The organism is Paracoccus homiensis, assembly GCF_900111675.1.
Lineage (GTDB): Bacteria > Pseudomonadota > Alphaproteobacteria > Rhodobacterales > Rhodobacteraceae > Paracoccus > Paracoccus homiensis.
On the sequence record NZ_FOHO01000016.1, the window covers coordinates 1 to 55,780 of the forward strand.

General features: G+C 64.7%; 56 protein-coding genes and 2 tRNA genes. 33 read left to right on the forward strand and 25 right to left on the reverse strand.

Features of this window, described 5'->3' with window-relative positions:
- Window positions 1–95, reverse strand: a 95-nt coding sequence (locus BMX67_RS15970) for a GTP-binding protein (protein ID WP_023878051.1), incomplete at its 3' end; no start/stop codon positions are given.
- A 231-nt stretch (window positions 96–326) separates the two neighbouring features.
- On the opposite strand from BMX67_RS15970, the gene BMX67_RS15975 reads away from it, so the two are divergent.
- The 3 genes from BMX67_RS15975 to BMX67_RS15985 all read left to right on the forward strand — a co-directional run bounded on the left by BMX67_RS15975 (window position 327) and on the right by BMX67_RS15985 (window position 2,427).
- Entirely contained in the window at window positions 327–1,235 is a 909-nt protein-coding gene (locus BMX67_RS15975) for a tellurite resistance TerB family protein (RefSeq protein WP_090737144.1), read from the forward strand.
- A 152-nt stretch (window positions 1,236–1,387) separates the two neighbouring features.
- A complete protein-coding gene (locus BMX67_RS15980; protein ID WP_090737146.1) occupies window positions 1,388–1,840 on the forward strand; it encodes a c-type cytochrome in 453 nt (150 codons plus the stop codon).
- A complete protein-coding gene (locus BMX67_RS15985) occupies window positions 1,837–2,427 on the forward strand; it encodes a cytochrome b/b6 domain-containing protein (RefSeq protein WP_090737148.1) in 591 nt (196 codons plus the stop codon). Before BMX67_RS15980 ends, BMX67_RS15985 begins: the two co-directional genes overlap by 4 nt.
- Window positions 2,428–2,522: 95 nt before the next feature.
- Here BMX67_RS15985 and parC read toward each other — a convergent pair whose 3' ends face one another.
- The gene (gene parC, locus BMX67_RS15990) at window positions 2,523–4,766 is read right to left on the reverse strand and encodes a DNA topoisomerase IV subunit A (RefSeq protein WP_090737150.1); all 2,244 of its coding nucleotides are present in this window, start codon (window positions 4,764–4,766) and stop codon (window positions 2,523–2,525) included.
- Window positions 4,767–4,899: 133 nt separating this feature from the next.
- Between parC and BMX67_RS15995 the strand changes: the two genes are divergently transcribed.
- The 9 genes from BMX67_RS15995 (at window position 4,900) to betC (ending at window position 12,433) form a co-directional block, all read left to right on the forward strand.
- A complete protein-coding gene (locus BMX67_RS15995) occupies window positions 4,900–5,442 on the forward strand; it encodes an SH3 domain-containing protein (protein WP_175479941.1) in 543 nt (180 codons plus the stop codon).
- Between the two features lies 1 nt (window position 5,443).
- The gene (locus tag BMX67_RS16000; protein ID WP_090737152.1) at window positions 5,444–6,262 is read left to right on the forward strand and encodes an SDR family NAD(P)-dependent oxidoreductase; all 819 of its coding nucleotides are present in this window, start codon (window positions 5,444–5,446) and stop codon (window positions 6,260–6,262) included.
- A gap of 24 nt (window positions 6,263–6,286) precedes the next feature.
- Window positions 6,287–6,487, forward strand: a complete 201-nt coding sequence (locus BMX67_RS16005; protein ID WP_090737154.1) for a twin transmembrane helix small protein — start codon at window positions 6,287–6,289, stop codon at window positions 6,485–6,487.
- Window positions 6,487–7,059 carry a cob(I)yrinic acid a,c-diamide adenosyltransferase gene (locus BMX67_RS16010; protein ID WP_090737156.1) on the forward strand — a complete coding sequence of 191 codons (573 nt, stop codon included), beginning with the start codon at window positions 6,487–6,489 and terminating at the stop codon, window positions 7,057–7,059. Before BMX67_RS16005 ends, BMX67_RS16010 begins: the two co-directional genes overlap by 1 nt.
- Window positions 7,060–7,192: 133 nt before the next feature.
- Window positions 7,193–7,951 (forward strand): electron transfer flavoprotein subunit beta/FixA family protein, encoded by a 759-nt coding sequence (locus BMX67_RS16015; RefSeq protein ID WP_090737160.1) that lies wholly within the window; start codon window positions 7,193–7,195, stop codon window positions 7,949–7,951.
- Window positions 7,951–8,877 carry an electron transfer flavoprotein subunit alpha/FixB family protein gene (locus BMX67_RS16020; RefSeq protein WP_090737162.1) on the forward strand — a complete coding sequence of 309 codons (927 nt, stop codon included), beginning with the start codon at window positions 7,951–7,953 and terminating at the stop codon, window positions 8,875–8,877. The genes BMX67_RS16015 and BMX67_RS16020 overlap by 1 nt, the downstream gene beginning before the upstream one ends.
- 164 nt (window positions 8,878–9,041) lie before the next feature.
- Complete coding sequence (locus BMX67_RS16025; protein WP_090737282.1) at window positions 9,042–9,917, forward strand: 3-hydroxybutyryl-CoA dehydrogenase; 876 nt, start codon at window positions 9,042–9,044, stop codon at window positions 9,915–9,917.
- 76 nt (window positions 9,918–9,993) lie between these two features.
- Window positions 9,994–10,935, forward strand: a complete 942-nt coding sequence (choX, locus tag BMX67_RS16030; RefSeq protein ID WP_090737164.1) for a choline ABC transporter substrate-binding protein — start codon at window positions 9,994–9,996, stop codon at window positions 10,933–10,935.
- 4 nt (window positions 10,936–10,939) lie between these two features.
- Window positions 10,940–12,433 (forward strand): choline-sulfatase, encoded by a 1,494-nt coding sequence (gene betC / locus BMX67_RS16035; RefSeq protein WP_090737284.1) that lies wholly within the window; start codon window positions 10,940–10,942, stop codon window positions 12,431–12,433.
- A 42-nt stretch (window positions 12,434–12,475) separates the two neighbouring features.
- Here betC and BMX67_RS16040 read toward each other — a convergent pair whose 3' ends face one another.
- From BMX67_RS16040 to BMX67_RS16065, 6 genes are all read right to left on the reverse strand, one after another.
- A complete protein-coding gene (locus BMX67_RS16040; RefSeq protein ID WP_090737166.1) occupies window positions 12,476–12,874 on the reverse strand; it encodes a DUF2852 domain-containing protein in 399 nt (132 codons plus the stop codon).
- Between the two features lie 84 nt (window positions 12,875–12,958).
- Window positions 12,959–13,573 (reverse strand): TetR/AcrR family transcriptional regulator, encoded by a 615-nt coding sequence (locus BMX67_RS16045; protein WP_175479942.1) that lies wholly within the window; start codon window positions 13,571–13,573, stop codon window positions 12,959–12,961.
- 9 nt (window positions 13,574–13,582) lie between these two features.
- On the reverse strand, window positions 13,583–13,861 hold the full coding sequence (locus BMX67_RS16050; RefSeq protein WP_090737168.1) for an HPr family phosphocarrier protein: 279 nt from the start codon (window positions 13,859–13,861) through the stop codon (window positions 13,583–13,585).
- Window positions 13,858–14,280, reverse strand: coding sequence for a PTS sugar transporter subunit IIA (locus BMX67_RS16055; RefSeq protein WP_090737170.1), 423 nt, complete (start codon window positions 14,278–14,280; stop codon window positions 13,858–13,860). Before BMX67_RS16055 ends, BMX67_RS16050 begins: the two co-directional genes overlap by 4 nt.
- A gap of 28 nt (window positions 14,281–14,308) precedes the next feature.
- The gene (rapZ, locus tag BMX67_RS16060) at window positions 14,309–15,295 is read right to left on the reverse strand and encodes an RNase adapter RapZ (RefSeq protein ID WP_245739492.1); all 987 of its coding nucleotides are present in this window, start codon (window positions 15,293–15,295) and stop codon (window positions 14,309–14,311) included.
- A gap of 30 nt (window positions 15,296–15,325) precedes the next feature.
- The gene (locus tag BMX67_RS16065) at window positions 15,326–15,811 is read right to left on the reverse strand and encodes an HPr kinase/phosphorylase (protein ID WP_342707927.1); all 486 of its coding nucleotides are present in this window, start codon (window positions 15,809–15,811) and stop codon (window positions 15,326–15,328) included.
- Window positions 15,812–15,946: 135 nt separating this feature from the next.
- Here BMX67_RS16065 and BMX67_RS16070 point away from each other — a divergent pair, with 135 nt between their 5' ends.
- Window positions 15,947–17,542 (forward strand): phosphoenolpyruvate carboxykinase, encoded by a 1,596-nt coding sequence (locus tag BMX67_RS16070; protein WP_090737172.1) that lies wholly within the window; start codon window positions 15,947–15,949, stop codon window positions 17,540–17,542.
- Between the two features lie 154 nt (window positions 17,543–17,696).
- Here BMX67_RS16070 and BMX67_RS16075 read toward each other — a convergent pair whose 3' ends face one another.
- The 5 genes from BMX67_RS16075 to BMX67_RS16095 form a co-directional block, all read right to left on the reverse strand.
- Window positions 17,697–19,688: a PhoX family protein gene (locus BMX67_RS16075; protein ID WP_090737174.1), complete on the reverse strand. Its 1,992-nt coding sequence runs from the start codon at window positions 19,686–19,688 to the stop codon at window positions 17,697–17,699.
- 184 nt (window positions 19,689–19,872) lie between these two features.
- Window positions 19,873–20,799 (reverse strand): ornithine carbamoyltransferase, encoded by a 927-nt coding sequence (gene argF / locus BMX67_RS16080; RefSeq protein ID WP_090737176.1) that lies wholly within the window; start codon window positions 20,797–20,799, stop codon window positions 19,873–19,875.
- Window positions 20,800–20,919: 120 nt separating this feature from the next.
- Window positions 20,920–21,396, reverse strand: coding sequence for a GNAT family N-acetyltransferase (locus tag BMX67_RS16085; RefSeq protein WP_090737179.1), 477 nt, complete (start codon window positions 21,394–21,396; stop codon window positions 20,920–20,922).
- Window positions 21,389–22,561 carry an aspartate aminotransferase family protein gene (locus BMX67_RS16090; protein ID WP_090737292.1) on the reverse strand — a complete coding sequence of 391 codons (1,173 nt, stop codon included), beginning with the start codon at window positions 22,559–22,561 and terminating at the stop codon, window positions 21,389–21,391. The genes BMX67_RS16085 and BMX67_RS16090 overlap by 8 nt, the downstream gene beginning before the upstream one ends.
- 141 nt (window positions 22,562–22,702) lie before the next feature.
- The gene (locus BMX67_RS16095; protein ID WP_245739493.1) at window positions 22,703–23,521 is read right to left on the reverse strand and encodes an ABC transporter permease; all 819 of its coding nucleotides are present in this window, start codon (window positions 23,519–23,521) and stop codon (window positions 22,703–22,705) included.
- Window positions 23,522–23,639: 118 nt separating this feature from the next.
- Here BMX67_RS16095 and BMX67_RS16100 point away from each other — a divergent pair, with 118 nt between their 5' ends.
- From BMX67_RS16100 to BMX67_RS16110, 3 genes are all read left to right on the forward strand, one after another.
- Window positions 23,640–24,239: a GcrA family cell cycle regulator gene (locus BMX67_RS16100; protein WP_090737181.1), complete on the forward strand. Its 600-nt coding sequence runs from the start codon at window positions 23,640–23,642 to the stop codon at window positions 24,237–24,239.
- Window positions 24,240–24,321: 82 nt separating this feature from the next.
- The gene (locus tag BMX67_RS16105; protein WP_090737183.1) at window positions 24,322–24,759 is read left to right on the forward strand and encodes an NUDIX hydrolase; all 438 of its coding nucleotides are present in this window, start codon (window positions 24,322–24,324) and stop codon (window positions 24,757–24,759) included.
- A 10-nt stretch (window positions 24,760–24,769) separates the two neighbouring features.
- Window positions 24,770–25,138, forward strand: a complete 369-nt coding sequence (locus tag BMX67_RS16110; RefSeq protein ID WP_175479943.1) for an MliC family protein — start codon at window positions 24,770–24,772, stop codon at window positions 25,136–25,138.
- Here BMX67_RS16110 and nudC read toward each other — a convergent pair whose 3' ends face one another.
- Window positions 25,139–26,101, reverse strand: coding sequence for an NAD(+) diphosphatase (nudC, locus tag BMX67_RS16115; RefSeq protein ID WP_090737186.1), 963 nt, complete (start codon window positions 26,099–26,101; stop codon window positions 25,139–25,141).
- Between the two features lie 50 nt (window positions 26,102–26,151).
- A complete protein-coding gene (locus BMX67_RS16120; RefSeq protein ID WP_090737188.1) occupies window positions 26,152–26,814 on the reverse strand; it encodes a hypothetical protein in 663 nt (220 codons plus the stop codon).
- Window positions 26,815–27,106: 292 nt separating this feature from the next.
- Between BMX67_RS16120 and metG the strand changes: the two genes are divergently transcribed.
- Both metG and rocF read left to right on the forward strand, forming a co-directional pair.
- Entirely contained in the window at window positions 27,107–28,825 is a 1,719-nt protein-coding gene (gene metG, locus BMX67_RS16125) for a methionine--tRNA ligase (protein WP_090737190.1), read from the forward strand.
- 108 nt (window positions 28,826–28,933) lie between these two features.
- Complete coding sequence (gene rocF / locus BMX67_RS16130) at window positions 28,934–29,857, forward strand: arginase (RefSeq protein WP_090737192.1); 924 nt, start codon at window positions 28,934–28,936, stop codon at window positions 29,855–29,857.
- 30 nt (window positions 29,858–29,887) lie between these two features.
- Here rocF and BMX67_RS16135 read toward each other — a convergent pair whose 3' ends face one another.
- The gene (locus BMX67_RS16135) at window positions 29,888–31,912 is read right to left on the reverse strand and encodes a catalase (RefSeq protein ID WP_090737194.1); all 2,025 of its coding nucleotides are present in this window, start codon (window positions 31,910–31,912) and stop codon (window positions 29,888–29,890) included.
- Window positions 31,913–32,032: 120 nt separating this feature from the next.
- Here BMX67_RS16135 and BMX67_RS16140 point away from each other — a divergent pair.
- Window positions 32,033–32,117, forward strand: a tRNA-Leu gene (locus BMX67_RS16140).
- Window positions 32,118–32,390: 273 nt separating this feature from the next.
- Here BMX67_RS16140 and BMX67_RS16145 read toward each other — a convergent pair.
- The 4 genes from BMX67_RS16145 to BMX67_RS16160 all read right to left on the reverse strand — a co-directional run bounded on the left by BMX67_RS16145 (window position 32,391) and on the right by BMX67_RS16160 (window position 36,413).
- A tRNA-Thr gene (locus tag BMX67_RS16145) sits at window positions 32,391–32,466 on the reverse strand.
- A gap of 90 nt (window positions 32,467–32,556) precedes the next feature.
- The gene (locus tag BMX67_RS16150; RefSeq protein WP_090737196.1) at window positions 32,557–34,233 is read right to left on the reverse strand and encodes a heme biosynthesis protein HemY; all 1,677 of its coding nucleotides are present in this window, start codon (window positions 34,231–34,233) and stop codon (window positions 32,557–32,559) included.
- 11 nt (window positions 34,234–34,244) lie between these two features.
- Entirely contained in the window at window positions 34,245–35,651 is a 1,407-nt protein-coding gene (locus BMX67_RS16155; RefSeq protein WP_090737198.1) for a hypothetical protein, read from the reverse strand.
- A gap of 96 nt (window positions 35,652–35,747) precedes the next feature.
- Window positions 35,748–36,413, reverse strand: coding sequence for a uroporphyrinogen-III synthase (locus tag BMX67_RS16160; RefSeq protein WP_217645888.1), 666 nt, complete (start codon window positions 36,411–36,413; stop codon window positions 35,748–35,750).
- A 66-nt stretch (window positions 36,414–36,479) separates the two neighbouring features.
- Between BMX67_RS16160 and tsaD the strand changes: the two genes are divergently transcribed.
- The 9 genes from tsaD to truA all read left to right on the forward strand — a co-directional run bounded on the left by tsaD (window position 36,480) and on the right by truA (window position 43,731).
- Window positions 36,480–37,547: a tRNA (adenosine(37)-N6)-threonylcarbamoyltransferase complex transferase subunit TsaD gene (gene tsaD, locus BMX67_RS16165; protein WP_090737202.1), complete on the forward strand. Its 1,068-nt coding sequence runs from the start codon at window positions 36,480–36,482 to the stop codon at window positions 37,545–37,547.
- Complete coding sequence (locus BMX67_RS16170; RefSeq protein WP_090737204.1) at window positions 37,544–38,485, forward strand: NAD(P)H-dependent glycerol-3-phosphate dehydrogenase; 942 nt, start codon at window positions 37,544–37,546, stop codon at window positions 38,483–38,485. Before tsaD ends, BMX67_RS16170 begins: the two co-directional genes overlap by 4 nt.
- A complete protein-coding gene (locus BMX67_RS16175) occupies window positions 38,482–38,754 on the forward strand; it encodes a YciI family protein (protein ID WP_090737206.1) in 273 nt (90 codons plus the stop codon). The genes BMX67_RS16170 and BMX67_RS16175 overlap by 4 nt, the downstream gene beginning before the upstream one ends.
- Complete coding sequence (locus BMX67_RS16180) at window positions 38,754–39,170, forward strand: EVE domain-containing protein (protein ID WP_090737208.1); 417 nt, start codon at window positions 38,754–38,756, stop codon at window positions 39,168–39,170. The genes BMX67_RS16175 and BMX67_RS16180 overlap by 1 nt, the downstream gene beginning before the upstream one ends.
- A 240-nt stretch (window positions 39,171–39,410) precedes the next feature.
- On the forward strand, window positions 39,411–39,656 hold the full coding sequence (locus tag BMX67_RS16185; RefSeq protein WP_090737211.1) for a DUF4170 domain-containing protein: 246 nt from the start codon (window positions 39,411–39,413) through the stop codon (window positions 39,654–39,656).
- The gene (locus BMX67_RS16190) at window positions 39,656–40,828 is read left to right on the forward strand and encodes a 3-deoxy-D-manno-octulosonic acid transferase (protein WP_090737213.1); all 1,173 of its coding nucleotides are present in this window, start codon (window positions 39,656–39,658) and stop codon (window positions 40,826–40,828) included. Before BMX67_RS16185 ends, BMX67_RS16190 begins: the two co-directional genes overlap by 1 nt.
- A complete protein-coding gene (gene lpxK / locus BMX67_RS16195) occupies window positions 40,825–41,811 on the forward strand; it encodes a tetraacyldisaccharide 4'-kinase (protein WP_090737215.1) in 987 nt (328 codons plus the stop codon). The genes BMX67_RS16190 and lpxK overlap by 4 nt, the downstream gene beginning before the upstream one ends.
- A 171-nt stretch (window positions 41,812–41,982) precedes the next feature.
- Window positions 41,983–42,945, forward strand: a complete 963-nt coding sequence (locus BMX67_RS16200; RefSeq protein WP_090737217.1) for a 5-bromo-4-chloroindolyl phosphate hydrolysis family protein — start codon at window positions 41,983–41,985, stop codon at window positions 42,943–42,945.
- Between the two features lie 3 nt (window positions 42,946–42,948).
- Window positions 42,949–43,731 carry a tRNA pseudouridine(38-40) synthase TruA gene (gene truA, locus BMX67_RS16205; protein WP_090737219.1) on the forward strand — a complete coding sequence of 261 codons (783 nt, stop codon included), beginning with the start codon at window positions 42,949–42,951 and terminating at the stop codon, window positions 43,729–43,731.
- On the opposite strand, the gene BMX67_RS16210 is transcribed toward truA, so the two are convergent.
- Both BMX67_RS16210 and BMX67_RS16215 read right to left on the reverse strand, forming a co-directional pair.
- The gene (locus BMX67_RS16210) at window positions 43,728–44,762 is read right to left on the reverse strand and encodes an Ldh family oxidoreductase (RefSeq protein WP_090737221.1); all 1,035 of its coding nucleotides are present in this window, start codon (window positions 44,760–44,762) and stop codon (window positions 43,728–43,730) included. The two genes, truA and BMX67_RS16210, sit on opposite strands and share 4 nt — an antisense overlap.
- Before the next feature lie 42 nt (window positions 44,763–44,804).
- Window positions 44,805–45,455, reverse strand: a complete 651-nt coding sequence (locus tag BMX67_RS16215; RefSeq protein WP_090737223.1) for a helix-turn-helix domain-containing protein — start codon at window positions 45,453–45,455, stop codon at window positions 44,805–44,807.
- Window positions 45,456–45,577: 122 nt separating this feature from the next.
- Here BMX67_RS16215 and BMX67_RS16220 point away from each other — a divergent pair, with 122 nt between their 5' ends.
- From BMX67_RS16220 to BMX67_RS16230, 3 genes are read left to right on the forward strand one after another with little or no spacing between them, the layout of a single operon-like run.
- Entirely contained in the window at window positions 45,578–46,537 is a 960-nt protein-coding gene (locus tag BMX67_RS16220) for a dihydrodipicolinate synthase family protein (protein WP_090737225.1), read from the forward strand.
- Window positions 46,528–47,460, forward strand: a complete 933-nt coding sequence (locus BMX67_RS16225) for a 4-hydroxyproline epimerase (protein ID WP_090737227.1) — start codon at window positions 46,528–46,530, stop codon at window positions 47,458–47,460. The genes BMX67_RS16220 and BMX67_RS16225 overlap by 10 nt, the downstream gene beginning before the upstream one ends.
- A 48-nt stretch (window positions 47,461–47,508) precedes the next feature.
- Complete coding sequence (locus BMX67_RS16230; protein WP_090737229.1) at window positions 47,509–48,765, forward strand: NAD(P)/FAD-dependent oxidoreductase; 1,257 nt, start codon at window positions 47,509–47,511, stop codon at window positions 48,763–48,765.
- On the opposite strand, the gene BMX67_RS16235 is transcribed toward BMX67_RS16230, so the two are convergent.
- Complete coding sequence (locus tag BMX67_RS16235) at window positions 48,762–49,796, reverse strand: trans-3-hydroxy-L-proline dehydratase (protein WP_090737231.1); 1,035 nt, start codon at window positions 49,794–49,796, stop codon at window positions 48,762–48,764. The two genes, BMX67_RS16230 and BMX67_RS16235, sit on opposite strands and share 4 nt — an antisense overlap.
- A 99-nt stretch (window positions 49,797–49,895) precedes the next feature.
- On the opposite strand from BMX67_RS16235, the gene BMX67_RS16240 reads away from it, so the two are divergent.
- Window positions 49,896–50,570, forward strand: a complete 675-nt coding sequence (locus tag BMX67_RS16240; RefSeq protein WP_090737233.1) for a GntR family transcriptional regulator — start codon at window positions 49,896–49,898, stop codon at window positions 50,568–50,570.
- A gap of 183 nt (window positions 50,571–50,753) precedes the next feature.
- Window positions 50,754–53,315 (forward strand): GcvT family protein, encoded by a 2,562-nt coding sequence (locus tag BMX67_RS16245; RefSeq protein WP_090737235.1) that lies wholly within the window; start codon window positions 50,754–50,756, stop codon window positions 53,313–53,315.
- 76 nt (window positions 53,316–53,391) lie between these two features.
- Here the strand turns inward: BMX67_RS16245 and BMX67_RS16250 are convergent, their stop codons facing one another.
- Window positions 53,392–54,468: an FAD-binding oxidoreductase gene (locus tag BMX67_RS16250; RefSeq protein ID WP_090737237.1), complete on the reverse strand. Its 1,077-nt coding sequence runs from the start codon at window positions 54,466–54,468 to the stop codon at window positions 53,392–53,394.
- 9 nt (window positions 54,469–54,477) lie between these two features.
- The gene (locus tag BMX67_RS16255; RefSeq protein WP_217645889.1) at window positions 54,478–55,710 is read right to left on the reverse strand and encodes an aromatic ring-hydroxylating oxygenase subunit alpha; all 1,233 of its coding nucleotides are present in this window, start codon (window positions 55,708–55,710) and stop codon (window positions 54,478–54,480) included.
- Window positions 55,711–55,780: the final 70 nt, after the last annotated feature.

The window sequence follows — 55,780 nt, forward strand, 5'->3', positions numbered from 1 at the left end:
ATCGCAGCCGTCAGCGTCGTCTTGCCGTGGTCAACGTGACCAATCGTCCCGATGTTGACGTGCGGTTTCGTCCGTTCAAACTTTGCCTTTGCCATCTACGGCCTCCTGATCGCGGGGCGCGGCGGTGCGGGGGCCCCTGAATTACGTGCGCCGCGATGTATAAGCCGCCAAGGGAAAAATCAAGCCTTCCGGAACGGATCGGCACCCTCATTGGGACCGCGAACGGCTGTGCGCGGAAAACTGATGCAGATACGGAACAATACGCACTTCGTTTTCGATGGTTCCGTGGCACTATGCCGTCAGATTTCACCAATGAGGATCCCGAGATGAGCTTGATGAAAACCTTCGCGCGCGTCGCCGCAGGCGTCATGTTGGCCAAGGGCATCGGCGCTGTGATGCAGAACCGTTCCAATCAGCAATCCGGCTCTGCGCAGGGCCGATCCGGCGGCGGTCTGCTGGGCGATCTTCTGAAGAACAATACCGGCGGCGGATCGGGCAGCCTGCAGGATCGGCTGGGTCAGGTGCTTGGCGGCGGCGCGGGTGGCGGGCAGCGCTATGGCGGCCCGAATTCGACTGGTGCGCAGGGCGGGCTGGGCGGCCTTCTTGACGGGCTTGCAGGGCGCACGCGCGGCGGCGGCACCGGTGGCGGTCTGGGCGATATGCTGGGCCAACTGGCCGGGGGCGCACGCGGCGGCACCGGCGGCAGCGGCGGGCTGGGCGATCTTCTGGGCGGCCTTCTGGGTGGCGGTGCCGCTGGTGCGGCCGCTGGCGGTCTGGCACGCAAGGGTTCACAGCCCGCGAATGACGCCAGCTTCGGCGAGCTGTTCAACGATTCCGTCGCCCGCAACGACGAACCCGAAGTGGCCCCGACCCCCGAACAGAATGCCGTTGCCGGTCTGATGCTGAAGGCGATGATCCAGGCCGCGAAATCCGACGGTCGCATCGACGACGAGGAAAAGCGCAAGCTGCTGGGCCATCTGGGCGACGAACTGGACGACGATGAACGCGAATTCATCCGCGAACAGATGGCCGCCGCGATCGATCCGCAGGCCCTGGCCCGCGAGGTGCCGCAAGGATACGAGGCGCAGATCTATCTGGTGTCGCTGCTGGCCATCGATTTCGACAACGAGGAAGAGGCGCGCTATCTGCACGCCTTGGCCCAGGCCCTTGGCCTTCCGCCCGAAACCGTCAACGACATCCACCAGCAAAGCGGCGCGGTGCCGCTTTACAGTTAAGGCAGACCCGGCGCGGACCGATCCCGCGCCGGATCGCAATCGCGTGAGGCAAGATGGCGGCGATTGATCGGATTCGCCGCCTCTGCCAGACTTCCCCAGCGTCACGTTCTGTGACTGCCCAGCCTTCCAGCCATTCCCAGAAGGAGCCCGCCATGCGACTGATTGCCCTGACAGCCACGCTTGCCACGACCCTGCTGCCCGTTCTCGCCCATGCCGACGCCGCCGAGGACGCGCTGGAGGCGCGGCACGGCTACATGAAGATGCTGGCGCTGAACATGGGCACCCTGTCGGGCATGGCGAAGGGCGAGATCGCGTATGACGAAGCGGCGGCATCAAAGGCCGGCAGCAACATCGAGGCGCTCAGCGGGTATGCGGTGGCCGATCTGTTCATTGAGGGAACTGCCATGGGCGAGGTCGACGACTCCGAGGCGTTGCCGGCAATCTGGGAAAACCCTGACCAGTTCGCCCAGAAATTCGCGGCCCTGTCCGAAGCCGCAGCAGGCGCGGGCGAGGCCGTGAAGGGCGGTCAGGAAAATGTCGCCCCCGCGCTGCAGAAACTGGGCGGCACCTGCAAGGATTGCCACGACGACTTCCGCAAGAAATGAGTGCGGGCCCCGAACATGCGCGGCGCGTCCGGGTGTGGGATCCCGCGCTGCGCATGTTTCACTGGTCGCTGGCGGCATTGGTGATCGCGAATATTCTTCTGGGCAAATTCGGCCCGAATGTGATGACCCTGCATTTCTGGCTGGGCTACGCGATTATCGCGCTGCTGGTCTTTCGGCTGGTCTGGGGCTTCATCGGGCCCGAACCTGCGCGCTTTGGCAGCTTTCTTCGCGGCCCCTCGGCGATCGCTGACTATGGCACACATCTGTTCAGACGACAGCCCAGTCACAGCCACGGCCATAACCCGATCGGGGCGATCTCGGCGCTGGCAATGCTGATCGCCCTGGGGTGGCAGGCCGTGACCGGCCTGATGTCCGACCCCGAGGATTTCGTGAATATCGGCCCGCTTGCCGACAATGTCGGCAGCGCGACCGCCAAGGCGGCGGTCGGCTGGCACCACGCAGGGGCCAATCTGGTGCTGATCCTGATCGGACTGCATCTGGCCGCGATCCTGTTCTATCGCGTCTGGAAGAACGAGGATCTCATCCGCCCGATGATCACCGGTTGGAAATGGGTGCGCGGACGCTGACCCCCTGAACGCCGACCGGGGGCCACAGCCCCCGGTCATGTCATGTGCGGCAGGGGCCGCAAGGCCCGTGCCGCTCCGCTTGTCTTATCCGCGGGTCAGGCGAATTTGTTGTCACGCGGAAAACCGCGCGGAGCCATGCGTCCGGTTCCGGCGCGCTTGCCCAGCCATTCGCTCAGATCGCTTTCGGTGCGGGTCTTGCCGCCCCCCATGGGCCAGCTCAGCCCCTCGGCGATGTTGACGAAGCGCGCATCCGACAGGGTGTCGGCGGCCACAAGCCCGCCACCACTGCCATAACGTTGCAGCCGAACCCCCTTGCCACGCGTCATTTCCGGCAATTCGCTTAGCGGAAAGACCAGCAGTTTGCGGTTCGTGCCGACCACGGCGACATGGTCGCCCGCGACGGGCTTGCACAACAGCGCGTCGCCGTTCAGCACCTGTTTGCCGCTTTTGGTCTGGGCCAGGATATCGCCCGCCTGCACGACAAATCCGTCACCCAGTTTCGAGGCGACCAGATATTTCTCGCCCTCGCGCCACGGAAAGACCGAGATCACCTCGGCCTCGTTCGGCAGATCGATCATCAGGCGCAGCGGCTCGCCCATGCCCCGCCCGCCGGGCAGGTTGTTGGCCGGCACGGTGTAGAAGCGCCCGTTCGAGGCAAAGACCATCAGCTTGTCGGTGGTTTCGGCATGCAGGGCCAGTCCGGGCCCGTCGCCATCCTTGAATTTCAGTTCTGCATCCAGCGGCTGGTGCCCCTTCAACGCGCGGATCCAGCCCATCTTGGACAGGATCACGGTCAGCGGCTCGCGCTCGATCATCGCGTCCATGTCGACCGGCTCGACGATCACGGCATCGGTGATGACCGTGCGACGCAGACCTTCCGGATGCGACTTGCCGAACAGGTTGCGCGTCTCCTTCAGCTGATCCGAGATGCGCGACCATTGCTGGGTTTCGTCGTCCAGCATCGCCTGCAGGCCTTCGCGTTCGGCCTGAAGGTTGTCACGCTCGGCCCGCAATTCGATCTCTTCCAGCTTGCGCAGGGCGCGCAGGCGCATGTTCAGGATCGCCTCGACCTGAACATCGGACAGTTTGAACTCGGCGATCATCAGCGATTTCGGATCATCCTCATAGCGGATGATCTCGATCACGCGATCCAGGTTCAGATAGGCGACAAGATAGCCTTCCAGCACCTCGAGCCGCGCCGCGATCTTGTCCAGACGGAAATTCGCGCGCCGGATCAGCACCTCGCGCCGATGGTCCAGAAAGGCGCGCAGCACCTCTTTCAGGCTGCACACCTTTGGCACGCGCCCGTCGATCAGCACATTCATGTTCAGGCTGAAGCGCGTTTCCAGATCGCTGACCTTGAACAGCGCGGCCATCAGCTGTTCGGGATCGACCGCGCGGTTCCGGGGTTCCAGAACGATGCGGACATCCTCGGCGGATTCGTCGCGGACATCGGCCAGAATCGGCACTTTCTTGGTCTGGATCACCTCGGCCAGACGCTCGATCAGTTTGGATTTCTGCACCTGATAGGGAATTTCGGTGACAACGATCTGCCACTGACCGCGGCCCAGATCCTCTTGCTCCCACTTGGCCCGCACGCGGAAGGCGCCGCGCCCGGTGCGATAGGTCTCGGCAATCGATTCGCGGCTTTCGACGATGACCCCGCCGGTGGGAAAATCCGGACCGTTGATCAGACCGGCCAGGGTGTCATCCCGCGCGTCCGGCGTCTTGATCAGATGCAGGCAGGCATCGATCACCTCATGCAGGTTATGGGGCGGCACATTGGTCGCCATGCCGACCGCGATCCCCGACGCACCGTTCGCCAAAAGGTTCGGAAAGGCCGATGGCAGGACCACGGGCTCGGTCAGGGTGCCGTCGTAATTCGGGCGGTAATCGACCGAATCTTCGGCCAGACCGTCCATCAGCGCCTCGGATGCCTGCGCCAGACGCGCCTCGGTATAGCGGGCGGCGGCGGGATTGTCGCCGTCGATATTGCCAAAGTTCCCCTGCCCGTCGACCAGCGGATAGCGCATGGCGAAATCCTGCGCCAGACGCGCCATCGCGTCATAGATGGCGGCATCGCCATGGGGGTGATAGTTGCCCATCACATCGCCGGTGATCTTGGCCGATTTCCGAAAGGCACCGTTTGGCGACAGCCGCAATTCGCGCATGGCGAACAGGATGCGGCGATGCACCGGCTTCAGCCCGTCACGGGCGTCAGGCAGGGCGCGATTCATGATCGTGGACAGGGCATAGGTCAGATACCGGTCGCCGATGGCACGGCTTAAAGGTTCTGCCTGCGTGTTCTGTTCGGGGTCGGTGGGCAATTCGTCTGACATGGAAGATGGATATGCCCTGCCGCGGGCCCGGTCCAGCCGAATTTGTCATCGGGAACACGCGGGGCGGCGTGGCGTTATCATCAGGGATCGGCTATGCAGGATGTCATCCGGCCGACAAGAACGCGGGGGACATATGTTACGATTGCTTGGCCTGATGGCCGTGACATTGCTTGGTTTCTACATCGTCCTGTCCATCTATGGCACCGGCGATCCCCGTGCAGCCCGCCGCGCCGAATTGCAGACGGATGCCCCCCGCGCCGCCGAGGATCCGGGCGCCCCGGATCTGACCGCACCCGCGCCCCAAGCCGACCCCGCGCCCGAACCCGCCGCCGAGGTGGTTCAGGCCACATCCCAGACACCGGAACAGGTTCAGCGGTTTCCCGGCCCCGCGCTGCGCCCGTCGCCCGAATATCCCAATGGCACACCTGACGCCGACGGCACCGCCCCTGCCCCCGCAGCGGTCGGCAGCGGCGGCCCGGTCATGTATGTCACCGGCAACAGCGTGAATTTCCGTGCCGGGCCATCGACCGGCAATGCCGTGATCGGCGCCCTGTCGCGTGGCGCCGCGGTCGAGGCGCTTGGCCCGACCGACGCCTCATGGGTGAATATCCGCGATACCCAGGGGCGCGAGGGGTATATGTCCGGCCAGTTTCTCAGCACGGATCAGCCAAACTGACATGACAAAGCGCGTATTGATCACCGGATGCTCGTCGGGCATCGGACTGGACGCGGCACGCCGGATGCAGGCCGAGGGGTGGCAGGTCGTCGCCACCTGTCGCAGCGAACAGGACCTTGCCGCCCGCCGCGCCGAAGGCATGCAGGCGCTGCATCTGGAACTGTCGGATGCCGACAGCGTGGCCCGTCTGGTCGATGAGGTGCTGGCCACCGGGCCGCTGCACGCATTGGTCAACAACGCCGCCTTCGCCCTGCCCGGCGCGGTCGAGGACATGCCCCGCGACGCCTTGCGATCCATCTTCGAGGCGAATCTGTTTGGCACCCATGACCTGACCGTGCGGCTGATCCCGCAGTTCCGGCAGACCGGCGGGCGAATCGTGAATGTCAGCTCGGTCCTTGGGTTGGTGGGCATTCCCTGGCGCGGCCCCTATGTCGCGACCAAATTCGCGCTGGAAGGGCTGACCGACGTGCTGCGGCTGGAAATGCACAGCACCGGCGTCCGCGTGATCCTGATCGAACCCGGCCCCATCGCCAGCCGCATCCGCGAAAACGCGATCCCGCATTTCGAACGCTGGGTCCGCTGGCAGGACAGCGCCCGCGCCGAGGATTACCGCAACGGCCTGCTGAAACGCCTGTATGAACCGGGCGCCAAGGATCGCTTCGAACTGCCGCCCTCCGCCGTCAGCGACCGGCTGGTCCACGCGCTGACCGCGCCCCGGCCCCGCGCCCGGTATCACGTGACCATCCCCACGCGGATGTCGTCAATCGGTCGCAGGCTGCTGCCGACCGGCGCACTGGACTGGTTTGCGCGGCGCAGCTAGGGTTCGCGGCGAAAGGCGGGAACGATGACCGACAAACCTCTGCTTATAATTGTCGTCCTTGCGGTGCTGATCGTGCTGGGCATCCTTGCGACGGGTATCGGCGGCTTTGCCCGCGGCGGCGAATTCAACCGCAAACACGGCAACCGGCTGATGCGGTGGCGCCTGATCGCGCAGGCGATCGCCGTCGCGCTGATCATGCTGTTCATCTATCTCAGGGGCTATTGATGGTTGTTCTGAACAAGATCTACACCCGCACCGGGGACAAGGGCGATACCGCGCTGTCGGACGGATCGCGCGTGGCGAAACATGATCCTCGCGTCGAAGCCTATGGCACCGTGGACGAACTGAACGCGACGCTCGGCCTGTGCCGCCTGCATGCGCAGGGTGTCATGGCGGAACGGATCTCGGTGATCCAGAACGACCTGTTCGATCTGGGCGCCGACCTGGCCCGCCCGAACATGGCGGCAGACGATCAGGCCGGCTATCCGGTGCTGCGGATCGTCGATACCCAGGTCGACCGGCTGGAACGTGAAATCGACGACATGAACGCCGATCTTGCCGCGCTGCGCAGCTTTATCCTGCCGGGCGGCTCGGTTCTGGCGGCACAGCTGCACCTGTCGCGTACCGTCGCCCGCCGGGCCGAACGCCGCGCGACCGAACTGGCGGCGGGCGGCGACGCCAATCCTGCGGCGATCCGCTATCTGAACCGCCTGTCCGACTGGCTGTTCGTGGCCGGTCGTCAGGCCAATGACGCCGGCAAGAACGACATCCTGTGGGTGCCCGGCGCCAGCCGCTGATCCCGAAATACGCTGCGTCGCAGCGCCGTGATGGCGCAAACGCAGCGTCGAAGGCCGTTTTTGCCCTGTAACAATGGAAAATCCGTCGCTAACACTTGCTCGACGGAGAAGATAAGGAAAGGGAGAGGAGCCCATGAAGGTTCTCGTGCCGGTTAAGCGCGTGATTGACTATAACGTCAAGGCGCGTGTGAAGGCTGATGGTTCTGGCGTCGATCTGGCCAATGTGAAGATGTCGATGAACCCCTTTGACGAGATTGCGGTCGAAGAGGCGATCCGCCTGAAGGAAAAAGGCGTCGCGACCGAGGTCGTGGCCGTCAGCATCGGGGTCAAGCAGGCGCAGGAAACACTGCGCACCGCGCTGGCCATGGGCGCCGACCGCGCGATCCTGGTGGTGGCCGCCGATGACGTCCATACCGATATCGAACCGCTGGCCGTCGCCAAGCTCCTCAAGGCCGTGATCGACGAGGAACAGCCCGGGCTGGTGATCGCGGGCAAGCAGGCAATCGACAACGACATGAACGCGACGGGCCAGATGCTGGCCGCGCTGCTGGGCTGGGGTCAGGCGACCTTCGCCAGCAAGATCGAGATCGAGGGCGAGACCGCCAAGGTCACCCGCGAGGTCGATGGCGGCCTGCAGACCATCGAGGTCAAGCTGCCCGCCATCGTCACCGCCGACCTGCGCCTGAACGAGCCGCGCTACGCCTCGCTTCCCAACATCATGAAAGCCAAGAAAAAGCCACTGGACGAAAAGACCGCCGCCGATCTGGGCGTCGATGTCAGCCCGCGGCTCGAGATCGTCTCGGTCAAGGAACCCGAGGGTCGCAAGGCCGGGATCAAGGTCGAAACCGTGGATGAACTTGTCTCGAAACTGAAAGAAGCGGGGGTCGTGTAATGGCTGTTCTTCTGCTGGGTGAAGTCACCAATGGCGAACTGAACCGCGACGCCACCGCCAAGGCGGTCAGCGCGCTGAAATCCCTGGGCGATGTGACGGTGCTCTGCGCGGGCGCCTCGGCCCAGGCCGCGGGCGAAGCCGCCGCCACCATCGACGGCGTCGCGAAGGTCCTGGTGGCCGAGGACGCGCTTTACGGTCACCGTCTGGCCGAACCGGCCGCCGCGCTGCTGGTCGGTCTTGCGGACGGGTTCGACCACATCGCCGCGCCGGCGACGACGGATGCGAAAAACATCATGCCCCGCGTCGCGGCGCTTCTGGATGCGATGGTCATCTCGGATGTGTCGGCGGTGGTCGATGCCGACACGTTCGAACGCCCGGTCTATGCCGGCAACGCGATCCAGACGGTGAAATCGAAGGATGCGAAAAAGGTCCTGACGATCCGCACCGCCAGCTTCGATGCCGCGGGCGACGGCGCCGCCGCCCCGGTCGAAGCCACGGCCAAGGCCGATGATCCGGCCCTGTCGGCCTGGGTCGCAGACGAGGTCGTGGAAAGCGACCGCCCCGAACTGACCTCGGCGGGCCGTGTCGTCTCGGGCGGACGCGGCGTGGGGTCGAAGGACGACTTCGCCCTGATCGAGAAACTGGCCGACAAGCTGGGTGCCGCGGTCGGCGCCAGCCGCGCGGCGGTCGATTCGGGCTATGCCCCGAACGATTACCAGGTCGGTCAGACCGGCAAGGTCGTCGCCCCCGAACTCTATGTCGCCATCGGCATCTCGGGCGCGATTCAGCACCTTGCGGGGATGAAGGACAGCAAGGTCATCGTGGCCATCAACAAGGACGAAGAGGCCCCAATCTTCCAGATCGCCGATTACGGCCTGGTCGGTGACCTCTTCGCGACGGTCCCCGAACTCACGGAAAAGCTGTAACCGCTTCTTCTTTGCCCCAAATACCCAAGGGGGGAATCGCCGAAGGCGATGGGGGCATCGCCCCCTGCCACGGCAGCCGACCGCCCCGAAAGGGGCGGTTTTGCATTGCAGCACGGCAATCGCCGCCCTATCGTCCGGCCGTCACAGGAATGAGCGAGGCGAAGATGGCGATTCAAACAGTTGGCGTGATCGGCGCAGGCCAGATGGGCAACGGCATCGCCCATGTTTTTGCCCTTGCCGGCTATGACGTGGTCCTGAACGACATCAGCCAGGAGGCGCTGAACAACGCGTTGGCGCTGATAGATCGCAATCTGGAACGCCAAGTCAGCCGCGACAAGATCTCGGCCGAAGCCAAGCGCGAGGCACTGGCGCGGATCAGCACGACCCTGAACCTTCCCGATCTGGGCAAGACCGATCTCGTGATCGAGGCCGCCACCGAACGCGAAACCGTCAAGCAGGCGATCTTCGAGGATCTGGTGCCCCATCTGCGGCCCGAAACGATCCTGACATCGAACACCTCGTCGATCTCGATCACCCGCCTCGCCAGCCGCACCGATCGCCCGGAAAAATTCATGGGCTTCCATTTCATGAACCCCGTGCCGGTGATGCAGCTTGTCGAACTGATCCGCGGCATCGCCACGGATGAGCCGACCTACAAGGCATTGCACGAGGTTGTCGAAAAGCTGGGCAAGACCGCCGCCAGCGCCGAGGATTTCCCGGCCTTCATCGTGAACCGCATCCTGATGCCGATGATCAACGAGGCCGTGTATACCTTGTACGAGGGCGTCGGGAACGTGAAATCCATCGACGAATCGATGAAACTGGGCGCGAACCACCCGATGGGGCCGCTGGAACTGGCCGATTTCATCGGGTTGGACACTTGCCTTGCGATCATGAACGTGCTGCATGACGGGCTGGCAGACACCAAGTACCGCCCCTGCCCGCTTCTGACCAAATATGTCGAGGCAGGCTGGCTGGGCCGCAAGACCGGGCGCGGCTTCTACGATTATCGCGGCGAGGTGCCCGTTCCGACGCGCTGATGTCGCGTTCCGACGCGAAAGCCCGGTCGGAATGCGTCTGATTGGGCAGATATTCCCAATTCAGGAGGCTCCGCCCATGACGACGCTTCGACTTTCCACCGTCGCGCTGATGCTGGCCGCGACGGCGGCCCCGGCTTTTGCGCAGGATGCGGACAGTTGCACGACCGTTCGCATGTCGAATCCCGGCTGGACCGACATCACGGCAACGAATGGCGTGGCCCAGACCCTGCTGCAGGCGCTTGGCTATCAGGCAGAGATCAGCACGCTTTCGGTGCCCGTCGGCTACGAGGCACTGAAGAACGGCCAGACCGACCTGTTTCTGGGCAACTGGATGCCCGCACAGCAGAAATTCCGGGACGATCTGGACGCAGCGGGCGGCATCGAGGAACTGGTCCAGAACCTTGAGGGTGCCAAGTTCACGCTGGCGGTCAACAAACCCGGCGACGAGGCAGGCGTCAGTGATTTCGCTGATCTGGATGCCCGGAAGGGCGCCTTTGAAGGCAAGATCTTCGGTATCGAACCCGGTGCGCCCGCCAATCAGTCCATTCAGGCCATGATCGACGCCGATGATTTCGGATTGGGCGACTGGACGCTGGTGGAAAGCGGTGAACAGGCGATGCTGGCGCAGGTGGGTCGCAACGCCTCGGCCGGGACGCCGACCGTGTTTCTGGCCTGGGCGCCACACCCGATGAACGAGGCGATTGACATCACGTACCTGTCGGGCGGCGACGAACAGTTCGGGCCGGACTATGGCGGCGCGACCGTGCATACCCTGGCCCGCAGCGAATGGGTGCAGAACTGCCCCAACGCGGCCAAGCTGTTCAGTCAGCTTGTCTTTGACATTCCAATGGAAAACCAGCTGATGGGCATGATCCTGAACGACGGTACCGACCCGGCCGATGCGGCCTCGGCGTGGCTGGCGCAGAACCCGCAGGTCCTGGACGACTGGCTTGCCGGCGTGACCACCACGCAGGGCGACCCGGCGAAAGAGGCCGTGCTGGCGGCGATCGGTGGTTGATCAGATGCAACCCAATATCCTGATTCTGATGGCGGACCAGTTGTCGGGCGTGCTGTTCCCCGATGGTCCCGCCGATTTCCTGCACACGCCCAACCTGCGGCGGCTGGCCGAACGCTCGGCCCGCTATGCCAAGGCCTATACCGGCAGTCCACTTTGCGCCCCCGGACGGGCCAGCTTCATGTCAGGGCAGCTTCCGCGCCGCACGCGGGTCTACGACAATGCGGCCGAATTCGCCTCGGATATTCCGACCTATGCCCATCACCTGCGTCGCGCCGGTTATCAGACCTGCCTGTCGGGCAAGATGCATTTCGTCGGCCCCGATCAGCTGCACGGGTTCGAGGAACGGCTGACCACCGACATCTATCCCGCAGATTTCGGCTGGACCCCGGATTACCGCAAACCGGGCGAGCGGATCGACTGGTGGTATCACAACCTGGGCTCGGTCACCGGTGCGGGCGTGGGCGAGATCAGCAACCAGTTGGAATATGACGACGAGGTTGCCTATAACGCCTGCCGGAAACTGTATGATCTGGCGCGCGGCAATGACGACCGGCCGTGGTGCCTGACGGTCAGTTTCACCCACCCGCATGACCCGTTCGTGGCCCGCCGGAAATACTGGGACCTGTACGAGGATGCGCCCGAACTGGCCGCGCCGACACCGATCCCCTACGAAGATCAGGACCCTCATTCGCAACGGCTGATGGATGCCTGCGACTGGCAGAATTTCGACATCACCGAAGATCACATCCGCCGGGCGCGGCAGGGGTATTTCGCCAATATCAGCTATGTCGACGACAAGATCGGTGAAATTCTGGACGTGCTGGACAGCACCCGACAGGAAGCGATCATCCTGTTCCTGTCCGATCACGGCGAAATGCTGGGCGAGCGCGGCCTGTGGTTCAAGATGAGCTTCTACGAAGGCTCGGCCCGGGTGCCGCTGATGATCGCGGCGCCGGGAATCGAACCGGGGCGGGTGGATGCGCCGGTCAGCACCATCGACGTGTTGCCGACCCTGTGCGATCTGGCCGGGATCCCGATGGACGAGATTGCGCCCTGGACCGATGGCAAGTCGCTGGCAAAGGGCGCGGACAGCCGCGGTCCGGTTGCCATCGAATACGCCGCCGAGGGCAGCATCGCGCCGCTGATCGCCCTGCGCGAAGGGCCGTGGAAATACACCGCCTGCCCTGCCGATCCCGAACAGCTGTTCAATCTGGACGAGGATCCGGGGGAACGGCGCAATCTGGCGGGCGATCCGGCCCATGCCGCGACGCTGGGGCATTTCCGTGCCATGGCGCATGAACGCTGGGATCTGGCGGCCTATGATGCCGAGGTGCGGCAATCGCAGGCACGGCGCTGGATCGTCTACGAGGCGCTGCGCAACGGATCCTATTACCCGTGGGATCACCAGCCGCTGATGAAAGCGTCCGAACGCTATATGCGCAACCACATGGACCTGAATGTCCTTGAGGAAAATCAGCGCTTTCCCCGCGGCGAATAGCATCGAGGGGGCCGGTCACCCGGCCCCATCCGTGTCTGGCGATCAGTCTTCGGACTTGCGGTCGCGCTGATCCATGAACTGATCGAATTCGGCCTTGTCCTTGGCCTCGCGCAGTTTCTGCAGGAAATCCACGAAGTCGCGGTGCTCATCCTCCAGCCGCTTCAACGTCTCGTCGCGATAGGCGTCGAAGGCGGTGTTGCCGGTGGGCGCGGCATAGTAATGCGCGCGGCGCTGGCTGCGATTGCTGCATCCGAACATGCGTTTGCTCCAGATCATATATCCAAGGATTGCAAGGCCCACGGGCCAGAACAGGACAAAGCCAAGGATCATCGCAACGATCCAGGCGGGCTTGCCCCGTGCATCCAGCCAATCGCGGGCCCGTGTCAGCGGTCCATTGCCGGGCATGCGAAAATCAGGGGCCGGCTGGCTGACGTTATACATTTCTAGCCTCCATGTTAATGTTAGTAACATTTACATAGATGGGGCATGCAGGACCGCAATCAAGAGGTGCCGCAATAAAAATCGTTATTCCGGGATCAGGCCAAGCCCGCGCAGATAGATGATCGCGCCGCTTTCCAGCATTTCCGACGGCTCGACAGAACTGCGCCCGCCGGGCTTGCCGCGTGAAAAAAGTTCGACCACGCCATGGCTTAGCGCCCAGACATGATTGGCCACCATGCGGGCGGGCGGGCGTTTCGCCGCAGGCAACGGCTGTGACAACGCCTCGGCCGCGCGGACCAGCACGCTTTGGGCCTGATCCGAGGCCTTGGCCAGATCAGGGTTGCCCGCGATCGAGATGCCGGATTCGAACATCGCCATGTAATATCCGGGCCGCTCGGCCGCGAAATCCAGATAGGCCTGCCCCATGCGCAGAAACGCGGTCAGGTTCCGGGGACGCCCCTGATCGAACGCGCTTTCCAGTCGATCCGCGAAATCCAGAAACCCCTGACGTGCGACCTCTTCGATCAGATCGTCCCGGCCCCTGAAATGTCGGTAGGGTGCCGCAGATGACACCCCGGCCCGCCGTGCTGCCTCGGCCAGGGTAAAGGCTTGCGGGCCCATTTCCTGAATCAGCGTGGCCGTCGCCTCTACCAATGCCTGTCGCAGATTTCCGTGGTGATAGCTTTTGCGTTCGGGCACAGCGCCGCCCTACATGCCTTCGCCGAAATAATCGCCGACCAGCGCCTCTAGCGCGTCGGCCAGTTCCGCGGCCTGCGGGCCGGTCGTCGTCACCATAATCGATGTGCCGCGCGGCGCGGCCAGCATCAAAAGCCCCATGATGGAATCGCCGGAAACGCTCATCCCGTCCTTCTCGACGGCGGCCTGCGCGTCGAATTGTTCGACGACATCGACGAATTTCGCGCTGGCGCGGGCGTGAAGCCCTTTGACATTGATGATGGAAAGTTCGCGGGTAACGGCTGCGGTCATTGAGCGGGGGTCCGGGCGTCGATCATGGCGTCTGCGGGAACGTTGTAGGAATTGATATATTTCCGTCCCGCTTCCTTGGCAAAGGAAACCGCATCGGCAACCGGAAGATGACGCGACTTTGCCAATTTCACCAGCATCGGAAGATTGGCCCCGTAAAGGATCGTGCGGTCGCGCACCGCGCAGGCCGGCACCGACAGGTTCGAGGGCGAGCCGCCGAAGAGATCGGTCACAACCACGACGCCATCGCCCAGATCGACGGAATTGGCCGCGGCCATGATTTCGGCCGTTTTGGCGGATCGGTCGTGATCATCCTCGATCGCGACCGCCGCGATTCCGTTCTGCGGGCCGACCACATGTTCGACCGCCGACAGATATTCGCGGGCAAGGCCGCCATGCGCTACGATGACAATTCCGATCAACGCGTTCCACCAAGTCCAAAAACCCGCATCATGACGCCGCCCCCTTTACCCCTGCCGCGACCCGCGCCACATCTGCGGCGCCGCCATCGGCATGGGCGGACGACGCCGCGATGCGGCGCTCCAGTTCCCTATGTCTTATTGACACCGGCCATCCTGCCTCTGCAAGCGCCTGAGACATCTTTTCGACCAAAGTGACGGAACGGTGTTTGCCGCCTGTGCAACCAAACCCAACCGAGAGATGTGTTTTCCCTTCCTCTACATGCGCAGGCAGCAAAAACAGCAACAAATCACGGCATCGCTGAAAGAATTCATCATAGCGCGAGTCGGTGGCAACAAAGTCCTGAACCGGCGTGTCAGTACCGTTCAACTCGCGCAGCTCGGCCTCCCAATGGGGGTTCGCCAGAAAGCGGCAGTCGAACATCACATCCAGCCCGCGCGGTACGCCACGCTTGTAGGAAAAGGAATGCAGCGACAGGCTAAGCCGCTGGCTCGCCTGCGTGTCGAACCAGCGGGCCAGTTCCGCCTTCAGGTCATGGGGCGACAATTCGCTGGTATCGACCAGCACATCGGCCCGCGACCGGATCGCGGCAAGTACGTCGATCTCGGCGGTTACGCCCGACAGCGGCGACCCTTCGGGCGACAACGGGTGACGGCGGCGCGTCTCGCTATAGCGTCGGATCAGGACGTCGGGCTCGCAGTCCAGAAACAGAACCTCGGGCGCAAAACCCGGATGCCGCGTCAGCCGGTCGATCAGCTCGATGACATTGCTGGTGGAAAAGTCGCGGTTGCGCACATCCAGCCCCAAGGCCAGCGGCGTCGGGCGCGCGGCCCCATCCAGAAGCCGCGGGATCAGCGACAGCGGCAGATTGTCGATCGCCTCGAAGCCCAGATCTTCCAGCACGTTGATCGCGGTCGAGCGACCCGCACCCGACGGGCCGGTGACCAGAACGACGCGCTGCGCCACCTGTCCGGCATCAAACTCTGTCTGTTCGTTCATGACTTCATCGTTGACCATTGGCCATCCTTCAATCTGAACCGCGACCGTCTACGCGCACCGACCTTTCAACATCATTTGCCGCATAGCAGCATAAAGCTGTGGCCTATAGGGCCTCAACACAAGAGGCACGAAGATTCCCAATATTTCGTGAACGCGCTGCGGGGGCAAGCGCATCTGCTCGTCCTGACCAAGGTCGATGACGCAATGAAGCTGGGCTTGTGGCAGGTTGTCGGCGTGCAAGATCCCGATCCCGCGCGCCTCGATCTGCCCGGCGATCGTGTCGGGCGGACGGGCGAAAAGCGTATCCCCGCGCCGCTGAACGCAGGTCTGGTCGTCGCTGACCAGATCAGCCCCCACCGCCATCAGGTCCAGTGCCAGTGCGGACTTGCCAGACCCTGAAGGGCCCAAGATCAGAAGCCCCCTGCCCTGAACCGCGACACAGGTCGCATGCAGCATCGTTTCGCGAATCACCATGCCCCCAAGTTGCCCGCAATCACGGGTGGAATCCGCCGCAATCGTCCCCAAACGGACCATGTTAGCGTTAACATTAGCTGTTTGCGCTAACCGTTTGCGCTCGCTTGTTTCCTCGTTTTGGCAGCGTGCTATAGGCCGAAGACACTGTGTCACGGAACTGTCGCAGCCACTATTGCAGTCAGGAGCTTGAGGAATATGACGACGCGCGTAAACCCGAATTGCCGGTTGGAAGATCAAGGGATCGAAGGGCTGGGCCGGGTTTATTATAACCTGCTGGAGCCGGCCCTGATGACCGAGGCCGTCGCGCGCGGCGAAGGCAAGCTGGGCCTTGGCGGCACGTTCCTTGTCTCGACCGGCGCCCATACCGGCCGTTCGCCCAAGGACAAATTCGTGGTCCGCACCAAGGATGTCGAGGATACGATCTGGTGGGAAAACAACGCCCCCATGTCGCCCGAGGCTTTCGACCTGCTGCATGCCGACATGCTGGCCCATATGAAGGGCGGCGATTATTTCGTGCAGGATCTGTTCGGCGGCGCTGACCCGGCCGAGCGTCTGGACGTGCGCGTCATCACCGAACTGGCCTGGCACGGGCTGTTCATCCGCCACCTTCTGCGCCGCCCCGAGGCCCATGAACTGGCGGAATTCGCGCCCGAATTCACCATCATCAACTGCCCCAGCTTCAAGGCCGATCCGGCCCGCCACGGCTGCCGCAGCGAAACGGTCATCGCGCTGAACTTCGAAAAGAAGATCATCCTGATCGCCAACACCGCCTATGCCGGCGAAAACAAGAAATCGGTGTTCACGCTGCTGAACTACATCCTGCCCGGCAAGGGCATCATGCCGATGCATTGCAGCGCCAATCACGCGCCCGGCAACCCGGATGACAGCGCCGTGTTCTTCGGCCTGTCGGGCACGGGCAAGACCACGCTGTCCGCCGACCCCAGCCGCGTGCTGATCGGCGATGACGAACATGGCTGGTCCGACAACGGCATCTTCAACTTCGAAGGTGGCTGCTATGCCAAGACCATCAACCTGTCTGCCGAGGCCGAACCCGAAATCCACGCCACCTGCTCGCGCTTTGGCACCGTGATCGAAAACATGGTCTTCGATGCCGACACGCTGGAACTGGATTTCGAGGACAACTCGATCACCGACAACATGCGCTGCGCCTACCCGCTGGACGCGATCTCGAACGCCTCGGACAGCAGCCTCGGCGGGCATCCGAAAAATGTGATCATGCTGACCTGCGACGCCTATGGCGTGCTGCCGCCGATTGCACGGCTGACGCCCGCGCAGGCGATGTATCACTTCCTGTCGGGCTTCACCTCGAAGACGCCGGGCACCGAAGTCGGCGTGACCGAACCGATCCCGACCTTCTCGACCTGTTTCGGCGCGCCCTTCATGCCCCGCCGCCCCGAGGTCTATGGCAAGCTTCTGGCCGACAAGATCGCCCAGCACGGCGCAAGCTGCTGGCTGGTCAATACCGGCTGGACCGGCGGCGCCTTCGGCACCGGTTCGCGCATGCCGATCCGCGCCACCCGCGCCCTTCTGTCCGCGGCGCTGGATGGCAGCCTGAACGAGGTCGAGTTCCGCAAGGACCCGAATTTCGGCTTCGACGTGCCGGTGTCGGTTCCGGGCGTGTCCGATGTGCTGCTGGACCCGCGTCAGACCTGGGCCGACCGCGAGGCCTATGACGTGCAGGCGCAGAAACTGGTCCAGATGTTCAGCGACAATTTCGCCCAGTATCTGGAAGGCATCGACGACGAGGTCCGGGCCGCCGCCATCGGCTGACCTGCCCGGCGCAATTCTTGAAAAGGCCGCCTCCGGGCGGCCTTTCTTCATTGCAGACGATCACGCGACAAATGACAAACCCCGCGCCACTACGCGGGGTTTTCGCATCATGTCGGGTGGCCAACGGCCACCCGTCCGCTTGGCCACCGGCCGATCAGCCGATCTTGCCGCCGCCCTGCTTGGTAATGGCCACGACCGACGGACGCACCGGCATCGCATCGTCGAAATCCGGCCAACGGGTCGACAGGTCTTCGTAATAGGACGGGCGACCATGACCGTCCCAATCCTCGCCACCATCCGCGGGGTGCTGGACGGCGACGAAGAAGGTCGTCAGATCCGCCGTCGGGCACGGGCCGCACATCTCGGCGCCGACCGGCACACGGTAGAACAGGCGCGAGGTGCCGCGTGCGCTGCCTTCCGTGTCCATCGCCCACAACCCGTCGGTGCGGCCGGTCTTGCCGGGCGAATTGCCATCGGTCGACACCCACAGGCGGCCATCACTGTCCACGGCGCAGTTGTCGGGCATGCCGAACCAGCCATCTTCCGTCGTCGCGGTCGAGAAGGTGGCCCCGACCTCGGCGATGGACGGATCGCCGCATTTCACCAGGATTTCCCAGGTGCCTTTGGTCGCGGCCAGGTCGCCACCCTCTTCCACGATCTCGACGATATGGCCGAAGGCGTTGTCCACGCGCGGATTGGCGGCATTCGCCTCTTCGCGCTTGGTGTTGTTGGTCAGCATGACATAGGCGCGGCCGGTTTCGGCATTCGGCTCGATATCCTCGGGGCGGTCCATCGGCGTCGCTTCCAGCAGGTCGGCGGCGCGGCGGGTCTCGATCAGAACATCGGCCTGGCTTTCAAAGCCGTTCTCGGCGGTCAGCGGGCCTTCGCCGTGAACCAGCGGCAACCATTCGACGTTGCCGCCCTCGTCAAAGCGCGCGACATACAGCGTGCCTTCGTCCAGCAGATCCATGTTCGCGGCACGGTCGTCGGGGTTGTACTTGCCCGCGGTCACGAATTTGTAGACATAGTCGAAACGCTCGTCATCGCCCAGGTAGAAGACCACGCGACCGTCCTTGGTCAGCGCGCTTTCGGCGCCCTCATGCTTGAAACGGCCCAGGGCGGTGCGCTTTTTCGGGGTCGAGGTCGGATCGTTGACATCCACCTCGACGATCCAGCCAAAGCGGTTGGGCTCGTTGGGTTCCTTCGAGATGTCGAAACGGTCGTGATACTTGCCCCAGTCGTAATTCGCACCGGGCACGCCGACGCGTTCATAGTTCCGGGCCTCGGCATGATCGGCCGGCAATTCGCCGATGAAGTAACCGTGGAAGTTTTCTTCGGCCATGATGTAGGTGCCCCAAGGCGTCACGCCGCCGGCACAGTTGTTGATCGTGCCAAGCGCGGCCTTGCCCGAGGGGTCGGCCACGGTCTGCAGGCGGGCGTGACCGGCGGCGGGGCCGGTGATCTCCATCGGCGTCTTTGCTGTGATGCGGCGGTTCATCGCGCCGTCCAGAACCGGCTGCCATTTGCCATCGACCTTGCGGATCTCGATCACGGTGCCGCCATGGGCTGCCATCTCGATATTCACGCGGTCTTCGGTGGCGGCGGCGACTTCGATCTCGCCGTCCTTGACGGTCACGATGCCGGGGAACATCAGGTGTTCATTGGTGTATTCATGGTTCACGACCAGCAGGCCGTGATCGTCGGCACCATCCAGCGGAATGAAGCCCACGAAATCGTTGTTATAGCCGAACTGGCGTTCCTGCGCGGCTTCCGACTGGTTGGTCGGGTCGAAGTCCGGCGCATCGGCAAAGACCTTGTCACCCCAGCGCAGCAGCACATCGGCGTCATAGCCCTCGGCGACGTGGTGGTCGGCATCGACGCCGGCCTTCACCTCGGGGAAGTTGAAGACCGAGCCTTCGACCGCGCCCTGCGCATGAGCGTCATCGGCGGCCAGGATCGCCATCGGGCTGACCGTGGCCGAGATCGCGGTGGCGGCCATCGAACCTTTCAGGAAACCGCGGCGCGAGAAACGGGCGGCGATGATTTCGCCCATGGTGCGATTCTTGGTCGGGTTCAGACCGGGGCCGTCAGCCTCTTCCAGCTGGCTGGTGCGGAAGACGTGGCGGGAAGGCTGGTGATCGTTCATGTCGCTCTCCTGGCATGACGCTTGGGCAGGCCCGACGCGGATGCGCGGGCCGTTCGGCGTTTGGCTTAGGCCCGCCATGTGACGGTCATGCGACAGTGACGCGAAGCTTTGTTGACGCCGGCCGTGAACGCGAAACGCCCGGCGCGGGCCGGGCGTTGGGTCGGGTTCGGCAGCTTGGCGGTCGTCAGACGCCGAGGCACCAGCGCATCACCGCCTTTTGCGCATGCAGCCGGTTTTCGGCCTCGTCCCAGATCACAGAATTCGGGCCGTCCATGACCGCGCTTGTGACCTCATCCTCGCGATGGGCGGGCAGGCAATGCATGAACAGCGCGTCGGGTTTGGCATGGGCCATCAGCGCCTCGTTGACCTGATAGCCACGCAATTGGTTGTGACGGCGTTCCTTGGCCGATTGCGGGTCATGCATGCTGACCCAGGTATCGGCAAAGACCAGATCCGCGCCCTCGACCGCCTTGGCCGGGTCACGCTCGATCGTGACACCGACGCCCTGCGCGCGCGCGAAATCGATCGCCTCGGATTCCGGGTCCAGGGGCTGGGGCCCGGTGAAGGTGAAATCGAAGCCGAACTGGCCCGCCGCGTGGATCACGCTGGCACAGACATTGTTGCCGTCCCCGACCCAGACCGCCTTCTTGCCCGCCAGCGGCCCGCGATGTTCTTCCCATGTCATGATATCGGCCATGATCTGGCAGGGATGGGTGCGGTTGGTCAGCCCGTTGATCACCGGCACATCCGCGTATTCGGCCATTTCCTGAAGCGTCGCCTCTTCAAATGTGCGGATCATGATCAGATCGACATAGCGCGACAGGACGCGGGCGGTGTCGGCAATGGTTTCGCCGTGACCCAGCTGCATTTCGGATCCCGACAGCACCATGGTCTGCCCGCCCATCTGCCGCACGCCGACATCGAAGCTGACGCGTGTGCGGGTCGAGGGTTTTTCGAAGATCAGCGCGACCATCCGCCCGGCGAGCGGCAGATCGTCATCGGGCGTGCCCTTGGGGCGGCCGTTGCGGGCGGTCTTCATGGCGTGGGCCTGATCGACGATCGACCTGAGATCGTCCTTGGTGGTGGTGTGGATATCCAGAAAATGCTTCATCTTACGTGTCTTTCGGCGATTTGGGCCAGCAAGCCCCTTTAGGGGACCGGGGTCAAGGGGGCGCTGCCCCCGCCGCGCCTGCGGCGCGTCCCCCCCGGGATATTTCTGCACAGAAGATGGTCATCGTCGGCGCGTCATCACGCGCACGGGGTGACCATCGGCATCCGCAGCCGTGAGGTCGCCGGAAAAGCCCGCCTTCTGATAGGCGCGGATGGCCCGCAGATTGTCGGGCGCGGGATCGATGGCGAGAGTCGAGGCCTTTTGCAGCAACCGGTCGCAGAGGGCGTGCAGCCAGGCACCGCCCTGCCCCCAGCCCTGCGGCGCGCCAAACACGTCAAGCGCGATGGTGTCGGCGGGAAGATGGGCGAAATGCGGGGCGGGCCAGTGCTGTGCCGGGTAGTATTGGGCATAGCCAAGAGGCAGGTCGCCCCGCGTCGCGATGACCTGCTGCATGACGCCCTGTTCCAGATCGGCGCGCAGCAGGGTGATCTGGCGATCCGACCCCTGCCACCATCGGGCCACGCGCGGATCGCGCAGCCATTCGGCCAGCATCGGCAGATCGGATTCCGCCACTGGCCGAAAGCCGTAGTCAGGCATCGAGGCTTTCGGCGGCACGGTCAAGCCGCGTCACGGCCTCGGCGATTTCCTCGTCAGAGATGTTGAGCGGCGGCAGCATCCGCAGGGTGTTGTCCGCAGCGGGAACCGTCAGGATGCCCTGGGCATAGCCTGCCTTGACCAGATCCGCGGGTGAGGCATGGCATTTCAGCCCCAGCATCAGCCCCTGACCGCGCACCGCCTGAAACACCGTGGGGTGGGAGGCGACGAGGCCTTCCAGCCTTTGGCGGAACAAAGCGGCCTTGCGGTTCACCTCGGCCAGGAAATCGTCATTGGCGACGATCTGCATCACCCGCGCACCGACCGCGCAGGCCAGCGGGTTGCCGCCATAGGTCGAGCCATGCGTGCCGGCGACCATGCCGGCCGCCGCGCCTTCGCTGGCAGCCACGGCCCCCAGCGGGAAGCCCCCGCCAATGCCCTTGGCGACCATCATGATATCGGGCGCGATGCCGGCATATTCATGGGCAAACAGCCGCCCCGTCCGACCGACGCCGCATTGCACCTCGTCGAGGATCAGCAATGTGCCGGTCTGATCGCAAAGGGTCCGCAATTCGCGCAGGTCGGCGTCATCCATGGGGCGGATGCCGCCCTCGCCCTGCACCGGCTCGATCATGACGGCGCAGGTGCGATCGCTGATCGCGTCGCGCAGTGCCTGCATGTCGCCCCAGGGCAGTTGCCGGAAACCGGGCATCAGCGGGCCGAAGCCCTTGACCATCTTTTCCGACCCCGCCGCCGCGATCGCCCCGGTCGAACGGCCGTGGAAGGCGCCTTCGAAGGTCAGGATCTCGATCCGTTCGGGATCGCCCTGATGGTCCCAGTATTTACGGGCCATCTTGATGGCCAGCTCTGCCGCCTCGGTCCCCGAATTGGTGAAGAACACGGTGTCGGCAAAGCTGTGTTCCACCAGCAGATCGGCCAGCTTTTCCTGTTCCGGGATCTGATACAGGTTCGAGACATGCCAGATCCGGCCCGCCTGTTCGGTCAGCGCCGCGACCAGATCGGGGTTGGCGTGGCCCAGTACATTGACCGCGATGCCCGCGCCCAGATCCAGATATCGGGTGCCGTCGGTCGCGATGGCCCAGACGCCCTCGCCGCGTTCGAACGCGATGGGGGCACGGTTATAGGTCGGCAGAACATGCGAAATCATGGCGGATTCCCCGAATGGCATGACAGATTTTCAAGGCAGGACAGATCGGACGGTGACGAAGCGTCAACGTCGGGGACGGGCAATAAGGGCGGTCCGGGCGATCATGGCAAAGCCATTAGCGCGGTTTCGCCGCCCGCGCAATCACGGTTTCATGCGATAGCCCGATTTCAGCCAGCGCCAGCCCAGATACAGGACGCCCGCCACGACCGCGACGCAGATCGCAAAGCCGCGCCAGACCGGCGCGTCGCTGACCCCCGTGACGCCAAAGCGTGCGCCGTCGATCAGGTAGAAGATCGGGTTCCAATGCGACAGCGTCCGAAACGGTTCGGGCAGCGAATCGACCGAATAGAAAGTGCCCGACAAAAACGACAACGGGGTGATGACGAAATTGGTGATCGCCGCCATCTGATCGAATTTCTGGGCCAGAATGCCCGCCAGAATGCCCAGCCCGCCCAGCAACAGGGCCGCCAGCAGAACAAAGGTGATCGCCCATAGCGGATGCGCGATCCCCGCGCCCGTAACCACGACCATGCCGGTCCCGATGACCATGGCCACCAGCCCCGCCCGCGCGACCGAGCCGCACAGATAGCCGGTCAGCAATTCGCCCGCGGACAGGGGCGGCATCAGCGTATCGACGATATTTCCCTGAACCTTGGCCGATGTGATCGAGGACGAGGAATTCGCGAAAGAGTTCTGGATCACCGTCATCATCAGGATGCCCGGCCCCAGGAATTGCAGATAGGGCAGGCCCATGACCTGCCCTCGGCCCTGACCCAGCGCCAGCGCGAAAACCAGAACGAACAGCGCCGCCGTCATCAACGGGGCAAAGATCGTCTGCTGCCAGACGGCCATGAAGCGCATCACCTCGCGCGTGATCAGGGTGCGCAGCCCCAGCCAGTTCACGCGCCCGAAGCGGCGCACCCCCATTGCGGGGCGTTCATCCATCGTCATGCGTTCCATGCTTGCGGTCCTTGAATTCCGTCGTCGCCAACGCTAAATCTCGGCATCCCGTTTGTGACGGGGTCAATCGCAGGTTTCAAGATGGGCGGCGGGCCTCGACCCGCCCGGAAAGGCAGCCATGTCCTGGACGGATGAACGAGTCGAGACGCTGAAGCGTATGTGGTCCGAAGGTCAATCGGCCAGCGCCATCGCCAAGGAATTGGGTGGCGTGACCCGCAATGCCGTGATCGGCAAGGTCCATCGTCTGGGCCTGTCGAACCGCACCGAAGAGGCCGAGGCCGCGCCGGCAGCCGCGCCCGAACCGGAAAAGAAGGCCGAGCGAAAGCCCGCGCCCGCCGCGCCGAAACCGGCCCCGCAGCCCGAGCCCGTGGCAGCAAAACCCGCCCCCGCGCCGGAAGAAGAGCCTGCAACGCAGGCCGCCTACACGCCGCAGCCGCGTCGCAGCATCGTGCCCGCGGGCCAGCCGCTGCCGCCGCAACCCTCGGCCAACGAGATCAGCCCCGAGGCGCTGGCCTCGGTGCGCGAGGTCGAAAAGAAATCGCGCAGGCTGTCCCTGATGGAGCTGACCGAGCGGACCTGCAAATGGCCGATCGGGGACCCGGCGACGGACAAGTTCTGGTTCTGCGGCCTGCCCAGCCAGCCCGGAAAACCCTATTGCGAAGCCCATGTCGGCGTGGCCTTCCAACCCATGAGCTCGCGCCGCGACCGGCGCCGCTGATCCATCCCGATCGCCCGGCCACTGGCCGGGCGAATCATTTCCGGCCCCCGATTCGCAGCCACGCGACCCAAAGGCGGCACCCGTGACCGACACCCCGAATTTTCCCCGCCTTGCCGCGCTGGCCGTGACCCTGCGCGAAGATCAGGTGTTGCTGGCGCGTCGCCGCAACCCGCCCGATGCGGGGCTGTGGGGCTTTCCGGGCGGACATGTCGATCCCGGCGAAACCGCGCTGCAGGCCGCCGCCCGCGAACTGGCCGAGGAAACCGGTGTCACCGCCACGCCGCGCCGCTATCTGGACAATGTCGACCTGATCCGCCGCGACAGTGACGGGGCGCTGCAGTTCCATTTCCTGCTGGCGGCGGTGCAGTGCGACTATGTTGCCGGGCAACCCGTGGCCGCGGATGACGCGCTGGAGGCCAGTTGGTGGCCGGTCGAACATGTCCTGTCCGGCGCACTGCCGCTATCGGCCCATGTCGACACGATCCTGCGCCGCGCATTGGCGGGACGCTATGATCTTTAGGGGCAATTGCATGCGACTGAACAGAAAGCCCTTTCCCATGCTGCGGATCGCCTTGTCGCTGTGCATTTCAGCCATGCCAGTTCACGCCGGGATCGGCCTGTCCATCCCGCTTGACCCCACCGCGCAGGTCACAAGCGCCACCTATGGCTGCGATGGCGGCGACCCCTTCACGGTGCAGTTCATCAACGATCAGGACAATAATCTTGCACTGCTGCCGGTTGACGGCAGCTCGCGGATCTTCGTCAATGTCATCGCAGCCTCGGGCGCGCGCTATGTGTCGGGGGCGTATGAATGGTGGATCAAGGGCGATCAGGCGACGCTGACCACCCTGACCTCGGGCAATCAGCGACATTGCAGCCGGCTACCGACCACGGACTAATCACGCGCCGTCGATCTGACCGCGCACCCAGGCCTGCAGGATCACCTGTGCCACCGCACCCTTGCGGGCGGGGGCGATACGGGGGTGACGGCCTTCCAGCGCATCGGCGATTTCGGCCTTGGTGACCCACAGCGCATCTTCCAGTTCCTGCGGATCGCGGGTGATGCGGGTGGACAGGGCCTGACCGGTACAGCCGATCATCAGCGAGGCGGGGAAAGGCCAGGGCTGCGAGGTGACATAGCGGACGGCACCGACCTTGATCCCTGCCTCTTCCATCGTTTCCCGGCGGACAGCCTCTTCGACGGTCTCACCAGGTTCCATGAACCCCGCCAACAGCGAATACATCCCCTCGGGCCAGGCGGCCTGCCGACCCAGCAGAACCCGGTCGCCATCAAGGATCAGCATGATGACCACCGGGTCGGTGCGCGGAAAATGCTGACGGCCGCAATCCTGACACTCGAACCGCCAACCGGCATGGCAGGCGCGGTTGCGTCCGCCGCAATTGGCGCAGAAGCGATGGGTCAGGCGCCATTCGAAGATACCCTTGGCGGCGGCGGCAATGCCTGCGTCGCGATGGTCGATATCGCCCATGATCGAACGCAGTTCGACGAATTTGCGCGTCTCGGACAGATCCAGCGTCGCATTGCTGATGAAATCGGACGGCGATTCGTCCACCGGCGCCAGATAGGACACATCCGCCGCGAAATGTGCGATCCCATCGGCATCAAGGCCCATGAAGACCGGGGCCTCGGGGCTATCTGCGATCAACGCATCGTTGGGGGCAAGCCAGGCCAGACGCGGACCGTCCGGGGTCAGATCGAACAGCGGCTTGCCGTGCCAGATCGGCATCACATGGGTCCGGGGATCGGCCAGATGATCGGCCATGGCCTGCGCGTCGCCGCGCAACCGGTCGGCACGATCCAGAAAACTGCCCGCGAAGGTCACATCCGATTCAGGTATCATGTCGCTGGCCTATCCCGCACGTCCCGGCTCGGCAAGACGCAGCCGCGTGATCAGGTCAGCCGCTGCGCCGCGCGGCGTACGCCCAGCACCACGACCTGCAGCACGAGAATCGCGGCAAACAGTTCCATCGCTTCTTCGGCACGTCCCGCGAAATCGCTGGTCCAGTCGGAAATCTCGACGCCGAACGGCGCCAGCTTGCGGCCAAGACCGTCGATGCTTTTTGAGATGAACAGCAATTCGATGATCAGGATCACCAGCCATTCATTCGCGCGCAGGGCCGGGATCCGGCGCAGAAATCCCGGCAGATCGCGGATCAGCAGCCGGATCGCCGCCGTCAGGATCAACAGCACGATGGCGGCGCCGATCAGCTTTTGCAGAACCGGTGCATCACCCGAATACAGGCGCAGTTGCAGGATACCGTCCTGCGTATAGGCCTTGTCCATGTCCAGTTCCCGCATGCCCGCCGCCCATAACAGAACGGCCAGATGCCACAGCGCGCCGCGACGCTGGCGGATCAGATACACCGACAGCCACAGCGCGGCGACAAACCAGAACGCCGCCGACATCCCCTCGATCGGGCCGCCTTCGCGAAACAGGGCATAGGTGTCGTTGGTAAAGACCAGACTGGTCAGCACCACCAGCAGCGCGATCATGCAGCTAAGACCAAAGACGGCGCCCGTGCTGGGCGTGATCTGTCGCAAAAGTGCCGTCATGCTACACCGCCGGGCCTTGTAGCGGGCAGCAATCCCTTGGCCGATCAGCGGCGGCGAAGGGCGAAATATCGGCGGTGCGGGGCAATGGGCGGTCATCAGGCATCGCAGGCAGCTAGGTGCCCAGACCCGGCGGGACAAGACGCGGCGACCGCATTGTGACGAAACCGTGACAACATCCCCACACCCCGCCCCGGTGGCGACCGCCGCCACGATCGCGACCGGACCCGCAGGCCACTTTCATTCGGGTTCCATCAAGGCTAGATAAGCGCCGACCCAAAAGGACGCACCCGATATGGCCCGCCATCTGATCACCTCTGCCCTGCCCTATATCAACGGCATCAAGCATCTGGGGAACCTCGTCGGTTCGCAGCTGCCCGCCGATCTTTACGCCCGCTACCTGCGCGCACGAGGGCACGAGGTGATGTTCATCTGCGCGACCGACGAACATGGCACCCCCGCCGAACTGGCCGCCGCCAAGACGGGTGAGCCCGTGGCCGAATACTGTGCCCGGATGCATGGCGAACAGGCCGAGCTGGCGCGTGGCTTCGGGCTGTCCTTCGACCATTACGGGCGGTCCTCCAGCCCGCGCAACCACGTCCTGACCCAGCACCTGGCGGGCAAGCTGGCCGAGAACGGCTTCATCCGCGAAGTCAGCGAGAAGCAGGTCTATTCCAACGCCGATGGCCGCTTCCTGCCCGACCGCTATATCGAGGGGACCTGCCCCAATTGCGGCTATGACAAGGCTCGCGGCGACCAGTGCGAGAACTGCACCAAGCAGCTGGACCCAACCGACCTGATCGACCCGCGCAGCGCCATTTCCGGCAGCACGGACCTTGAGGTGCGCGAGACCAAGCACCTCTATCTGCGCCAATCCGCGCTGAAGGGGGAAATCGCCGCCTGGATCGACAGCAAGACCGACTGGCCGATCCTGACCACCTCGATCGCGAAGAAATGGCTGAACGACGGCGACGGCCTGCAGGATCGCGGCATCACGCGCGACCTGTCCTGGGGCGTGCCCGTCAAGCGCGGCACCGAGGATTGGCCGGGGATGGAGGGCAAGGTCTTCTATGTCTGGTTCGACGCGCCCATCGAATATATCGCGGCGACCGCCGAATGGGCCGATGCGAACGGGCGCGGCGAGGCCGACTGGCGCAGCTGGTGGCGCACCGACGAGGGCGCCGATGACGTGACCTATACCCAGTTCATGGGCAAGGACAACGTCCCCTTCCACACGCTGTCCTTCCCGGCCACGATGATCGGTTCCGGCGAGCCGTGGAAGATGGTCGATTACATCAAGTCCTTCAACTACCTGACCTATGATGGCGGGCAGTTCTCGACCAGCCAGGGGCGCGGCGTCTTCATGGACCACGCGCTGGAAATCCTGCCCGCCGACTACTGGCGCTGGTGGCTTTTGTCCCACGCCCCCGAATCCGGCGACAGCGAGTTCACCTGGGAGAACTTCCAGCAATCGGTGAACAAGGACCTGGCCGACGTGCTGGGCAACTTCGTCAGCCGCATCACCAAGTTCTGCCGCTCCAAGTTCGGCGAGGTGATCCCCGAAGGCGGCGAATGGGGCGAGGTCGAACAGCAGCTGATCGCGGATCTGAACACCCGCATCGCCGCCTATGACGCCGCGATGGCCCGCACGGATGTGCGCAAATCGGCGCACGAACTGCGCGCAATTTGGGTTCTGGGCAACGAATACCTGCAGGCGGCGGCACCCTGGTCGACCTTCAAGACCGACCCGGAAAAGGCCGCGATGCAGGTGCGGCTGGGTCTGAACCTGATCCGCATGTACGCGGTCCTGTCGCAGCCCTTCATCCCCTTCGCCGCCGATTCCATGCTGTCGGCCATGCAGACCGATCTGCGCGACTGGCCGCAGGATGCGGGCGCGGCACTGACCGCCCTGCCCGCCGGCCACGCCTTCACCGTCCCCGAGGTTCTGTTCGCCAAGATCAGCGACGAGAGCCGCGAGGAATGGGCCGAACGCTTCAAGGGCGTTCGCGCCTGACCCAGCCTTTCGGCACGGCGAACCCGCCGTGCCGCCCCCGACGCGACAGGTGGACGCTGACCGTCACAGCGGTTAGGTCTTTGACAGGACCTTGGACCGGAGACCGCGATGACCCACTGCATCCTGATCGGAGCCCCCGTGGACGAGGGGCAGCGCCGCCCCGGCTGCCTGATGGGGCCTGCCGCCTATCGCACAGCAGGGCTGGCCGGCACGCTGAGCGCCTTGGGCCACACGGTCGAGGATCGCGGCGACGTGACCCCCGCCCCCCTTGGCGATGAGACCTGCGACAACGCCGCAGTCCATCACCTGCCAGAAACCATCGCCTGGACCCGCGCCCTGTCCGCCGCCACGCAGGACGCGCTGCCCCACGGGATGCCAATCATCATGGGGGGCGATCACTCGCTGGCGCTTGGCACGGTGGCGGGCGTCGCGGCACATGCGGCGAATGCGGGCCGCCCGCAATTCGTGATCTGGCTGGACGCGCATAGTGATTTCCATACCGTCGGCACGACCACCTCGGGCAACCTGCACGGCACGCCAATGGCCTATGCGAATGGCCGCGAGGGCTTTGCCCCCTTCCCGCCCTTCCCGAACCCCATTCCGGGCGAAAACATCTGCATGTTCGGGATCCGCAGCGTCGATCCGGCGGAACATGCCGCGATGCAGGAAACCGACATCACCGTGAACGACATGCGCGTGCTGGACGAACAGGGCATCGTCGCGCCCCTGCGCGAATTCCTGGACCGGGTGCGGGCGGCGAACGGGCTGCTGCATGTCAGCCTGGATGTCGATTTCCTGGACCCGACCATCGCCCCCGCCGTCGGCACCACCGTCCCAGGCGGCGCGACCTTCCGCGAGGCGCATCTGGTGATGGAGCTGCTGCACGAATCCGCGCTGGTCACCTCGTTGGACCTGGTCGAGCTGAACCCCTTCCTGGACGAACGCGGGCGCACGGCCAAGCTGATGGTCGATCTGGTCGGCAGCCTGATGGGGCGCAAGGTCTTCGACCGCCCAACCCGCAGCTACGGATAAGCAAAGGGGGCCATCGCGGCCCCCTTCTTCTTACCACAGCTTGGCTTCGCGATCCGGAAAGCGCTGCCGCGCGGCCTTCACGAAGGCATCCGGGTCGGTCGAGGTTACGCCGTCGTCGCGCATCACCCCGGCCGCGTCCAGCAGCGCCTGACAGCAGTCATCCGCCGCGATGGCCTTCAGATGCGCGAAGGCGTCGGACACGAAGTCGATGGCAGGTTTGTATTTCGCCAGCTTCGTCGCGTCCTCCTCGGTCAGGGCCAGCGCGATGGCATCGACCAGAACCGAAGGGGTGCCCGCCAGTTGCGCCTCGGCCATGCCGCGCTTCTTGGCAATCAGCACGGCCATGCCGCCATCGGCCTCGACCGCCTTGCGGATCGCGTCGGCCTTGGACTGATCCCCGTTCTCGCCAATCAGGATGCCGACCTTGCGACCCTTCAGCGTGTTCGGATGCGTCTTCGCGATCGACAGCGCGTCCGAGGTCGGCATCTCCACCGGCTGGCGGAAGGGGGTCGCCGGATCGGGCAGATCCTCGGCCAGCCCCTCGGCCACGGCAGATGCCAGACCTTCGTCGATCACCCGCAGATGCGCCAGAATGCGCGTGATGACATGGCCGATGCCGACCTTCGACAGCTCGAAGACGATGGCGTCGGCGATGTGGCGCTGCTCGGCCTCGGTCTGGCTGCGATAGAACATCGTCGCCTGGCTGTAATGGTCGCCGAACAGTTCGGCTCGGCGGCGCAGCTTCTGATCGGGCGTGTTGTCCAGATCGGACATGCTGCGATAGGTCTTGAAGCCCGCCTCGGTCTCGCGCGGGCCGCCATCCTCGCCTGCCTCGGACAGGCTGTTGGGTTCGTAATTCGCGCGCCCCTTCGGGACATGCATCTGCATCTGGCCGTCACGCTGGAAATTGTGGAACGGGCATTTCGGCGCGTTGATCGGCAGCTGGTGGAAATTCGCAGTTCCCAGACGCGATTTCTGCGTGTCGAGATAGCTGAACAGGCGCCCCTGCAGCAGCGGATCGTCGGTGAAGTCGATCCCCGGAACGACATGGGACGGGCAGAAAGCCACCTGTTCGGTTTCCGCAAAGAAGTTATCCGGATTGCGGTCCAGCACCATGCGCCCGACGATGCGGACGGGGATCTCTTCCTCGGGAATCAGCTTGGTGGCGTCCAGCACGTCATAGGGCTGCTTTTCGGCCCATTCGGCGTCGAAGGTCTGGATGCCCAGTTCCCATTCCGGGAAATCGCCCGCCTGGATGGCCTCGAACAGGTCCTGGCGGTGATAGTCGCTGTTGGCGCCGGCGGTCTTGACGGCCTCGTTCCAGACCTGGCTTTGCAGGCCCAGCTTGGGCTTCCAGTGCCATTTGACGAAGGTCGACTTGCCCTCGGCATTGACCAGCCGGAAGGTGTGCACGCCGAACCCCTCGATCATGCGCAGGCTGCGCGGAAGGGTGCGGTCCGACATGGCCCACATGATCATGTGCAGCGATTCGGGCATCAGCGACACGAAGTCCCAGAAGGTGTCATGCGCGCTGGCGGCCTGCGGGTAACCGCGATCGGCCTCCATCTTCACGGCATGGATCAGGTCGGGAAACTTGATCGCGTCCTGAATGAAGAAGACGGGGATGTTGTTGCCGACAAGGTCGAAATTCCCCTCCTCGGTATAGAACTTGACGGCAAAGCCCCGCACGTCGCGCGGCGTGTCCATGCTGCCCGCCCCGCCCGCGACGGTGGAGAAACGCGTGAAGACCGGCGTGCGGCCCTTCTGCGACAGGAACTTCGCGGTGGTCAGCTCGGGGATGGGATCGGTGCATTCGAAATAGCCATGCGCCCCCGACCCGCGGGCATGGACGATCCGCTCGGGGATGCGTTCATGGTCGAAATGGAAAATCTTTTCGCGAAGGATGAAATCTTCCAGCAGGGTCGGTCCGCGATCCCCCGCCTTCAGGCTGTTCTGGTTGTCGCTGATCGCCACGCCCTGATTGGTGGTCAGTCGCGGGTCGCCGCGCTGGTGCAATTCGCCCCCGTTGCCCTGCTGGTCGCTGCTGCCGGTCATTGCGCCCTCCTGCTTAAACTGGCTTGGAACTGCGACAGCAACCCACCCCGCAAGGGCAAGGTTCCACTTGATAAATGCTGGCTGCTTGGCTAGCCACATCGGGCCAAGATGGCGCCGTCCGCGGGCGTGGTGGAACGGTAGACACAAGCGACTTAAAATCGCTAGGGCTTTGCCCGTGCGGGTTCGACTCCCGCCGCCCGCACCATCAGGTGACCTGACAGATTGCCAATCCTGAAATGATTGCCGTCCAAGGGGACGGGCATCGAACGCGTCGCCCCGCCAATCGCGGTGGCAAAACTCTTTCGCCCGGTTGTCCGCGACATGCGATGCACGTCATGTACAGAAACGGCCCGCGACCGCCGTGTTTTAGCATCTATGAAGAAAAAGCCGCTGCGGCAAAGACTGACAGGAAGCCTGTGGGGCCACCTGCGAGGCCAGGAACATCAGAACCGATTTTCCCAGCAATTTCAAACAACCGTGGTGCCGCTGAAGGGACTCGAACCCCCGACCCCATCATTACGAATGACGTGCTCTACCAGCTGAGCTACAGCGGCATCCGGTTGTGGCGCGGGAAATAGCAGGTTCCCGCAGCATGGGAAAGAGGGGCAAGGCGCTTTTTTGCGCCCTGCCCCGATCTTTGTGGCCTAGGGCCGTTTTTTACCGGACGCGTCCTCGTCCACAGGCTCGACATCCGGGCGCACAAGGGTCCGCTCGGCCTCTGGCGCGGGGGCCGGTTCGGGCGCGGGCGGGGTCACATCGCGGCGCGTGTCGGTATGGGACGGCGCGACCTCGATGTAATCTTCCTCACGCGGGACCATGCCGGGCGCGACATCGGCGACTTCCACCGGCTTCTTCGGGGCGGGGGTGACCGGTTCGGCCGTGGTTTCGGGCGCGACCTCTTCTGCAATCTCTTCTGCGGTGTCCGCCCGAGCCTGCGGCTTCGGGCCACCCACCAGCAGGGGCAGCATCTCGGCACCGGGCTGACCTGCGGTCGTGCGCTTTTCCTCGGGCTCGCGCCAGGTCAGCGTGTCGAAGCCATCGCAGCTGTCGCAGACCGGCGCCCATTCGCCCATCACGTTATGGCATTTGTCGCAGACCCATTGCGGGCCGCGCGGCGCCGTCAGCGCACGGGCCAGCCAGCCCCGCACCACACTGTCATCCGACCCCTCGCCACGTTCGATGGCGGCCATGATCGACAGCGTCCGCACGGTCGGGTGCTTTTCGGCGATATCGCCCAACGCGCGACGGGCAGCCGGGAAATCCTCGGCGGCCAGCAACAGTTCGGCGCGCAGAAGATGCGATTCCTCGACATTGGGGTTCTTGGCGATCAACCGTTCGAACCGCTTCAGGCGGGCCGTCGGGGTTTCGTCGGGCACGATTTCGGCATAGGCGGCGGCGACGTCGGGATGCGGACGCACCGACCAGGTCTTTTCCAGAATGCGCGAGGCGTTGCGATAGTCCTTCTGCGCGATATAGCTGCGCGCCGCCAGAACCGCCGCCGGGATCAAATCGGGCGAGGCCTTGGCCGCCGAGATCGCAGCCTCGCGCGCGCTGATCGAATTGCCCTGCGACAGAACTTCGCTGGCCTCTTGCAGGGCCAGAATGGCATCGCGGCGCATCACCACATCCTTGGGCAGATCGCCCTGACGGCGCTTGTCCTTCAGGATGGCGCGCGCCCCTTTCCATTCCCCCTCGCGGGTCTGCAGGTCCAGAAGCGTATCCTGCATTTCCTTGTGGCGCGGCTTCAGCGCATAGGCTTTCTGCGCCAGCAGCATCGCCGCATGCGTTTCGCCCTGATCCAGCTTATGCTTCATCAGGCCGCGAATCGCGACGAACCGGGTCCGGTCATCTTCCAGCATCCGCCGATAGACGACATCGGCGCGGTTCTTGTCGCCCGCAGCCTCGGCCGCCTGCGCGGTCAGAAGGTTGGTGATATGCGGCTGGTTCAGGAATTTCTCGGCCTTGGCGGCCTTGTCCTGAGCAAGCTTGCCCTCGCCTGACGCAACGGCCAGCATCCCCTCGCCCAGGGCCTCGTACCCCTTGCGCTGCCGATTGCGAGCGAAATAGCGATTGATGGCGGTTTCATCGCCTGCGATGAACCGCAGGAAGGCCAGGAACAGGCCCAGCAGCCTGAACGCAAGCCAGGCCAGGACCATCAGGATCAACAGCGCGGCCACGGCCTTCAGCGGCGACAGCGCGATCTCGGTGCCGCCATATTCGACACGCAGCACCTGCCCGGTTTCGGACCAATGCATCGCACCAAGCGATACGGCCAGAACCACGGCAAAGAAAAACAGGATCTTGAGCAACGACAACAACATGGGCGTGGTCCTTATTCCGTGGCGGCCGACAGGTCGGACAGCGCCGCATGGGCATCGCGATGGGCTTCGGCGCCGGCCAGCCAGTCGGCCATCGCCGGGGCTTGGCGGGCAGCCTCGGGCAAGGCGGCCAGATCGTCCAGCGCGGCGGCGATATCGCCCGCTTCGACCTTGGCATTGGCACGCGACATGATCGCATCGGGGTCATCCCCTTCGCGCGGCTGGACCGAACGGATGCCGGTTTGCGCCTTCAGGAAATTCGTCAGGGCGTTGCCGCCACTGTCGCCACTGCGCAACGAGGCGCGCAGCGCGGCGCGCGATGCCTCGGGGAAGGATTGCTGCAACGCCTCGACGCTGGGAATGTCGCGGGCAAGGGCCTCGGGGGCCTCGACCCCCGCATCGGCCAGCTGCTGGCGCGCGGCATCGCCCGACACGCCGCGATCCAGCGCGGCCTGCAATGCGCCGATGGCCGCGACCGCCTGTGCACGCTTGGTGCTGTCCGCGGCGGCTTCTTGCAGTTTGGCGGCCTCGGCCTGTGCCGCGCTGATCTGGGCCTGCGCCTGTTCCGCGGCCGAAGCGATCTGCTGTTCCAGTGTCTGGGCCTGATCGGCCAGTGCCTGAATGCGTTCGGCAGTTTCAGGATCTATGCCGCCCTGCGCCGACAGCGCCGCGATCTGTTCGGCCTGCTGATCCAGACGCGTGCGGATTTCTGCCAAGGCGTCCTCGCTGGCCGCGCCGCCCGGTTGCGCAGGCTCGGCGGTTTCCAGCGCGGTCAGACGCTGATCCTGCGCCTCGACCGCGCTGCGCAGATCGTCGGGCGACTGCGCGACGGCCTCCTGCGCGGCCTGACGGGCGGCGTTGACGGCATCGGCCTTGATTGCATCAACGTCAAGATCGGCCCCGGCGGCAACCTGCCCCCCGGTCCAGGACGCCGGCAGATGCGGCAGGGCAAAGATCGTCGCCCCGGCCCCCACGCCTGCGGCCACGACGCCCCCCAGAACGACCGGCCAGAAGCCATGCTTGCGGATCACCACACTTGGCGGCGGGCTTTGCGGCGCGGCATTGCGCGGTTTCGGGTCGCTGGCCTTGTCGGCAGTCGGTTCAGCGGGGCTTGGCTGAGCCGGTTTCGGCTGGGCGGATGCGGCGGCCGCAACCTTTTCGACCGGTGGGACATTGCTGGACGGCGAATCGCCCTTTGCCTTTGGCGCGGCGGCCGGACGATCCTTGCTGGCCTGACCCAGCAGCGACGAATCGGCGGGCTTGATGTCCGATCCGGTGATCGCAGCCCCTGCGCCGGTGCCCTGACCGACATCGCGACTTTCGATCACGCCGGGCGCGGCCGCGTCTTTCCTGACCGTCTGATCGTCCGCCGATGCCGCTTTCGGCTGGGGCGAGGGTTTGTTCTTGCTTGGCTTCGTCACGTTTTTGTCCCCGTCATCATATCTGCGGCGGCAAGGCAGCCGTCGATCGTTGGGCCAAGCCTACTCAGGCAAGGCCGTCGCCTCAACCCGGTGTGATCACCTTGGTTCCGCTACGGCAAGATGGCGAATGGTCGCGACCATCGCCTCGATCGTGGGGGCAAGCGACACGGCCTGTGCCGCCACCGGTCCGTGCCACGCCGCCATCGCGGCCTCGCTGATCGCGGCCACGCGCAGCGGCGCCCCTGCCGCCGCGACCTGACGCGACAGCAACCGCGCCGATCTGGGCGAAAAGACCGGCAGGACCACCGGCCCCGGCCCCGACAGCAACAGGCGCGCCGCCGCCGACAGCGGCTGTTCGACCTGATCATAGACCACCACGCCCGGCACCGGCAGTTCCCGCGCCAGATGGCGCCCGTGCGGATGGATCAGCGGCACCCCGGTTTCCTTGATCAGCGGCAGCATCCCCAAGGCGGTACCGTCGCCGACGATTACTTGAAACCCCGCCGCCGTCGCGTGCCGCGCCGTGTGCCCGCCCACGCACAGCGCGATCCGGCCACCACCTTCGCCCGCAAACGGAACCGCATGGGCCGAGGTAAAGACCAGCCCCGGCGAATCCCATAACGGCTGCGGATCATGCGCGACCGGATTGATCTGCAGGATCGGCGAAATCAGCGACCGCAGATCGGGCATCATCGCCGCCAACCGACGCGAATCACTTTCGGGCCGTGTCAGCAGCAATGGGCAGGACGGCAAGCTTGGCATTGGCATTCCAGACATGACGGTGCTACGGGATCAGGCCTAAGCGCCATTTCACCGCCCGGCAAGAGTATGGACGACACAGTTTTCCTTGGCATCGAAAGCAGCTGCGACGACACCGCCGCCGCGATTGTAACGGGCGACCGCCGGATTCTGTCCTCGGTCGTCTCTGGCCAGACCGATCTTCACGCGGATTTCGGCGGCGTCGTTCCGGAAATCGCGGCCCGCGCCCATGCCGAGCGTCTGGATCTATGCGTCGAACAGGCACTGGATCAGGCGGGCCTGCGGCTGTCCGACCTGAACGGGGTCGCCGTCACCGCGGGGCCGGGGCTGATCGGCGGGGTGATGTCGGGTGTGATGTGCGCCAAGGGCATCGCCGCCGGGGCCGGGCTGCCGCTGATCGGCGTGAACCATCTGGCGGGGCATGCGCTGACGCCGCGCCTGACCGACGGCATCGACTATCCCTATCTGATGCTGCTGGTCTCTGGCGGGCATTGCCAGTTCCTGCGCGTCGACGGCCCGCAGGATTTCACGCGTCTGGGCGGCACGATCGACGATGCCCCCGGCGAAGCCTTCGACAAGATCGCCAAGCTGCTGGCCCTGCCGCAACCCGGCGGCCCCTCGGTCGAGGCCGAGGCCGCGCTGGGACGCGAGGGCCGCTTTGACCTGCCGCGCCCGCTGCTGGACCGGCCCGGATGCGACATGTCCTTTTCGGGGCTCAAGACCGCTGCCCTGCGCCTGCGCGATCAGCTGATCGCCGAACAGGGCGGGCTGCGCCAAAGCGACCGTCAGGATCTGTGCCATGCCTTCCAGACCGCCGTGGCCGAGGTGCTGGCCGAAAAATCGCGCCGCGCGCTGGCCCTGTCGCCGGCGCCCGTGCTTGCCGTCGCCGGGGGCGTAGCCGCCAACCAGACCATCCGCGCGGCCCTTGAACATGTCGCGGCTGCGGCAGGGGCCGCCTTTCTGGCCCCGCCCCTGCGGCTTTGCACCGATAATGGCGCCATGATCGCCTGGGCCGGGATCGAGCGTTTCCGCGCCGGCCAGCAGGATGGGATGGATCTGATCGCCCGCCCGCGCTGGCCGTTGGACAACCGCGCGGCACCGATGCTGGGCAGCGGCAAGAAAGGCGCCAAGGCATGAGCGTGGCCATCCTTGGGGCCGGTGCCTTCGGCTCTGCGCTGGCCGTCGCGCTGGCGGCGAAAGGGCCGGTAACGCTGTGGGGGCGCGATGTCGGCTGGGGGCGCAGCAACCCGCGCCTGCCCGGCGTCACCCTGCCCGACAGGATCGCCGTCACCGATGACCTGATAACGGCCTGCCGCGCGCAGACCCTGCTGCTGGCGTTGCCCGCGCAGGTGCTGCGACCGTTTCTGGACCAACATGCCGCGGCACTGAATGGCAGGGCCTTGGTCAATACCGCCAAGGGGATCGACCTGACCCGGCTGACCGGACCGTCGCATCTGATCGCGCAGGCCTGTCCAGATGCGATGGTCGCCACGCTGACCGGCCCGTCCTTCGCGGCAGATATCGCACGCGGCCTTCCCACCGCGCTGACGCTGGCCTGCCCCGACGCCCGGACCGGGGCCCAGTTGCAGCATCAGCTGTCGACACAGGTGCTGCGCCTGTATCGCACGACCGACCTGATCGGTGCCGAACTGGGCGGCGCGCTGAAAAACGTGATCGCCATCGCGGCGGGCGCGGTGATCGGCGCGGGGCTGGGCGAAAGCGCCCGCGCCGCGATCATCACCCGCGGCTTTGCCGAAATGACCCGGCTTGCGACCGAACTGGGCGCAAGGGCCGAAACACTGGCGGGCCTGTCGGGTCTTGGCGACCTGACACTGACCTGCAGTTCGACCCAATCGCGGAATTTCCGCTTTGGTCAGGCGCTTGGTTCGGGCGTCGATTTCGACCGCAGCACCACAGTCGAAGGCGCCGCCACCGCCGGGGCCGTCACCGAAATCGCCCGGCAGCGCGCGTTGGATCTGCCAATTGCCGCGATGGTGGACCGGCTTGCGAAGGGCGGGATTTCGGTCGAAAACGCCATGGACAACCTGATGACCCGTCCCCTGAAGGAGGAATGATGCCCCTGTTCGCCCTGATCTGCCGTGACAAGCCCGGCGCCCTGCAAATTCGCCAGGACAATCGCGCCGACCATCTGGAATTCCTGAAAACGGGCCAGATCTTCATCGCCGGCCCCCTGATCGAGGACGGTGACATGCGCGGTTCGCTGGTCGTGATCGAGGCCGAGGATCTGGCCGCCGCCAGGACCTGGGCCGCAGGCGACCCCTATGCCGCCGCGGGGCTGTTCGAAAGCGTCCAGATCAGCGAATGGAAAAAGGTGATCGGCTGATGGCGTATTGGCTTTTCAAGTCCGAGCCTGATGTCTTCAGCTGGGACGACCTGGTCGCCAAGGGTGAGACGGGCGAGGAATGGGACGGCGTGCGCAATTACCAGGCCCGCAACAACATGCGCGCGATGAAAACCGGCGACCGCGGGCTGCTGTATCATTCCAACATCGGCAAAGAGGCCGTCGGCATCGTCGAGGTCGTGGCCGAAGCCCATCCCGACAGCACGGCCGGCGATCCGAAATGGGAATGCGTCGATATCAAGGCCGTGCGCAAGCTGCCCCGCGCCGTATCGCTGGACGAGGCCAAGGCCGAACCCCGCCTGAAGGACATGGTTCTGGTCAATAACAGCCGCCTGTCCGTGCAGCCCGTCGCCGAGGATGAATGGGCGGTGATCATGGAACTGTCGGGCGCCGAATAGGCAGGCCGCCCCCGTGTGAAAGGGCCCCGGACACCCCTGACCGGGACCCTTTGCGACCCCGTCGGCGCCCCACCGCACCGACAGAAGTTCGGGTCCGGCCTTCTGGCCCTTGCCGATCTGGATAGGGCGCGGTCGGCGCGCATTCAATCACAAAACAGGCGCAGTTTTAGCCAAATCCGCTTCATCTTGGCGACGGCTCGGGCTAGGGTCCGCGCCATGAACGACACCTAAAGAGGTTCCCTGATGCAGCGCCTTCACCTTGTCTTCGGCGGCGAGCTTGTCGATCCGCAGCGCACCGAATTCCGCGATACCAGCCAGATCCACTATGTCGGGATCTACCCGAATTACGAAACCGCCTACGGCGCCTGGAAGGCCGAGGCACAGCGCACGGTGGACAGCGCCCATACCCGCTATTTCATCGCGCATCTGCACCGCCTGCGCGATGAGGAAACGCCGGTCAGCCCGACCGAAGAACTCGGCGCTTGATGGCGGCTGCGGGCCTGGAACGACTGGGCCTGTGGCTGCACCTGCGCCACAGGTCCGCCATGCCCGCCGACCGCATCCTGCGGCCCGAAGGCCATGGCCCGCTGTTGGTGCAATGGGTCGGCCCGGCCGCCGGCCCCGCGCGGGCGCAGGTCGCCTCGGTCCTGCGGACCGCCTGTCCTGACCTGCGCATTCTGGACCTGTCCGACCGCCCCGAGGCCGATCGCGACCGCAGCGCCATGACGGCACTTCTGCTGGATCAGAAACCGGTCGCGATCCTGATCCTTGGCAGCGATCTGCCCGTCGCCCTGATCGCGGCTGCCGAGACACGCGACATCCCCGTCATCATGGGCGAAACCCGTCTGGACCGCCGCGACCTGGGTTGGAGTGTCGGACGCAATCTGCGCCGCAACCTGCTGCGCGGTCTGCACCGCCTGCTGGTCACCGACAGCGACAGCCACGACATCGCCCGCCGTATCGGGGTCGCGCCCAGCCGCGTCACCATGTCCGGTCCCGTGACCGAAATCCGCGACCCCCTGCCCTGTAACGAAACCGAACGGGTCAGCTTTGCCCAGCTGCTGCGCGGACGCCACGCCTGGTTCGCCGCCTGCGTTCCGCCTTCGGAAGAACCCGCCGTGATCGAGGCGCATCGCGCGGCCCTGCGCCAATCCCATCGCGCCCTGCTGATCCTGGCCCTGACCGACAATGACCGCATCGCCGCGCTGTCCGATCAGCTAGAGGCCGAGGGCCTGATCGTGGCACGCCGCGACCGCGACGAAGAGCCGACCGACGAGGTGCAGGTATTGCTGACCGACGGGCTCACGGAAATGGGTCTGTGGTATCGCGTCGCGCCCGTCACCTATATGGGCGGCACGATCAGCGGCGACGACGCCGAGGCCCGCCACCCGTTCGAACCGGCCGCGCTGGGATCTGCCATCCTGCACGGGCCGCATATCGACAAGTTCGCCACCGACTGGACCCATCTGGACGCGGCCCGCGCGGCCCGCGCCGTCCCCTCGGCGGGCAAACTGGCGCAGGCGGTGGCCGAACTGACCCAGCCCGACCTGATCGCCGAACTGGCGAATGCGGCCTGGACGGTCAGCACCGGCGGGGCGGGTGTCGCGCTGCAAATCGCGCAGCCCATACTGGATGCGCTTGAAAGGACCGGCCCATGAAACGCGCCCCCGCCTTCTGGTATCTGACCCCGCCCACCGCCAAGGCGCGGCTGCTGCAACCGCTTGGCGCGCTTTATGCCCGCGCGACGGCGGCGCGGCTGGCCAAGGGTCAACGACAGCGGGCCGGCGTGCCAGTCATCTGCGTGGGCAATCTGAACGCGGGCGGCACCGGCAAGACCCCGACCGTCATCCATCTTCAGCAGATGTTGCAGGACATAGGCGTCGCCGCGCATGTCGTGTCGCGCGGCTATGGCGGCACCGCGACCGGCCCGATGCGGGTCGACGAGGCCAATCACGACGCCGCCCTGACCGGCGATGAGCCGTTGCTGATGGCCGCATTCGGCCCCGTCTGGGTGGCCGATGACCGGGCCGCCGGGGCCAGCGCCGCCGTTGATGCGGGCGCACAGGCGATCATCTTGGATGATGGCTTTCAGGACCCTGCGCTGGCCCATGACCTGTCGTTGATCGTGGTCGATGCGGCCAAGGGTTTCGGCAACGGACTGTGCCTGCCGGCGGGCCCGCTGCGCGAACCGGTCGCCCGGGGGCTTGCCCGCGCCGATCTGCTGTTGTCGATCGGACCTGACGGCGCGCAGGCCCGCTTTGCCCCCGACACCGCATTGCCGCATCTACGCGCGCAACTGCGGCCGCTTCGGACCGGGCTGGACTGGCGGGGGCATCGCGTTCTGGCCTTTGCGGGCATCGGCCACCCCGAGAAATTCTTTGCCACGCTGCGCGATCTGGGCGCCGAGGTGATCCATGCCGAACCGCTGGAGGATCATCAGCCCTTCACCTCCGCCCTGCTGACACGACTGGAAACCGAGGCACGCCTGCGCGGTGCCCAACTGGTCACCACCGAAAAGGACGCAGCCCGCCTGCCCCGTGCCTTTCGCATGAAGGTGCTGGCCCTGCCCGTGCGGCTGGCGATCGCCGATGACGGCCCGCTGCGTGATCGGCTGGCGCGGCTGTTTTCGGCCCTTGGCTAGGCCCTGGGGTTTTGCAATTCGCTCCCGGCTGCCAATATATGCAACAGGCGCAACCTGTGCGCAGGAAAGGACCGCGATGTCACGCAAGGCGATGCAACGTCTCAGCTTCTATCTGCTTGTCATGCTGACGCTTTATGCGTCACTGGGCGGCGCGGCATAGGGGCGGACGATATGGCACAGCGTTTCGGCGGCAAATTCTCGCCCGATGGGGGGCAGAACGACATGCGCGGCATTCCCGCGCCGACGCGGCACCGTCTGGCCGGGCGGCCGAAATGGGTCACCATCGCCGCGACCCCCTTTCTGCTGGCCGCGTTCTTTCAGTCGCCCGCAGGCATGGTCACCGATCTGTCGGCCTTTGGCATGATCGCCGGCGGCATGTGGCTGACCGGCGAGGGCCTGAGGGCCGAGGCCGCCTATCAGATCCGCCGCGTCGCCCGCCGTCCCGCCATTCCGCGCAAGCTGTTCGGGGGTATCGCCGCCGCCGCGGGCCTTGGGCTGGGCGCGGGCGAACCCGGCGCTTGGATCGGGGCCGGGCTGATCGGGGCGGCGGGGATGGCGCTGCATTGGCTGGCCTTCGGGGCCGACCCGATGCGCGACAAGGGCATTTCCGAACGCGACGATTTCCAGATGCAGCGCGCCGACCGCATGATCGACGAGGCGCAGGATTATCTGGACGACATGACCCGGGCGATCCAGCGCTGCGGCGACCGCCGTCTAGAGGCGCGGGTGGCCATGTTCCAATCCACCGTGCAGGACCTGTTCGACCATCTGCGACAGGATCCCGGCGATCTGTCAGCCGCGCGGCGTTATCTTGGCGTCTACCTGATGGGCGCGCGCGATGCGACGGTGAAATTCGCCGATCTGTATTCGCGGCGTCAGGACGGCGCGGCCCGTCAGGCCTATGAAAGCTTTCTGGACGATCTGGAAAAAGATTTCAGCGCCAAGCTGACGCATTTTCTGGATGGAGACCGCACCGATCTGGATATCGAGATCTCGGTCCTGCGCGACCGTCTGGCCCGCGAGGGCGTTCGCCCGTCCGAGCCACCGGCCGAGCCGAAACCCCTGCAATCGCAGGCTGCACAGACCCTGGATGAACTGGTGACCGAACATCACGCCCGGGACAAGACCCGCTGACCCATGCCCCGTTTTGCATTGAAGATCGAATATGACGGCCGCCCGTTCGCCGGGTGGCAGGCACAGGCCGACCAACCCTCGGTCCAGGGCGCGATCGAGAACGCGCTGGCGCGGCTGGACCCCGGATTTGCCAAGGGCGCACGCATTGCCGCCGCCGGGCGCACCGATGCCGGGGTACATGCCACGGGACAGGTCGCACATGCCGATCTGGACCGGGCCTGGGACCCGTTCCGCCTGCGCGAGGCATTGAATTTCCACCTGAAACCCGCGCCGGTCGCGATTGTTGACAGCGCCCGTGTCGCCGATGATTTCCATGCCCGTTTTTCGGCATTGGAACGGCGCTATACCTTCCGGCTGGTCGCGCGTCGCGCGCCGGTGACCCATGATCGCGGCATGGTCTGGCAAATCCTGAACCCGCTGGACACAGAGGCCATGCGCGAAGGTGCCGCGCATCTGATCGGGCTGCATGATTTCACGACCTTCCGATCCTCGATCTGTCAGGCGAAAAGCCCGATCAAGACGATGGATGAGATCCGGATCGAGGCGCATCCCTTCCCCGGCGGGCAGGAATATCGGTTCCACCTGCGGGCGCGTTCGTTCCTGCACAATCAGGTGCGCTCGATCGTGGGGACGCTGGAACGGGTCGGCGCCGGGTCATGGGCGCCGGGTCAGGTGCAACAGGCGCTGGCGGCGCAGGATCGCGCCGCCTGTGGCCCGGTCTGCCCGCCCTTCGGCCTGTACCTGACCGGCGTAGGCTATCCCGATCCGCCCTTCCCGGCAGATTAGGTCAGCGCCGCAAGTCCCAGTCGTTCGAACCGGTCCAGCTGGTCAAGTTCGGCCCGTGTCAGCAAGATACCGTCGCGCAGGGATCTGGCACGGGCCTGAAAACGGCGCTGGGACGGCAGGCGGGCACCCTGCCCGGCAATGGCCGACAACAGCATCTCGCCCTGGGCAATCGGGTCGCGCCCGCTGCGTGCGGCAAAAACCTGCGGGTCCATCGCCAGAACCAGGGCACCGTGCCGGGGCAGCAGATCGGTGCCGCCCATGAAGTCCAGCGCCTCCTTGCTCATGAATTCGCCCAGCATCGCGCCCGACAGCAGTTCGATCATGGTCGAGATGGCAGAGCCCTTGTGGCCGCCGAAGGTCAGCATCGCCCCATCCAGCGCGGCCTCGGGGTCGGTGGTCGGATTGCCGTCGCCGTCCATTGCCCAACCTTCGGGGATCGGGGTGCCCGCGCGGCGATGCAACTCGATCTCGCCCCGCGCCGCGACGCTGGTGGCGATGTCGAAAACATAGGGGTCATCACCCTTGCGCGGCCAGCCGAACGCAAAGGGGTTGGTGCCCAGCAAGGGTTGCGTTCCCCCCGCCGGCGCGACAAAGGCATAGCTGGGGCACATCGACAACGAGGCCAGCCCATGCTGGGCCAACGCCTCGACATCATGCCACAGCGCGGAAAAATGCAGACAGTCGCGGATCACCAGCGCCGCGAGGCCCGTGCTGCGTGTCCGGTCGACCAGCGCATTCTTGGCGGCGTAGAAGGCGGGGTTGGAAAACCCGCCCCCGGCATCGACCTCGATCACGGATTTTCCCTGATCGACAAGCTGTGGCACCGCGTCTGGCGACACCTTGCCCGCCGCCAGAACACGCAGGCAGCCCTCGATCCGGTAGATCCCGTGGGATTTGCAATTGTCACGTTCGCCCGCGACGATGACACGCGCGACATCGCGGGCATTTTCGGCCCGCAGCCCGGCCTTGACGAAAATCCGCTCGACCCGCGCCAGAAGCGCCTCGACGGAAACGGGGTCGGGTTGATCCATTGGGGATATCTCCTGTGAAAAAGGGATGGGCTGGCGCGTGGGCTATCGGGCCACATCCGTATAGGTGCAGGCCCAAAAGACCCGTGCCTCGGTATCGTCCAGCGCACGCAGGCCATGTTTCAGCGTGCTGTCGAAATAGGCGCAATCGCCCGACCCCAGCACGACGGGTTCATAATGTTCGACCACCAGTTCGACCCGGCCCGACAGCACGAACAGGGTTTCTTCACCGTCATGGGATTCGAATTCCTCGGGACGCAGCGCGGCACGGTTCTTGACCGTGGTGACCAGCGGAATGATCTTCTTGTCGGCCAGCGCGTTGCACAGAACCTCGTATTCAAAGTTCTTCGCGCGGACCTTTCGCCCCTCGCCCGCACGGGTGATCGTCATGCGCGTGGTCTGGTTCGCGTCGTGATCCGATGAAAACAGGCGTTCCATCCCGATGTCATAGGCCCGCGCGATCCGGACCAGGTTTTCATAGCTGGGCGAGACGCGGCCATTCTCGATCTTGTGGATGGTCGACAGGGCCAGCCCGGTGCGCTGCGCCGCCACCTCCAGCGTATAGCCGCAGGACTGGCGCACGGCCTTCATCCTGCCGCCCAGATCGGATCGCAGCTGCTGCCGCTCGGCTTCCCAGGTGTCATGGGCCGCGTCTGGCGTGGCCGCCTTGCGCGAAGTTTTTTCCACTTGCGTCATATTTTTCTTTTTTTACCAATTTTGATTGTTTAAGCATATCCGCATGCAGGGTGCAACAGGCCACCACCGGCACAGCACGAACTTGCCTGCGGCCCATCCCTTCCGACGAACGGAGCCCGACCATGAAACAGGACGTCTTTCACGGCACCATCCCGGCCCTTCTGACCCCGCTGACCGCCGACCGTCAGCCCGATTTCGACGCGCTGGTGCGCAAGGGCCAGCAGATGATCGCGGCGGGGATGTCGGGGGTGGTTTACTGCGGGTCCTGCGGTGATTGGCCCTTGCTGACCGACGACCAGCGCATGGAGGGGGTCCGCCGCCTGATCCGGGCGGGTGTGCCGGTCGTGGTGGGAACGGGCGCGATCAACACCAGATCCGCCGTCGCCCATGCGCGCCATGCGCAGGACATGGGCGCGGCGGGGTTGATGGTCATTCCGCGAGTGCTGTCACGCGGGCAGTCGGTCACCGCGCAACGCCATCACTTCAAGGCGGTTCTGGATGCCGCCCCGGACGTGCCCGCGATCATCTACAACAGCCCCTATTATGGCTATTCGACCAAGGCCGACCTGTTCTTTGCCCTGCGCGATGAGCACAGAAACCTGATCGGTTTCAAAGAGTTCGGCGGCAAGGACGATCTCAGCTATGCGGCCGAACACATCACCTCGATGGATGATAAGGTGATCCTGATGGTCGGCGTGGATACCGAGGTTTACCACGGCTTTGTCAAATGCGGCGCGGTCGGTGCGATCACCGGGATCGGCACGATCTTTCCCAAGGAAACGCTGTTGCAAACCGCATTGTCGCGCCGCGCCGCCCAAGGCTGCCCCGAGGCCGACCTGCGGGCGCGCGAATTGACGCAGGCATTCTCGGTACTGGCGAAATTCGACGAGGGCGTCGATCTTGTGCTGTATTTCAAGCATCTGATGACCCTGAAGGGCGAGCCGGAATACGCGCTGAACATCAATGAAACGGATGTGCTGTCCACCTCGCAGGCGCGGTTCTGCGAGGCGCAGTATCATCAGTTCAACGCCTGGTTCGCGGCATGGTCCCGCCAGGGCGGAGTGATCGCCGAATGCATGTGATCGACAGCCATACCGGCGGCGAACCGACCCGCGTCATCGTGAATGGCGGGCCCGACCTTGGCGGCGGCCCGCTGTCCGAACGCGCAACGCTGCTGTCCCGCGATCATCGCGACTTCTACCGATCCGTCGTTCTGGAACCGCGCGGTCAGGTCGCGATGGTCTGTGCGCTGCTGGTCAGGCCGGTCGATCCGGACTGTGTGACCGGAGTGATCTTTTTCGATGCCGAGGCGGTGCTGGGCATGTGTGGGCATGGCACGATCGGGCTTGCCGCGACGCTGTTCCACATGGGGCGGATCGCCACCGGTCGGCACCGGATCGAAACCCCGGTCGGTATCGTCACCGTCGACGTGATCGACGCGCATACGGTGACGGTGACGAATATCGAAAGCCGCCGCATCCGCAAGGATATCACGGTCGAGGTGCCGCAGCTTGGCCCCGTGACCGGCGATCTGGCCTATGGCGGCAACTGCTTCTTTCTGGTCGAACCCGGCCCCGTCCCGGTCGAACCCGCCAATATCGCGGCGCTGACCCGCGCCGCCATTGCCGTGCGGCAGGCGCTGTGGGATCAGGGCATCGGCGGCGATGACGGAATGCAGGTCGATCACGTCATTTTCTACGGCCCCGCACAGGATCCGACGGCGCATAGCCGCAATTTCGTGCTGTGCCCCGACGATGCCTATGACCGGTCGCCCTGCGGCACCGGATGTTCGGCGCGGCTGGCCTGCCTTGCCGCAGACAAGCGCCTGCCCGAAGGCCACGAGATCGTGCAGGAAAGCATCATCGGCAGCACCTATCGCCTGTCATGGCGCAGGGGCGTGCAGGGCGGCGTCATCCCCTCGATCACGGGTCGGGCCTATGTCATGGCGGAAAGCCGGTTGTTCTTTCTGCCTGACGATCCGTTTCGATCGGGTATACCAAGCTGACAACACCCCCGGTCGCACAGGTCGGGCGCATCATCCGGGCAGTCACAGATGACCAGGACCACGCAGTCACAGATCATCGTCATCGGCGCGGGAATCATCGGTGTGACCACCGCGCTTGTGCTTCAGACGCAGGGGCATCAGGTGCGGCTTCTTGACCGCAAGGGCGTCGCGGCCGAAACCTCGGCCGGGAATGCCGGGGCCTTCGCCTTTGCCGAGATCGAGCCGCTGGCCACGCCGGGGATCATGAAGAAGGCCCCGAAATGGTTGCTGGACCCGCTGGGACCGCTGTCGGTGCGGCCCGGCCATGCATTGCGGATCCTGCCGTGGATGTGGCATTTCTGGCGGGCGACCGCGCATCACCGGTATGACGCGGCGGTGGCGTCGCAAGCGTCGCTGATGGCGCTGTCGCGACAGGCGCTGGAACGGGTGATCAGAACCACCGATGCGCAGGCCCTTATCCGCCGCGAAGGACAGTTGCAGCTTTACGAAGGTGCCGCGCAGTTTCAGGCCAGCCTGCCCGCGTGGGAACAGCGCCGCCGGCATGGCATCGCCTTCGAACTTCTGGACAACCCTGACGCCATCGCCCGGATCCAACCCGGACTGAACCCGCGCTTCACCCATGCGGGCTTTACCCCCGATTGGCTGAACACCGTCGATCCGCTGCGCTGGACACGGCATCTGGCCCATGCCCTGACCGAACGCGGCGGCCAGATCGTCACGGCGGCGGTCACCGGCCTCGCGCCTCGCCCCGACGGGGTCGATGTGACCACCGATATCGGCACGCTGCGGGCCGATCAGGTGGTGGTGGCCGCGGGCGCGTGGTCGCATCGGATCGCGCGGATGCTGGGCGACCGCATCCCACTGGAAACCGAGCGCGGCTATAACACCACCTTCCCCACCGCAAGCTTTGATCTGCGGACGCATCTGACCTTTGGTGCGCATGGTTTCGTGGTCACGCGCATCGGTGACGGGCTACGCGTCGGCGGCGCCGTCGAGCTGGGCGGGCTGAACCTGCCACCGAATTTCAAACGCGCCGAAACCCTGTTGCGCAAGACGGCCCGGTTCCTGCCCGGCTTTGACCCGACGGGCGGCACGCAGTGGATGGGCTTTCGCCCGTCGCTGCCCGACAGTCTGCCGATCATCGCCCGCGCCCCGAAATCCGACCGCGTGATCTATGCCTTTGGTCACGGTCATCTGGGTCTGACGCAATCGGCGGGCACGGCGGAACTGGTGGCCGAGCTGGTGTCGGGTCGCAGCCCGCAGATCCCGTTGCTGCCATTCCGCGCGACGCGTTTCGGCGGCTAGTCGAACAGCCGCGGCCAAGTATCCGCGATGCGATACCCTTCGGGCCAGGGATCGCCGGGGTCCAGCATGTGTTGATGCGTGCCGGTGATCCAGGCTCGGCCGCTGATCTCGGGGCGGATCGCGGGCAGATCGCCGACGCTGGCCGGTCCCAGAATGCGCCCCTGGAACTCCGACCCGATGATCGACACCGCCGTAAAACGATCCTCAAGCCCCATCTGCCCCCGCGCATGCAGGATCGCCATGCGGGCAGACACTGCGGTTCCCGTCGGCGAACGGTCCAGTTTTCCGGGCTGAATCGCCACCACGGACTGCGCGCGCAGATCATGCCCATCGCGGCTGACCGGCCCGGCGAACAGGCAAAAGGAATGGTGCCGCCAGTCAGGCTTGTCGGGATGGACGAACTGCAACTGCCGATTGGCGGAATTGGTGATGCGGATGCCCAGTTCGGCGATCTGCCGCGCATTCCCGGCCACCAGATCGACGCCAAGCGCGACCGGATCGACCACCACGAAACTGTCGCCGCCAAAGGCCGTATCGACGGTGATCTGGCCAACCCCCGGCACATCCAGCGGCACGCCCAGACGCGTCGCGAATGAGGGCAGGTTTTCGACATGAATGCGCTGCGCCTTGCCATCGGCACAATCGGCGCGCACCCGGACCAGACCGCCCGGCGCCTCCAGCACCATCCGGGTGACGGGTTCCTGCATCGGGATGATCCCGCTATCCAGCAACACGGTGGCCACGCAGATCGCGTTCGATCCCGACATCGGGGGCGTATCCTCTGGTTCCATGATGATCCAGGCCATCTGCGCCTGGGGATGTTTGGGCGGCACCAGCAGATTCACATGGCGAAACACCCCACCGCGCGGCTCGTTCAGGACAAAGTTCCGCAACACGTCATCCTGTGCGATCCAGCGACGCTGATCCCAGATCGTGTCACCCGGCGGCGGCGCCACCCCACCCACGATGACATCGCCGACCTCACCCTCGGCATGACAGGACACCACATGGATCACCTTCGTGCTGCGCATGTTTCCCCCTTGCGACCGCTGCCTTGAAACTCACTGGAACCGGAATATTGGATATTGTATCCAAAACCAAGCATGGTTTCATCTTGAGGAAATTTCGACATGGCATTTCGCGCACAGGACCTGTCGCAGACCCGATCCGCCGTGGATACGATCTTCGAGGCGCTGCGCGAGGCGATCGTGAAAGGTGATCTGGAACAGGGCGCGCAACTGCGTCAGGAACAGATCGCCGCCGCCTTCAATGTCAGCCGCATCCCCGTCCGCGAGGCGATTGCCCGGTTGGAACAGCTTGGGCTGGTTGAAACGCAACGCTATCGCGGGGCATTCGTGACGCAACTGAACATCGCCGATATCGAAGAGGTGTTCCGCCTGCGTGCCCTGATCGAGGCCGAGGCGATCCGCCACGCCGTGCCGCGACTGGACAGCGTGTCCCTGACCCGCGCCCGCAAGGCCGCAACGGCATTTCACGACGCGACCGATCCCGCCGACTGGATGGATCGCAACCGCGAATTTCACGCCGCGCTGTATCGCCCGGACCTGCAACCCCGCACCGACGCGATCCTGACGAATCTTCTGAACCTCAGCGACCGGTTCCTGCGCGCGCAATTATACCTGACCGCGGGGCAGGCCCGCGCCGACCGCGAACACCGACAGATCCTGGCTGCATGCGAGGCCGGCGATGCCGATCTGGCAGCCGACCTGACCGCGCAGCATATCCGCGGTGCCATGGCCTCGCTTCTGGCACATCTGACCGAACAGCAGGCCCCAGCGGTTTAGCCACCCGCGACGAAACTTCTGCATGCGATGTCGTAGCAGTCACCTTCCAATGTCGCATTCGTTCTATTGCGGCCCGCTGCAATCGGGCAATTTGGGACATCAGTCCTGAACCCGCGCAGCCTTCGAACCCAACATGCACTGCTGCAGCTTCCATCCTCTCAACCTGTTTCATGGGGGTCCTGAATGTCCAAATTTCCGCAGCATGCGCGCGTCGTCATCGTTGGTCTTGGCGGTATCGTCGGCGCCTCGGTCGCGCATCACCTGATCGAACGCGGCTGGGACGATATCGTGGGCATCGACACATCCGGGATTCCGACCGATGTCGGCTCGACCGCCCATGCGTCGGATTTCTGCTATGTGACCAGCCACGATCAGCTTAGCACCTGGACCAGCCTGTATTCCGCCGATTTCTACGAAAAGCTGGGCCACTATTCCCGCATCGGCGGGCTGGAAGTCGCGCGTGTCGGCGATGACGCCCGCATGCAGGAACTGCGCCGTCGCTGCGATTCGGGCCGCGCCTTCGGCAGCCGCGTCAGGATGATCACCGCCGCCGAAGCAAAGGAAAAATTCCCGCTGCTGGAAGAAGATCAGATTCAGGGCGCGATGTGGGACCCCGATGCCGGACTGGTCGTACCCCGGTCGCAGACCGTCGCGGGCAAGCTGGTCGACATGGGCGTCAAGGCGGGCAAGCTGCAGGCCTTTGCAAACTGCCCCGCGCTGGAGCTTTTGTCGGAAAACGGCCGGATCACCGGGGTCCGCACGCCACGCGGCACGATCATGGCCGATCATGTCGTCGTCTGCGCGGGCCTGTGGGGCCGTCTGATCGCCGAAATGGCGGGCGAGGATCTGCCCGTCATGCCGGTGGACCACCCGCTGACCTTCTTTGGCCCCTACGAGGAATTCGCCGGCACCGGCCTGGAAATCGGACGCCCATTGCTGCGCGATCAGGGCAATTCGGCCTATATGCGCGACACCGGCGATCCGAAATCGACCGAGGGCGGTCAGATGGAATGGGGCTACTATTATGAAAAGGACGTGCGGATGGTCCATCCGCGCGACCTGCTGACCAAGGAACAGGCCCGCCTGTCCCCGTCGCAGCGCGATCTGGAACTGGACGATGTGATCGAGCCGCTGGAACGCGCGATCGAACTGACGCCGATCCTTGCCGATCTGGGCTTCAACGAAAGCCACTCGTTCAACGGGTTGCTGCAAACGACCACCGATGGCGGCCCCTCGATGGGCGAAAGCCGCAAGCTGCGCGGGCTGTGGTATGCCGTTGCGATCTGGGTCAAGGACGGCCCCGGCATGGGCAAGCTGATCGCCGACTGGATGACCGATGGCCGCACCCATATCGACCATCACGGCATCGATTACGCGCGGTTTCAGGACTTTCAGCTGTCCGAGGATTTCATCTGGGGCCGCTGCGAGGAAACCGCCGCCAAGATCTACAACCCGCCAGTCCATCCGCGCGAACCCTTCGGCAATGGCCGTGGCATCCGCCGGTCACCGTTTCACGAACGCGAAAAGGAGCTGGGCGGCTATTTCATGGAACTGGGCGGCTGGGAACGTGCCCATGGCTATGCCGCGAACGAACATCTGCTGGAAAAATACGCCGATCAGGTGCCGGTTCGCGAGAACGAATGGGACAACCGCCACTTCTGGCGCGTGTCGAATGCCGAACAGCTTGAGATGAGCGCCGATTGCGGCCTGATCAACCTGTCGCATTTCCACATGACCGACATTTCAGGCCCCGATCACGTGGCACTGCTGGAATGGCTGTGCGCGGCCAGGATCGGCGGCGACGGCAATATCGGCAAGGGCATCTATACCCACATGCTGGACACCGAAGGCAATGTCCGCGCCGATTTCACCGTTTTCCGCATGGCGGATCGCTGTCGGTTGGTGAACGGCGCCGATGCAGGCCCGCGCGACCTGATGCATATGCGCCGCGTGGCACAGGACAAGGGCTTTGATGTCACCATCACCGATGTCACCGAAGACTACACCACCATCGGCATCTGGGGCCCGAATGCCCGCGAGACGCTGAAAAAGGTCGTCGCCGACCCCGATGCGCTGAACATCGAGGCGTTTCCCTTCGCCGCCATCCGCGACATCCAGATCGCGGGCCGCAAGGTCACGGCGTTCCGCATTTCCTATGTCGGGGAACAGGGCTGGGAACTGCACATGCCCTATGACGACGGTCTGGCGGTGTGGGACGCGCTGCGCGAAACCGGGGTCATCGCCGTCGGGGTCGAAACTTATGCCAATTCGCGCCGTCTGGAAAAATCACTGCGCCTGCAGAACGCTGATCTGCACACGCAATACAACCTCTACGAGGCCGATCTGGCGCGCCCGAAGGTCAAAGAGGCCGATTTCTGCGGCAAGGCCAGGCATCTTGAATATCGCGCCCGCGATCATCAGCCCGCCATGCTGTGCACGCTGGTGATGACCGACAATACCGACGCGAACGGGGTGGCACGCTATCCGGTCAACACGATGCCGGTTATCGACCCGGACACCGGCAGCGTCCTGATCGACGCGCTTGGCCGCCGGTCATTCACCACCTCGCAGGCCTATGGCCCGACCGTCGGCAAGAACATCATGCTGGCCTATCTGCCGCATGAATATTGCCAGATCGGACGCAAGTTGCAGGTCACCTATTTCGACGAGCCCTTCCCCGTCGAGGTCGCGGGTGTCGGCTACCACCCGCTTTACGACCCCGAAAACGCCAAGCCGAAAAGCTGATCGGCAGACCAGAAAAGCCCCGGCAGGTACGACCTGCCGGGGCCTTTTCATGGCGAGTGGCCGCGCGGCCCTGCGATCAGACTTCGACGACGACGCGCCCGATCGGGTTGGAACAGCAGGCAAGGATGTACCCCTCGTCGATATCGTCGTCCGAGATACCGCCGTTATGGACCATATGCACCTCGCCCTCGGTCTTTCGGACCTTGCAGGTGCCACACAGACCGAAGGTACAGCCCGATGGGATGTTCAGGCCGCTGGCCTTGGCGACGGCCAGAACGGTGTCGGTTTCGTTGCATTTGGTGGTGATGCCCGAATTGGCAAAGACCAGTTCCGAACGCGCCTCTTCGTCCAGAACCACATCGTCCAGCACCGGGGCCTCTGCCTCGGTTTCGACGGGGGCGCCAAAGCTTTCCTGATGATAGCGGTCCATGTCGTAACCCAACGAGATCAGCATGTCCCGCACAGCCTGCATGAACGGTTCGGGGCCGCAGCAGAACACCTCGCGTTCCAGATAGTCCGGCGCCATCAGGCCCAGCATGATCTGGCTAAGGCGCCCGCGATAGCCCGACCACGACTGATATTCGTCATGCTCTTCAACCGTCAGGTGCAATTGCAGACCCGAAGTGCGATTGGCCATGTGCCGCAGCCGTTCGCGGAAGATCACATCCGAGGGGCGCCGCGCGGCATGGACGAACACGATATCGGGGCGCGGGCCGCGATCCCACAGCCATGTCGTCATCGACATCATCGGCGTGATGCCCGAACCGGCCGAGATGAACAGGAATTTCTCGGACGGGTGCCGTGCCAGGCTGAAGATCCCGGCGGGGCCATAGGCCTTGACCAGCATCCCCGGCTTCAGGTTTTCCATCATCCAGCGCGTCGCGACCGATTTCGGCCCGGCCTTGGCCGTGACCGAAATCGACAGGGGACGCGATGGCGACGACGACATCGTGTAGGTCCGCTGCACGTTTCCGCCCGGCACCGGCAGGTCCAGAGTGACGAATTGCCCCGGCTCGTAATCGAACCACGCGCCCGATGGCGACCGGAACGAAAAGGTCCAGGTGTCGGCGGTCTCGGGAACGATCTGCGTGACTTCCAGCATCTCGGAATCGTTCCACGGCTCTGCCGACCATTGCATGCGCGTCTTTGCCATCGATCTGCCCTATTCTGCCGCTACGGCGGTGTTCAGACGCGAGGACATCACCCCGCAATACCAGTCCACGAAATGGATGACGCCGGCCTCCTGGCTGGGCGAATAGGGGCCGGGCTGATAGGCGGGCGACAGGATCCCGGCCTGATTTTCCTCGACCACGCGACGGTCCTCGTCATTGGTGGCCATCCAGACCTCGGTCAGCTTCTGCAGGTCGTAATCCTTGCCCTCGACCGCGTCCTTGTGGACCAGCCATTTGGTCGTGACCTCGGTCTCGGTGGGGCTGATCGGCAGAATGCGGAAGACGATGGCATGATCGGGCAGAAAGTGGTTCCAGCTGGACGGAAAGTGATAGAACATCAGGCTGCCCGCGTCGTTCCACGGGATCGTGCCCATGCGCTGTGCCACGGCGGCCTTGCCAGACATGGTGAAGCTTTCCTGATTATCCATCAGCGGCACCCGCGCCATCCGCCATTGCATGTCGGGCGCATTCACGAAACGCGACGGCAGCTTGGCCGCGTCACAGCGATCCCAATGCGACAGGATTTCGGGGCTGGCGGCGTTCGGCCCTTCCATCACCGTCATCAGCGGATCATCGGAATAGGTCCGGCACAGCGACGGATGCGACCCACCGCAGTGATAGCATTCGCGGTTGTTTTCCATCACCAGCTTCCAGTTGCCCTTCTCGACGATGGTCGAGCTGAACGCGACCTTCGACTCGGCAATCCCGCTGGGACCGGCATAGGCCATCAGGTTTTTGGCCAGCTCATTGACCGCCGGCGGCACCTGCGCAAGGCAGATGAAGATCATCCCGCCCAGATCGACGCAATGCACCGGCTTCAGCCCGTATTTCGACGCATCGAACCCCTCGCCCATGTCGCGCGCATAAAGAAGCTTGCCGTCCAAATCATAAGTCCACTGGTGGTAGGGGCAGACCAGCTTCGGGTTGCTGCCATTGGCCTGCGGGCACAGGCGCTGACCCCGGTGGCGACAGACATTGTGGAAGGCGCGCACACGTCCGTCACCGCCGCGCGTGATGATGACCGGATACTGCCCCACATTCAGCGTGACGAAATTGCCCGTCTTGGGCAACTCGCAGGACGGCGCGGCAAACAGCCATTCGCGATACCAGATCTGTTCCAGATCATCCTGCAATGCCTGCTGACCACAATACAGATCACGCGGCAGCGAAAAGCCCGGCTCGCGTGCGGCGACAAGCTGGGCTGTGGACATGGGGTGAGACATTACGCACCTGTGGGTCTGATGGCGCGGCCGCGCCGGTGGACGACATGAACGCCCGCAAAATGGGCCTGAC

Excerpts from the sequence above, each read along its gene's own strand:
- BMX67_RS16225 (WP_090737227.1), top strand. The coding sequence starts at position 46,528 with ATGCATGTGATCGACAGCCATACCGGCGGCGAACCGACCCGCGTCATC.
- rocF (WP_090737192.1), top strand. The coding sequence starts at position 28,934 with ATGACCCACTGCATCCTGATCGGAGCCCCCGTGGACGAGGGGCAGCGC.
- BMX67_RS16230 (WP_090737229.1), top strand. The coding sequence starts at position 47,509 with ATGACCAGGACCACGCAGTCACAGATCATCGTCATCGGCGCGGGAATC.
- rapZ (WP_245739492.1), bottom strand. The coding sequence starts at position 15,295 with ATGGTCAACGATGAAGTCATGAACGAACAGACAGAGTTTGATGCCGGA.
- BMX67_RS16180 (WP_090737208.1), top strand. The coding sequence starts at position 38,754 with ATGGCGTATTGGCTTTTCAAGTCCGAGCCTGATGTCTTCAGCTGGGAC.
- BMX67_RS16210 (WP_090737221.1), bottom strand. The coding sequence starts at position 44,762 with ATGGATCAACCCGACCCCGTTTCCGTCGAGGCGCTTCTGGCGCGGGTC.
- BMX67_RS16015 (WP_090737160.1), top strand. The coding sequence starts at position 7,193 with ATGAAGGTTCTCGTGCCGGTTAAGCGCGTGATTGACTATAACGTCAAG.
- BMX67_RS16065 (WP_342707927.1), bottom strand. The coding sequence starts at position 15,811 with ATGGTCCGTTTGGGGACGATTGCGGCGGATTCCACCCGTGATTGCGGG.
- BMX67_RS16250 (WP_090737237.1), bottom strand. The coding sequence starts at position 54,468 with ATGGCAAAGACGCGCATGCAATGGTCGGCAGAGCCGTGGAACGATTCC.
- BMX67_RS16090 (WP_090737292.1), bottom strand. The coding sequence starts at position 22,561 with ATGATTTCGCATGTTCTGCCGACCTATAACCGTGCCCCCATCGCGTTC.
- BMX67_RS16025 (WP_090737282.1), top strand. The coding sequence starts at position 9,042 with ATGGCGATTCAAACAGTTGGCGTGATCGGCGCAGGCCAGATGGGCAAC.
- BMX67_RS16095 (WP_245739493.1), bottom strand. The coding sequence starts at position 23,521 with ATGGAACGCATGACGATGGATGAACGCCCCGCAATGGGGGTGCGCCGC.
- BMX67_RS16160 (WP_217645888.1), bottom strand. The coding sequence starts at position 36,413 with ATGCCAAGCTTGCCGTCCTGCCCATTGCTGCTGACACGGCCCGAAAGT.
- BMX67_RS16100 (WP_090737181.1), top strand. The coding sequence starts at position 23,640 with ATGTCCTGGACGGATGAACGAGTCGAGACGCTGAAGCGTATGTGGTCC.
- BMX67_RS16070 (WP_090737172.1), top strand. The coding sequence starts at position 15,947 with ATGACGACGCGCGTAAACCCGAATTGCCGGTTGGAAGATCAAGGGATC.
- argF (WP_090737176.1), bottom strand. The coding sequence starts at position 20,799 with ATGAAGCATTTTCTGGATATCCACACCACCACCAAGGACGATCTCAGG.
- parC (WP_090737150.1), bottom strand. The coding sequence starts at position 4,766 with ATGTCAGACGAATTGCCCACCGACCCCGAACAGAACACGCAGGCAGAA.
- BMX67_RS16000 (WP_090737152.1), top strand. The coding sequence starts at position 5,444 with ATGACAAAGCGCGTATTGATCACCGGATGCTCGTCGGGCATCGGACTG.
- BMX67_RS16120 (WP_090737188.1), bottom strand. The coding sequence starts at position 26,814 with ATGACGGCACTTTTGCGACAGATCACGCCCAGCACGGGCGCCGTCTTT.
- truA (WP_090737219.1), top strand. The coding sequence starts at position 42,949 with ATGCCCCGTTTTGCATTGAAGATCGAATATGACGGCCGCCCGTTCGCC.
- BMX67_RS15980 (WP_090737146.1), top strand. The coding sequence starts at position 1,388 with ATGCGACTGATTGCCCTGACAGCCACGCTTGCCACGACCCTGCTGCCC.
- BMX67_RS16010 (WP_090737156.1), top strand. The coding sequence starts at position 6,487 with ATGGTTGTTCTGAACAAGATCTACACCCGCACCGGGGACAAGGGCGAT.
- BMX67_RS16245 (WP_090737235.1), top strand. The coding sequence starts at position 50,754 with ATGTCCAAATTTCCGCAGCATGCGCGCGTCGTCATCGTTGGTCTTGGC.
- BMX67_RS16255 (WP_217645889.1), bottom strand. The coding sequence starts at position 55,710 with ATGTCTCACCCCATGTCCACAGCCCAGCTTGTCGCCGCACGCGAGCCG.
- BMX67_RS16215 (WP_090737223.1), bottom strand. The coding sequence starts at position 45,455 with ATGACGCAAGTGGAAAAAACTTCGCGCAAGGCGGCCACGCCAGACGCG.
- BMX67_RS16005 (WP_090737154.1), top strand. The coding sequence starts at position 6,287 with ATGACCGACAAACCTCTGCTTATAATTGTCGTCCTTGCGGTGCTGATC.
- nudC (WP_090737186.1), bottom strand. The coding sequence starts at position 26,101 with ATGATACCTGAATCGGATGTGACCTTCGCGGGCAGTTTTCTGGATCGT.
- BMX67_RS16170 (WP_090737204.1), top strand. The coding sequence starts at position 37,544 with ATGAGCGTGGCCATCCTTGGGGCCGGTGCCTTCGGCTCTGCGCTGGCC.
- BMX67_RS16240 (WP_090737233.1), top strand. The coding sequence starts at position 49,896 with ATGGCATTTCGCGCACAGGACCTGTCGCAGACCCGATCCGCCGTGGAT.
- BMX67_RS16220 (WP_090737225.1), top strand. The coding sequence starts at position 45,578 with ATGAAACAGGACGTCTTTCACGGCACCATCCCGGCCCTTCTGACCCCG.
- BMX67_RS16175 (WP_090737206.1), top strand. The coding sequence starts at position 38,482 with ATGATGCCCCTGTTCGCCCTGATCTGCCGTGACAAGCCCGGCGCCCTG.
- BMX67_RS15985 (WP_090737148.1), top strand. The coding sequence starts at position 1,837 with ATGAGTGCGGGCCCCGAACATGCGCGGCGCGTCCGGGTGTGGGATCCC.
- BMX67_RS16050 (WP_090737168.1), bottom strand. The coding sequence starts at position 13,861 with ATGACCGCAGCCGTTACCCGCGAACTTTCCATCATCAATGTCAAAGGG.
- betC (WP_090737284.1), top strand. The coding sequence starts at position 10,940 with ATGCAACCCAATATCCTGATTCTGATGGCGGACCAGTTGTCGGGCGTG.
- BMX67_RS16020 (WP_090737162.1), top strand. The coding sequence starts at position 7,951 with ATGGCTGTTCTTCTGCTGGGTGAAGTCACCAATGGCGAACTGAACCGC.
- BMX67_RS16190 (WP_090737213.1), top strand. The coding sequence starts at position 39,656 with ATGGCGGCTGCGGGCCTGGAACGACTGGGCCTGTGGCTGCACCTGCGC.
- BMX67_RS16200 (WP_090737217.1), top strand. The coding sequence starts at position 41,983 with ATGGCACAGCGTTTCGGCGGCAAATTCTCGCCCGATGGGGGGCAGAAC.
- metG (WP_090737190.1), top strand. The coding sequence starts at position 27,107 with ATGGCCCGCCATCTGATCACCTCTGCCCTGCCCTATATCAACGGCATC.
- BMX67_RS15995 (WP_175479941.1), top strand. The coding sequence starts at position 4,900 with ATGTTACGATTGCTTGGCCTGATGGCCGTGACATTGCTTGGTTTCTAC.
- BMX67_RS16040 (WP_090737166.1), bottom strand. The coding sequence starts at position 12,874 with ATGTATAACGTCAGCCAGCCGGCCCCTGATTTTCGCATGCCCGGCAAT.
- choX (WP_090737164.1), top strand. The coding sequence starts at position 9,994 with ATGACGACGCTTCGACTTTCCACCGTCGCGCTGATGCTGGCCGCGACG.
- BMX67_RS15975 (WP_090737144.1), top strand. The coding sequence starts at position 327 with ATGAGCTTGATGAAAACCTTCGCGCGCGTCGCCGCAGGCGTCATGTTG.
- BMX67_RS16150 (WP_090737196.1), bottom strand. The coding sequence starts at position 34,233 with ATGTTGTTGTCGTTGCTCAAGATCCTGTTTTTCTTTGCCGTGGTTCTG.
- BMX67_RS16075 (WP_090737174.1), bottom strand. The coding sequence starts at position 19,688 with ATGAACGATCACCAGCCTTCCCGCCACGTCTTCCGCACCAGCCAGCTG.
- BMX67_RS16135 (WP_090737194.1), bottom strand. The coding sequence starts at position 31,912 with ATGACCGGCAGCAGCGACCAGCAGGGCAACGGGGGCGAATTGCACCAG.
- lpxK (WP_090737215.1), top strand. The coding sequence starts at position 40,825 with ATGAAACGCGCCCCCGCCTTCTGGTATCTGACCCCGCCCACCGCCAAG.
- BMX67_RS16085 (WP_090737179.1), bottom strand. The coding sequence starts at position 21,396 with ATGCCTGACTACGGCTTTCGGCCAGTGGCGGAATCCGATCTGCCGATG.
- BMX67_RS16235 (WP_090737231.1), bottom strand. The coding sequence starts at position 49,796 with ATGCGCAGCACGAAGGTGATCCATGTGGTGTCCTGTCATGCCGAGGGT.
- BMX67_RS16110 (WP_175479943.1), top strand. The coding sequence starts at position 24,770 with ATGCGACTGAACAGAAAGCCCTTTCCCATGCTGCGGATCGCCTTGTCG.
- tsaD (WP_090737202.1), top strand. The coding sequence starts at position 36,480 with ATGGACGACACAGTTTTCCTTGGCATCGAAAGCAGCTGCGACGACACC.